At 68.3% G+C, this 41,384-nt stretch carries 34 protein-coding genes; 19 read left to right on the forward strand and 15 right to left on the reverse strand.

What is annotated here, in order from left to right; translation table 11 throughout:
• Positions 1-111: 111 nt before the first annotated feature.
• From ACYVKR_RS06940 to acs, 5 genes are all read right to left on the reverse strand, one after another.
• Complete coding sequence (locus tag ACYVKR_RS06940) at positions 112-1,296, reverse strand: ABC transporter substrate-binding protein (RefSeq protein WP_460480118.1); 1,185 nt, start codon at positions 1,294-1,296, stop codon at positions 112-114.
• Between the two features lie 55 nt (positions 1,297-1,351).
• A complete protein-coding gene (locus ACYVKR_RS06945; protein WP_460480087.1) occupies positions 1,352-2,071 on the reverse strand; it encodes an ABC transporter ATP-binding protein in 720 nt (239 codons plus the stop codon).
• A gap of 2 nt (positions 2,072-2,073) precedes the next feature.
• Complete coding sequence (locus ACYVKR_RS06950; RefSeq protein WP_460480088.1) at positions 2,074-2,844, reverse strand: ABC transporter ATP-binding protein; 771 nt, start codon at positions 2,842-2,844, stop codon at positions 2,074-2,076.
• A gap of 188 nt (positions 2,845-3,032) precedes the next feature.
• On the reverse strand, positions 3,033-3,530 hold the full coding sequence (locus tag ACYVKR_RS06955; RefSeq protein WP_460480089.1) for a LapA family protein: 498 nt from the start codon (positions 3,528-3,530) through the stop codon (positions 3,033-3,035).
• Positions 3,531-3,677: 147 nt separating this feature from the next.
• The gene (gene acs / locus ACYVKR_RS06960; RefSeq protein ID WP_460480090.1) at positions 3,678-5,678 is read right to left on the reverse strand and encodes an acetate--CoA ligase; all 2,001 of its coding nucleotides are present in this window, start codon (positions 5,676-5,678) and stop codon (positions 3,678-3,680) included.
• Between the two features lie 660 nt (positions 5,679-6,338).
• Between acs and proV the strand changes: the two genes are divergently transcribed.
• The 4 genes from proV (at position 6,339) to proX (ACYVKR_RS06980) (ending at position 10,954) form a co-directional block, all read left to right on the forward strand.
• Positions 6,339-7,586 carry a quaternary amine ABC transporter ATP-binding protein gene (gene proV / locus ACYVKR_RS06965; RefSeq protein WP_460480091.1) on the forward strand — a complete coding sequence of 416 codons (1,248 nt, stop codon included), beginning with the start codon at positions 6,339-6,341 and terminating at the stop codon, positions 7,584-7,586.
• Entirely contained in the window at positions 7,583-8,779 is a 1,197-nt protein-coding gene (gene proW, locus ACYVKR_RS06970; protein ID WP_460480092.1) for an ABC transporter permease, read from the forward strand. The genes proV and proW overlap by 4 nt, the downstream gene beginning before the upstream one ends.
• A gap of 132 nt (positions 8,780-8,911) precedes the next feature.
• Positions 8,912-9,874, forward strand: coding sequence for a glycine betaine/L-proline ABC transporter substrate-binding protein ProX (proX, locus tag ACYVKR_RS06975; RefSeq protein ID WP_460480119.1), 963 nt, complete (start codon positions 8,912-8,914; stop codon positions 9,872-9,874).
• Between the two features lie 63 nt (positions 9,875-9,937).
• Positions 9,938-10,954 carry a glycine betaine ABC transporter substrate-binding protein gene (gene proX, locus ACYVKR_RS06980; protein ID WP_460480093.1) on the forward strand — a complete coding sequence of 339 codons (1,017 nt, stop codon included), beginning with the start codon at positions 9,938-9,940 and terminating at the stop codon, positions 10,952-10,954.
• 90 nt (positions 10,955-11,044) lie between these two features.
• On the opposite strand, the gene ACYVKR_RS06985 is transcribed toward proX (ACYVKR_RS06980), so the two are convergent.
• The 3 genes from ACYVKR_RS06985 to ahpC form a co-directional block, all read right to left on the reverse strand.
• The gene (locus ACYVKR_RS06985) at positions 11,045-11,911 is read right to left on the reverse strand and encodes a dienelactone hydrolase family protein (RefSeq protein WP_460480094.1); all 867 of its coding nucleotides are present in this window, start codon (positions 11,909-11,911) and stop codon (positions 11,045-11,047) included.
• A gap of 154 nt (positions 11,912-12,065) precedes the next feature.
• Positions 12,066-13,637 carry an alkyl hydroperoxide reductase subunit F gene (gene ahpF, locus ACYVKR_RS06990; RefSeq protein ID WP_460480095.1) on the reverse strand — a complete coding sequence of 524 codons (1,572 nt, stop codon included), beginning with the start codon at positions 13,635-13,637 and terminating at the stop codon, positions 12,066-12,068.
• Between the two features lie 90 nt (positions 13,638-13,727).
• Positions 13,728-14,315 (reverse strand): alkyl hydroperoxide reductase subunit C, encoded by a 588-nt coding sequence (gene ahpC / locus ACYVKR_RS06995; RefSeq protein WP_460480096.1) that lies wholly within the window; start codon positions 14,313-14,315, stop codon positions 13,728-13,730.
• 363 nt (positions 14,316-14,678) lie between these two features.
• Here ahpC and ACYVKR_RS07000 point away from each other — a divergent pair, with 363 nt between their 5' ends.
• The 8 genes from ACYVKR_RS07000 to bfr all read left to right on the forward strand — a co-directional run bounded on the left by ACYVKR_RS07000 (position 14,679) and on the right by bfr (position 25,080).
• Positions 14,679-14,987, forward strand: a complete 309-nt coding sequence (locus ACYVKR_RS07000; protein ID WP_460480097.1) for a DUF3649 domain-containing protein — start codon at positions 14,679-14,681, stop codon at positions 14,985-14,987.
• Between the two features lie 41 nt (positions 14,988-15,028).
• Complete coding sequence (locus ACYVKR_RS07005) at positions 15,029-16,627, forward strand: PepSY-associated TM helix domain-containing protein (protein ID WP_460480120.1); 1,599 nt, start codon at positions 15,029-15,031, stop codon at positions 16,625-16,627.
• Positions 16,628-16,632: 5 nt separating this feature from the next.
• Positions 16,633-16,962, forward strand: a complete 330-nt coding sequence (locus tag ACYVKR_RS07010) for a DUF3325 family protein (RefSeq protein ID WP_460480098.1) — start codon at positions 16,633-16,635, stop codon at positions 16,960-16,962.
• A 187-nt stretch (positions 16,963-17,149) separates the two neighbouring features.
• Positions 17,150-19,264: a TonB-dependent siderophore receptor gene (locus ACYVKR_RS07015; protein ID WP_460480099.1), complete on the forward strand. Its 2,115-nt coding sequence runs from the start codon at positions 17,150-17,152 to the stop codon at positions 19,262-19,264.
• A gap of 96 nt (positions 19,265-19,360) precedes the next feature.
• Positions 19,361-20,065, forward strand: a complete 705-nt coding sequence (locus ACYVKR_RS07020) for a DUF4198 domain-containing protein (protein WP_460480100.1) — start codon at positions 19,361-19,363, stop codon at positions 20,063-20,065.
• A 79-nt stretch (positions 20,066-20,144) separates the two neighbouring features.
• Positions 20,145-22,307 (forward strand): TonB-dependent siderophore receptor, encoded by a 2,163-nt coding sequence (locus ACYVKR_RS07025; protein ID WP_460480101.1) that lies wholly within the window; start codon positions 20,145-20,147, stop codon positions 22,305-22,307.
• A 30-nt stretch (positions 22,308-22,337) separates the two neighbouring features.
• Positions 22,338-24,464: a TonB-dependent siderophore receptor gene (locus ACYVKR_RS07030; protein WP_460480102.1), complete on the forward strand. Its 2,127-nt coding sequence runs from the start codon at positions 22,338-22,340 to the stop codon at positions 24,462-24,464.
• Between the two features lie 139 nt (positions 24,465-24,603).
• On the forward strand, positions 24,604-25,080 hold the full coding sequence (bfr, locus tag ACYVKR_RS07035) for a ferritin-like domain-containing protein (RefSeq protein ID WP_460480103.1): 477 nt from the start codon (positions 24,604-24,606) through the stop codon (positions 25,078-25,080).
• 48 nt (positions 25,081-25,128) lie between these two features.
• On the opposite strand, the gene ACYVKR_RS07040 is transcribed toward bfr, so the two are convergent.
• Together ACYVKR_RS07040 and ACYVKR_RS07045 are read right to left on the reverse strand one after the other, a co-directional pair.
• Positions 25,129-25,830 carry a FadR/GntR family transcriptional regulator gene (locus tag ACYVKR_RS07040; protein WP_460480104.1) on the reverse strand — a complete coding sequence of 234 codons (702 nt, stop codon included), beginning with the start codon at positions 25,828-25,830 and terminating at the stop codon, positions 25,129-25,131.
• 64 nt (positions 25,831-25,894) lie between these two features.
• Entirely contained in the window at positions 25,895-27,229 is a 1,335-nt protein-coding gene (locus ACYVKR_RS07045) for an MFS transporter (protein WP_460480105.1), read from the reverse strand.
• A gap of 199 nt (positions 27,230-27,428) precedes the next feature.
• Between ACYVKR_RS07045 and ACYVKR_RS07050 the strand changes: the two genes are divergently transcribed.
• Positions 27,429-27,992, forward strand: coding sequence for an ureidoglycolate lyase (locus ACYVKR_RS07050; RefSeq protein ID WP_460480106.1), 564 nt, complete (start codon positions 27,429-27,431; stop codon positions 27,990-27,992).
• Positions 27,993-28,008: 16 nt separating this feature from the next.
• Here ACYVKR_RS07050 and ACYVKR_RS07055 read toward each other — a convergent pair whose 3' ends face one another.
• From ACYVKR_RS07055 to ACYVKR_RS07065, 3 genes are all read right to left on the reverse strand, one after another.
• On the reverse strand, positions 28,009-28,983 hold the full coding sequence (locus ACYVKR_RS07055) for an alpha-E domain-containing protein (RefSeq protein WP_460480107.1): 975 nt from the start codon (positions 28,981-28,983) through the stop codon (positions 28,009-28,011).
• 81 nt (positions 28,984-29,064) lie between these two features.
• Complete coding sequence (locus tag ACYVKR_RS07060; RefSeq protein WP_460480108.1) at positions 29,065-30,549, reverse strand: circularly permuted type 2 ATP-grasp protein; 1,485 nt, start codon at positions 30,547-30,549, stop codon at positions 29,065-29,067.
• A gap of 58 nt (positions 30,550-30,607) precedes the next feature.
• Positions 30,608-33,175, reverse strand: coding sequence for a ComEC/Rec2 family competence protein (locus ACYVKR_RS07065; RefSeq protein ID WP_460480109.1), 2,568 nt, complete (start codon positions 33,173-33,175; stop codon positions 30,608-30,610).
• Positions 33,176-33,258: 83 nt separating this feature from the next.
• Between ACYVKR_RS07065 and ACYVKR_RS07070 the strand changes: the two genes are divergently transcribed.
• The 5 genes from ACYVKR_RS07070 (at position 33,259) to ACYVKR_RS07090 (ending at position 37,644) form a co-directional block, all read left to right on the forward strand.
• Positions 33,259-33,717 carry a RidA family protein gene (locus tag ACYVKR_RS07070; protein WP_460480110.1) on the forward strand — a complete coding sequence of 153 codons (459 nt, stop codon included), beginning with the start codon at positions 33,259-33,261 and terminating at the stop codon, positions 33,715-33,717.
• Positions 33,718-33,796: 79 nt separating this feature from the next.
• The gene (locus ACYVKR_RS07075) at positions 33,797-34,975 is read left to right on the forward strand and encodes a M20 aminoacylase family protein (protein ID WP_460480111.1); all 1,179 of its coding nucleotides are present in this window, start codon (positions 33,797-33,799) and stop codon (positions 34,973-34,975) included.
• A 25-nt stretch (positions 34,976-35,000) separates the two neighbouring features.
• Positions 35,001-35,999, forward strand: a complete 999-nt coding sequence (locus ACYVKR_RS07080; RefSeq protein WP_460480112.1) for a tripartite tricarboxylate transporter substrate binding protein — start codon at positions 35,001-35,003, stop codon at positions 35,997-35,999.
• 75 nt (positions 36,000-36,074) lie between these two features.
• Positions 36,075-37,142, forward strand: a complete 1,068-nt coding sequence (locus ACYVKR_RS07085) for an MBL fold metallo-hydrolase (protein ID WP_460480113.1) — start codon at positions 36,075-36,077, stop codon at positions 37,140-37,142.
• Positions 37,143-37,254: 112 nt separating this feature from the next.
• Positions 37,255-37,644 carry a nuclear transport factor 2 family protein gene (locus ACYVKR_RS07090; protein ID WP_460480114.1) on the forward strand — a complete coding sequence of 130 codons (390 nt, stop codon included), beginning with the start codon at positions 37,255-37,257 and terminating at the stop codon, positions 37,642-37,644.
• 98 nt (positions 37,645-37,742) lie between these two features.
• On the opposite strand, the gene ACYVKR_RS07095 is transcribed toward ACYVKR_RS07090, so the two are convergent.
• Together ACYVKR_RS07095 and ACYVKR_RS07100 are read right to left on the reverse strand one after the other, a co-directional pair.
• Entirely contained in the window at positions 37,743-38,726 is a 984-nt protein-coding gene (locus tag ACYVKR_RS07095) for a Bug family tripartite tricarboxylate transporter substrate binding protein (RefSeq protein ID WP_460480115.1), read from the reverse strand.
• Positions 38,727-38,767: 41 nt separating this feature from the next.
• On the reverse strand, positions 38,768-40,249 hold the full coding sequence (locus ACYVKR_RS07100) for an amidase (protein ID WP_460480116.1): 1,482 nt from the start codon (positions 40,247-40,249) through the stop codon (positions 38,768-38,770).
• Between the two features lie 115 nt (positions 40,250-40,364).
• Between ACYVKR_RS07100 and ACYVKR_RS07105 the strand changes: the two genes are divergently transcribed.
• Positions 40,365-41,273, forward strand: coding sequence for a LysR substrate-binding domain-containing protein (locus tag ACYVKR_RS07105; protein WP_460480117.1), 909 nt, complete (start codon positions 40,365-40,367; stop codon positions 41,271-41,273).
• The last annotated feature ends 111 nt before the right edge of the window (positions 41,274-41,384 follow it).

Raw genomic sequence — 41,384 nt, forward strand, 5'->3', positions numbered from 1 at the left:
CCATTGACCAGGCCCAGCAAAAGCTGGCTCAGCATCGCCGGCAATGAAACACCAAATATGTCCATAAGGGGCTCACACAGCAGTGGATCTAGCTAGATGTCGGTCTGGAACTTACTTCCAGAGCGCGCACTTGGACTCGGCCTTGGTGGTCCACACCTTGTCGGCCGGCAGCGTCTGCAGCACCTTCAGATAGTCCCAGGGCTTCTTGGACTCGGCCTGCGACTTCACTTCCACCAGGTACATGTCGTGCGCGTAGCGGCCGTCCGGACGGATCATGCCCTTGCCGTAGAAGTCGTCGAGCGGCTTGCTCTTGAGGTAGGCCATGACCTTGTCGGCGTCGGTGGTCTTCACCGCCTCCACCGCCTTCAGGTAGTTCATCGTGGCGGAGTAGTCGGCCGCGTGGATGTCGGTGGGCATGCGCTTGGTCTTGGCGAAGAACTTCTCGCCGAACTTGCGCGAGGCGTCGTTCATGTCCCAGTACCAGCTCACCGTGTGCAGCAGGCCCTCGGTGTTCTTCAGGCCCAGGCTGTGGATGTCGGTCAGGAACACCAGCAGGCCGGCGGTCTTCATGGTCTTGTTGATGCCGAATTCCTTGGCGGCCTTCACGCTGTTGATGAAGTCGCCGCCGGCGTTCGCCAGGCCCAGCACCTGGGCCTTGGAGTTCTGCGCCTGCAGCAGGAAGGACGAGAAGTCGGAGGCGTTGAGTGGGTGCTTGACCGTGCCCACCACCGAGCCGCCGGTGGCCTTGACCACGGCCGCCGTGTCGTTCTCCAGCGAATGGCCGAAGGCATAGTCCGCGGTCAGGAAGAACCAGCTCTTGCCGCCGCGGCCCACTACGGCGCCGCCGGTGCCCTTGGCCAGCGCCACGGTGTCATAGGCATAGTGCACGGTGTAGGGGCTGCACTGCTCGTTGGTCAGCGCCGACGAGCCCGCGCCGCTGTCGAAGAACACGCGCTTCTTCTCCTGCGCGATCTTGGCCATGGCCAGCGCGGTGCCCGAGTTGGTGCCGCCGAACAGCATGGTGACGCCCTGGGTGTCCACCCACTCGCGCGCCTTGGAGGCCGCGATGTCCGCCTTGTTCTGGTGGTCGGCCGAGACCAGTTCGATCGGCTGGCCCAGTACCTTGCCACCGAAATCATCGATCGCCATCTGGATGGCGATGGCGCCGTTCTTGCCCTCGACGTCGGCGTACAGGCTCGACATATCGGTGATGAAGCCGATCTTCACCTTCTCCTGCGCCTGCGCGGCGGCAGCAGACAGGGCCATCAGGCAGGCGGCCTGGGCCAACAACTTCATTTGTACTTTCATGTCCAGCTCTCCATGGTTCACTGAAAAAAATCCACCCGCGCGGTCAGACGCCGAGCAGGGTATTGAGCAAAGGCATCTTGGCCTCCAGCTCGGATGCGCCGAACTGCTCCACGATCTGGCCGTGCTCCATCACGTACAGCCGGTCGGCCAGCGGCGCCGCAAAGCGGAAGTTCTGCTCCACCATCACGATGGTGTAGCCCTTCTGGCGCAGGCTCACGATCATGCGCGCCAGCGCCTGCACGATCACCGGCGCCAGACCTTCCGAGATCTCGTCGAGCAAGAGCAGCTTGGCGCCGGTGCGCAGGATGCGCGCCACCGCCAGCATCTGCTGCTCGCCGCCCGACAGGCGCGTTCCCTGGCTCTGGCGGCGCTCGGCGAGGTTGGGGAACATGGCGTAGATCTCGTCCACCGACATGCCGTCGGTGCCGGTCTTGAGCGCCGGCGGCAGCATCAGGTTCTCTTCGCACGAGAGGCTGGCGAAGATGCCGCGCTCTTCGGGGCAGTAGCCCACGCCCAGGTGGGCGATGCGGTGCGTGGGCATCTGGATGGTTTCCACGCCGTTGATCTTGATCGAGCCCTTGCGCGCGCCGGTCAGCCCCATCACGGCACGCATGGTCGAGGTGCGCCCGGCGCCGTTGCGGCCCAGCAGGGTCACCACCTCGCCGGGCATCACGCGCATCTGCACGCCGTGCAGCACGTGCGATTCGCCATACCAGGCCTGCAGGTCGTTGATCTCGAGCGCGGGAGTCGTTGCGTTGTTCATGCTCAGTGGGCCCCTTGCAGTTGGCCGTCGGTCGTGCCCATATAGGCTTCCATCACCTGCGGGTTCTGCGACACCGTCTGGTAGTCGCCTTCCGCCAGGATGGCGCCGCGCTGCAGCACCGTGATGCGGTCGGCGATGGTGGAGATCACCTTCATGTTGTGCTCCACCATCAGGATGGTGCGGCCCGCCGACACCTTCTTGATGAGCTGGGTGACACGGTCCACGTCCTCGTGGCCCATGCCCTGCGTGGGCTCGTCGAGCAGCATCAGCTCGGGCTCCATGCCCAGCGTGGTGGCGATCTCCAGCGCCCGCTTCTGGCCATAGGGCAGGTTGACGGTCACCTCGTCGGCCATGTGCGCGAGGCCCACCTCTTCGAGCAGCGCCCGGGCGCGCTCGTTGAGCTGGTTCAGCGACTGTTCGCTGCGCCAGAAATGGAAGGCCGTGCCCAGGCCACGCTGCAGACCCACGCGCACGTTCTCCAGCAGCGTGAGGTGCGGGAAGACCGCCGAGATCTGGAACGAGCGGATCACCCCGCGCCGCGCGATCTGCGCGGGCTGCTCGTTGGTGATGTCGATGCCGTTGAAGCGGATGACGCCCTTGGTCGGCGTCAGGAACTTGGTCAGCAGGTTGAAGCAGGTGGTCTTGCCGGCGCCATTGGGGCCGATGAGCGCATGGATGGAGCCGCGCGCCACCGAGAGGTTGACGTTGCTCACCGCCGTGAACCCCCGGAACTCCTTGGTCAGGTCGGTGGTCTGAAGAATGACATCACTCATGGGCATTGCACCATTAACAGGTTCCAAGAAAAAATTCGGCGTGGCCCGCAAGCAGACTACGCCGTTTTTCAGATGCGCCAATGCTATGAATTTCTGCACGGCCGTCCACTAGGGAAACTCTTTAGGTGAGCTTTCTTAGTCGTTTACCCTCCTGAATGTTTTGCTCCTATTTTTGAGAACACTGGGAATCAGGAGTGGCTGGAGACCTCGCCCAGATCGCGCGCGCCGCCGCGCGTGTCGCCAGTCTCACGGCGCAGGCGCTCCTCCAGCTGGCCGATGTAGGCGGCATTGCTGTTGTCCGATTCCTGGGCGCGCTGCACGACGCGGGCTTCCAGCGCATCCATTCGCGCCATCACCGCCGATTGCCGCTCGGCATGCTGGCGCTCCAGCAGCTGGCGCAGCTCGGTGAAGCGCGAGGCCTCGGCCTTGTCGGCCAGCTCGCGCTGGGCCTGCATTTCCTTGTTGTGGCGGCGGGCCTCGAGCAGCACCGAGCCCTGCAGCGACAGCACATAGGCGATGAACAGCACGCACAGCAGGACCGTGAGCCCCAGCATCAGCACGCCCAGCGGCGCCTCGACCGTGGTGAAGCCCATGTTGACGGAGGAATGCGCCGCCAGCACCGGCCAGTTCAGCGCCGCGAGGCCGGCAATCGCCACGGCAATGATGAGTAGGACTATGGTTCGCATGGAAGCTCCTGACGGCTGTAAATGAGGTTTACCTTACCACGCAGCGCCGCGCACCCCGCGTGCCGGTAGCAGGTCCAGATTGCATCGAAATGAAAAAGCCGGAGCAAGCTCCGGCTTTTCGTGGCGCACCTGCCGCGCGGACTGGGATCAGTTGGTCTCCGCCAACTGATCCAGGATTGCGGGGTTTTCCAGGGTGCTCGTATCCTGCGTGATCGCCTCACCCTTGGCGATGGAGCGCAGCAGACGGCGCATGATCTTGCCGCTGCGGGTCTTGGGCAGGTTGTCGCCGAAGCGGATGTCCTTGGGCTTGGCGATGGGGCCGATTTCCTTGGCCACCCAGTCGCGCAGTTCCTTGGCGATCTGCTTGGCTTCCTCGCCGGTGGGGCGCGGGCGCTTGAGCACCACGAAGGCGCAGATGGCCTCGCCGGTCATGTCGTCGGGGCGGCCCACGACGGCGGCCTCGGCCACGAGGTCGGTCTTGGACACCAGGGCCGACTCGATCTCCATCGTGCCCATGCGGTGGCCCGAGACGTTGAGCACGTCGTCGATGCGGCCGGTGATGCGGAAGTAACCCGTCTTTGCATCGCGCACCGCGCCGTCGCCGGCCAGGTAGATGCTGCCGCCCATTTCCTCGGGGAAGTAGGCTTTCTTGAAGCGCTCGGGGTCGTTCCAGATGGTGCGGATCATCGAGGGCCAGGGCCGCAGGATGACCAGCATGCCGCCCGATCCGTTCGGCAGCTCCTTGCCGGTCTCGTCGACGATGGCGGCGGCAATGCCCGGCAGCGGCAGCGTGCACGAGCCCGGCACCAGCGGCGTCGCGCCCGGCAGCGGGGTGATGACGTGGCCGCCGTTCTCGGTCTGCCAGAAGGTGTCCACGATGGGGCAGCGCTCGCCGCCTATATTGCGGTAGTACCACATCCAGGCTTCGGGGTTGATCGGCTCGCCCACCGAGCCCAGCAGCCGCAGGCTGGACAGGTCCCAGTTCTTCGGGTGCACCTTCGCGTCGGAATCGGCCGCCTTGATCAGCGAGCGGATAGCCGTGGGCGCGGTGTAGAAGATGCTGACCTTATGGCGCTCGATCATCTGCCAGAAGCGGCCCGCGTCCGGGTAGGTGGGCACGCCCTCGAACACCACCTGCGTGGCGCCGGCGGCGAGCGGCCCGTAGGCGATGTAGGTGTGGCCGGTGATCCAGCCGATGTCGGCCGTGCACCAGAACACGTCCTCGGGGCGGATGTCGAAGGTCCACTCCATGGTCATCTTGGCCCACAGGATGTAGCCGCCGGTGGCGTGCTGCACGCCCTTGGGCTTGCCGGTGGAGCCGCTGGTGTAGAGGATGAACAGCGGGTGCTCGGCGTTCACGGCCACCGGCGCGCACTCGCTGCCCTGCCCGGCCAGCGCCTCGGCAAAGCTCAGGTCGCGGCCGGCCACCTTGTTGTAGGTCGTGGCGGTGCGTTCGTAGACCAGCACCTTCTTGACCGTGTCGCAGCCGCCCATGTCCAGCGCCTCGTCGACGATGGCCTTCAGCGGCAGCTCCTTGCCGCCGCGCATCTGGTAGTTGGCGGTGATGATGAGGCTGGCGCCGGCGTCGATCACGCGCTCGTTCACCGCCTTGGCCGAGAAGCCGCCGAACACCACGCTGTGCGTGGCGCCGATGCGTGCGCAGGCCTGCATGGCGACGATGCCCTCGACGGTCATCGGCATGTAGATCAGCACGCGGTCGCCCTTTTGCACGCCCTGGGCCTTCAGCGCATTGGCGAACTGCGAGACGCGGGCCAGCAGTTCCTTGTAGCTGACCTTGGTGACCGTGCCGTCATCGGCCTCGAAGATGATCGCGGTCTTGTTCTCGACCGGCGTGCCCATGTGCCGGTCCAGGCAGTTGGCGCTGGCGTTCAGCTCGCCGTCGTCGAACCACTTGAAGAACGGCGGGTTCGACTCGTCGAGCACGCGGGTGAAGGGCTTGGTCCACTGCACATGTTCACGGGCGCGGCTGGCCCAGAAGCCCTCGAAATCCTTCTCGGCCTCGGCCCGCAGCGCCTCGTAGCCCGCCATGCCCGAGACGCGGGCCGCGCGCACGGTGGCCTCGGACGGAGGGAAAACACGGTTCTCCACCAGCACGGACTCGATGGCGGATGAGGAAGCATTGCTCATAAAAACGGTCTCCTTTGCGCGTCATTGTGAAACGAAATCCGGGCAACTTTGGCTTGCCGCACTTACATGCGACTGACATACCTGCCGGAAAAATTCGAACACAGGGCCGCGGCCGCCCGAATGGGTTGAAACCCGCACCCCATTGCGCCTCTTTTCCCTCTGAAACACAGAATTCCTTACCACATATGGAAAAACCTGTGTTTTGACATTATCAATATCAATTAATAGACTAGTAAAGTGTTTTACAACCTGCGTTGCAGGTAATTTGTGCGCTCCGCGCGTGCAGATTGTCTCCGTCGGGTCTTCGGCCACGCCGAAGTCCGTCAGTTCATAGGCCGGCCACCGGCCCTGATGCCCCGGCGCGGCGGACTTCTTACAGTCCCCGCCGCGCTCGCGTGATCGGAAGTCCTCCCTACCGGACCTCTTCCGATGCGCACGAGAGACCCCGTCGATCATGCCCGGCTTTGGCTGGCGCGCATGGCACGGGTTAGATATTGGTCACATGTGTTTCCCGCCCTCGCGACGAGGGCGGTTGCCTGGGCGTCTTCCATCGGCGCCGTGATTGGATGTATTGGGCGTCAGGGTCAATGGCGGCACGGCTTCACGCCGGGCCGCGCGACTGCGCGCTCCCGGAACAACCAACCATCGAGGGAGCAAACCATGGCCAAATCCATCGCCATCGAGCACGTATTCAAGGTGTTCGGTGATTCCCCCCAAGCCGCGCTCGATCTGGTGCGCCGGGGCGCCAGCAAGCAAGAGGTGCTGGAGCAGACCGGGCAGTCGATAGGCGTGTTCGACGCCGATTTCCGCATCGAGGCCGGCGAGATCTTCGTCGTCATGGGCCTGTCGGGCTCGGGCAAGTCCACGCTGGTGCGCATGCTGAACCTGCTGATCGAGCCCACGGCCGGCCAGATCGTGGTCGACGGCCAGGACATCAGCCAGTTGAGCGACCGCGAGCTGCGCGCGCTGCGCCGCAAGGACATCTCCATGGTGTTCCAGTCGTTCGCGCTGATGCCGCACATGACGGTGCTGGACAACACCGCCTTCGGGCTGGAGCTGGCCGGCATTGACCGCGCCGAGCGCCAGGCCGCCGCCGCGCAGGCGCTGGAGCAGGTCGGCCTGGGCGGCTGGGGCGCGAGCTACCCGGACGAGCTCTCGGGCGGCATGCAGCAGCGCGTGGGCCTGGCCCGGGCGCTGGCGTCCGATCCGTCCATCCTGCTGATGGACGAGGCCTTCTCGGCGCTGGACCCGATCATCCGCACCGAGATGCAGTCGGAATTGCTCCGGCTGCAGGAGGTCAAGCGCCGCACCATCGTCTTCATCTCGCACGACCTGGACGAGGCCATGCGCATCGGCGACCGCATCGCCATCATGAAGGACGGCCAGGTGGTGCAGGTGGGCACGCCCGACGACATCCTGCGCAATCCGGCCAACGACTATGTGCGCAACTTCATCCGCGGCGTGGACGCGGCCGCCGTCTTCAAGGCCGGCGACATCGCCCGCCGCGCGCTCACCGTGGTGAGCGAAAGCCGCGAACGCGGCTGCCGCCCGGCGCTGCGCATGCTGGAGGACGCCGACCGCGACTTCGCCTACGTGCTCTCGCCGCGCAAGCAGTACCTGGGCACGGTGTCGGCCGATTCGCTGCGCACCGCGCTGCAGGACCACGTCGGGCCGCTGGGGCTGCAGCACGCCTACCTGCCGCAGGTGGAGCCCATCGCCGCCGACACACAGGTGGCCAACCTGTTCGGCCAGGTGGCGCAGGCCCCCTGCCCCGTGCCGGTGCTGCACGGCGACGGCCGTTTCGCCGGTGTGATCAGCAAGAACACCTTGCTGCGCTTCCTGGACCGCGACACCCCGCCGGTGCCGCCTTCCAGCCCTGCCACCCCTGAATCCCGGAGCGCCGCATGAACGAATTGAACGAACTGCAAGACACCACTACCAACCCCGCCGCCCCTGCCACGCCCGCCGATCCCGGCCCGGCCGCCCAAGACCAGGCCGCCATCGACGACCCCTGGGCCGCGTCCACCGCGCCGTCCGACGGCAGCAGCGACTGGCTGGGCAGCGGCGCCGATGGCGCAGGCAATACGGCCGATGCCGTCCAGCAGGCCGCGGGCGCCGTGCCCGACGGGGGCTTCCATATCCAGCAGCTGTGGAACGGCACGCTGCCGATTGAAGACTGGATCAACCACGGCCTGCAGTGGATGGTGGCGCATTTCCGGCCGCTGTTCCAGACCGTGCGCGCGCCGATTGACGGCACGCTCTCGGGGGTGGAGCACCTGCTCACCGCCGCGCCGGTGCTGGCCATCGTCGCCATCTTCGGCCTGCTCGCCTGGCAGTTCGCCGGCGGCGCGATGGCCATTGGGGCCGTCATATCGCTGCTGGCCGTGGCCATGCTGGGCATCTGGAACGAAGCCATGGTCACGCTGTCGCTGGTGCTGACCTCGCTGGTCTTCTGCATCGCCATCGGCCTGCCGCTGGGCATCCTGCTCGCTTCGAGCGACCGCGCCCAGCGCTGGTTCCGCCCCTTCCTTGACGCGATGCAGACCACGCCCGCCTTCGTCTACCTGGTGCCGGTGGTGATGCTGTTCGGCATCGGCAACGTGCCCGGCGTGATCGTGACCATCATCTTCGCGCTGCCGCCGCTGGTTCGATTGACGAACCTCGGCATCCGCCAGGTGCGGCCCGACCTGATCGAGGCCGGCCGCGCCTACGGCGCCTCGCCGATGCAGATGCTGTTCAAGGTGCAACTGCCGCTGGCCATGCCGTCCATCATGGCCGGCATCAACCAGGCGCTGATGCTGTCGCTGTCGATGGTGGTGATCGCCTCGATGATCGCCGTGGGCGGCCTGGGCCAGATGGTGCTGCGCGGCATCGGCCGCCTGGACATGGGCCTGGCCACCGTGGGCGGCATCGGCATCGTGCTGCTGGCCATCATGCTCGACCGCATCACGCAGGCGCTGGGCCAGTCCCGCCGCGGCGTGCGCCACTGGTGGCAGACCGGCCCCGCCGGTCTGGCCGCGAAGCTGCTGCAGCGCCGCCCGGCCGCGGCGGCGAGCGAGGCCGGCGAGGCAGCCCCCGCGCTGCGCACCGCCACGCACTGATATTCAAAAACCATAGCTACCAGCGCTTGCTGCATGAGCGCTGGAGCCCGATTTCATTGTAAACCCCAGCCAAGGAGCCCTATGACCAAGAATTTCTCTCCCCTGCTCGCCGGCAGCCTGCTCGCCCTCGGCATGGCCGCCGCCCAGGCGCAAGCACAAACACCAGATTTGCCCGGCAAGGGCGTCAGCGTGCAGCCGCTCCAGAGCTCGATCGCCGAGGAAACCTTCCAGACCCTGCTGGTCAGCCGCGCGCTGGCCAAGCTGGGCTATGACGTGAAGCCCATCAAGGAAGTGGAATACGCCACCGCCCACGTGGCGATCGCCAATGGCGACGCGACCTTCATGGCCGACCACTGGGACCCGCTGCACGCCGACTTCTACAAGAACGCCGGCGGCGACGCCAAGCTCTACCGCCAGGGCGAGTACTCGAACAACGCGGCCCAGGGCTACCTGATCGACAAGAAGACCGCCGACCAGTACAAGATCACCAACATCGAGCAGCTCAAGGACCCGAAGATCGCCAAGATCTTCGACACCGACGGCGACGGCAAGGCCGACCTCACCGGCTGCACGCCGGGCTGGGGCTGCGAAGCCGCGATCGAGTTCCAGCTCAGCGCCTACAAGCTGCGCGACACCGTGACCCACGTGCAGGGCAGCTATGCCGCGCTGATGGCCGACACCATCACCCGCTACAAGGCGGGCAAGCCCATCCTCTACTACACCTGGACGCCGTTCTGGGTCAGCGCCGAGCTGCGCCCCGGCAAGGACGTGGTCTGGCTGCAGGTGCCCTTCACCGCGCTGCCCGGCGACCAGTCCAAGATGAAGACCGCGCTGCCCGACGGCCGCAACTACGGCTTCCCGCTGAACACGCAGAAGATCGTCGCCAACAAGGCCTTCACCGACAAGAACCCCGCCGCGGCCAAGCTGTTCGAGGTGATGCGGCTGCCGGTCGGCGACATCAACGCCGAGAACCTGGCCATGAAGAACGGTCAGAACAAGCCGGCCGACATCGAGCGCCACACCGACGCCTGGATCAAGGCGCACCAGAAGACCTTCGATGGCTGGATCGCGCAGGCGCAGGCCGCCGGCAAGTAAGCCTTCCCCGACAACGGCGCCATCGTGCGCCGTTTTTTTCTTTGAGACAAGGAGATCTATCGCGTGACTCTGAGCACCCCCACCACCCGCATCCGCCTGGCCGCGCTGGCCCTGGCCGCAGGCCTGAGCCTCGGCGCCGCGGCCCAGCCGCAGCAGCTGCCCGGCAGCGGCGTCGCCGTGCAGCCGCTGATGGGCACCGTGGACGAAGAAGCCTTCCAGACCCTGATCGTCTCGCGCGCGCTGCAGAAGCTGGGCTACGACGTGAAGCCGCCCAAGAACCTGGAGAACGGCACCCAGCACATCGTCATCGCCAATGGCGACGCCACCTTCACCGCCACGCACTGGCTGCCGCTGCACCAGGGCTTCTACGACGCCAACGGTGGCGCCAAGGCCTACTACCGCGAAGGCACGTTCTCGCGCAACGCGGCGCAGGGCTACCTGATCGACAAGAAGACCGCCGACGAGCACCACATCACCAGCCTTGAGCAGCTCAAGGACCCGAAGATCGCCAAGCTCTTCGACACCGACGGCGACGGCAAGGCCGACCTCACCGGCTGCAACCCCGGCTGGGGCTGCGAGCTGGCCATCAACCGGCACCTGAAACTGCTCGGCCTGGAGGGCCGCATCCACCACGTGCAGGGCAACTACGCCGCGCTGATCGCCGACACCATCGCGCGCCAGAAGGCCGGCAAGCCCGTGCTGTACTACGTGTGGACGCCCTACTGGGTCAGCGGCGTGCTGCGCCCGGGCAAGGAAGTGACCTGGCTGGAAGTGCCCAACGTGCCGCACGCCACCGGCAACGACGACACCCGGCTGGCCAACGGCAAGAACTACGGCTTCAAGCCCAACAACCAGTACATCTTGGCGAACAAGGCCTGGGCCGATGCCAACCCGGCGGCGGCGAAGCTGTTCGCCGTGATGCAGGTGCCGGTGGCCGACATCACCGCGCAGAACCTGCGCATGCAGAACGGCGAGAACAAGCAGGCCGACATCGATCGCCACGTCGATGCCTGGATCCAGGCGCACCAGAAGACCTTCGACGGCTGGGTCGAGCAGGCGCTGGCGGCGGCCAAGCCATAGGCCCGGCTACACCACTGCAGGAACGCGCCCGGCGCGTTCTTTTTTGGTATTTTTGGCCTCAAACGCTTATGGATAAAGCGCCAACAGCAATCAATTCGATAGCAAACCAATCTGCTGCGCAAAGGCATTGAGCGGCGCACTCCACATGCGGCCGCCGTAGTTCAGCAGCTGGTGGCCGTCATGCCCCTCCACCGGCCCGGTCTGGACCAGGCGGGCGTCGCTGCCGCCCGCCTGGAAGGCCGCGTGCCATTGCCGCGGCACCTCGGCGCCCCAGTACTGGTCATTCTCGGCATACAGCCACAGGCTGGGCTCCCGGGCCTGCCGGCCGTACAAGGCGTAGGTCTGCGTCAGGTTCTCGGGCATGCAGCTCTTGCCGGGCGAGCGCTCGGGGTTGCCGCCGGCACCGCCCGCGAAATTGACGACCCCCACCACGCCCGGCAGATTCAGCGCGCCGGCCGCGACCGTCGCCAAGCCACCCACCGACTGGCCCTCCAGCAGGATGCGGTCCTTGCGCACCCAGGGCTGCTGCTGCGCCCACTGGTAGGTGGCCACCACGGTGTCGCGCGCATGCTCGGCCGTGCGGGTGTAGTCGGGGTTGCTGCGGCACTGGTCGCCGTCCCAGCGGGTGAACGAATCCTCGCGGTCGCTGCCTCCCGTTTCGCCATAGCCTGGCCGCACCGGCGCAACCACGGCCACGCCCCGCTTCAACCAGTAGTTGGCATGTCCGACCAGCACCGGGTTGCGCAGCTTGGCCCGGTCCAGCCGGTTCGGAGCGCGGCCATGCGAGAAGATGACCAGCGGAAACGGCCCATCGCCCGCCGGCTTGTACAGATGCGCCACCACCTCGGTGGGCTCGCCGCCGATCTGCAGCGCCAGCTTGACCACCTCGGGCGGCACCCGCGGCTCGTCCGCCGCCCGCGAGGCTGCTGCCAGGGCCAAGCCTGCCACCAGTCCCATGCCCATCCGCAACCACCTCGACCACATACGCATGCTTCACTCCTTGGGCGCGGCACCATGCCTGCGCCCAAAGTGTAACCATACGATTCCGCCACGCCCATGAAAAAAGAGCCAGCCCGGACAGGCTAGCTCTTCGCGCTCGCAGCTGGGCTGCTTATGCCGCCGGGGCGCTGGTGCGGATCAGGTGGTCGAAGGCGCTGAGCGCGGCCTTGGCGCCATCGCCCGCGGCGATCACGATCTGCTTGTAGGGCGTATCAGTGCAATCGCCCGCGGCGAACACGCCGGGCACGTTGGTGCGGCCGTGCGAATCGACCTTGACCTCGCCGAATGGCGTAAGTTGAACCACGCCCTTGAGCCACGGCGTGTTGGGCAGCAGGCCGATCTGCACGAAGATGCCTTCGAGCGCCACCTGGCGGATCTCGTCGTTGGTGCGGTCCTTGAAGGTCAGGCCCGTCACCTTCTTACCGTCGCCGTTGACCTCGGTGGTCTGCGCGTTGAGGATGATGTCCACGTTCTTCAGGCTGCGCACCTTGCGCTGCAGCACCGCGTCGGCCTTCATCTCGGGGGCGAACTCCAGCAGCGTGACGTGCTCGACCACGCCGGCCAGGTCGATCGCCGCCTCGACGCCGGAGTTGCCGCCGCCGATCACCGCCACGCGCTTGCCCTTGAACAGCGGGCCGTCGCAGTGCGGGCAGTAGGTCACGCCCTTGGTGCGGTACTCGTTCTCGCCGGGCACGTTCATGTTGCGCCAGCGCGCGCCGGTCGACAGGATCACGGTCTTGGCCTTGAGGCTGCCGCCCGAGGCGGTCTTGATCTCGATCAGCCCGCCCTCGCTCGCGGCCGGCACCAGCTCGGTCGCGGCCTGCAGGTTCATCACGTCCACGTCGTAGTCGGCCACGTGGCGCTCCAGCGCCGCGGCGAACTGCGGGCCTTCGGTCTTCTGCACCGAGATGAAGTTCTCGATGTCCACGGTGTCGAGCACCTGGCCGCCGAAGCGCTCGGCGGCGATGCCGGTGCGGATGCCCTTGCGCGCCGCATACACGGCCGCCGCCGCGCCGGCGGGGCCGCCGCCGACGATCAGCACGTCAAAGGCTTCCTTGGCGCTGAGCTTGGCGGCCTCGCGGGCGCCGGCATTGGTGTCGAGCTTGCCGACGATCTCGGCCAGCGCCATGCGCCCCTGGCCGAAATGCTGGCCGTTCAGGAACACCATGGGCACGGCCATCACCTCGCGCTCCTCCACTTCCTGCGGGAACAGGCCGCCGTCGATGGCGGTGTGGGTGATGCGCGGGTTCAGCACGCTCATCAGGTTCAGCGCCTGCACCACGTCGGGGCAGTTGTGGCACGAGAGCGAGTAGTAGGTCTCGAAGTGGTAGTCGCCGTCGAGGCTCTTGATCTGCTCGAGCAGCTCGGCCGATTCCTTGGACGGATGGCCGCCCACCTGCAGCAGCGCCAGCACCAGCGAGGTGAATTCATGGCCCAGCGGCACGCCGGCAAAGCGCAGGCCGGTGTCGGCGCCGGGGTTGGTGATCAGGAACGAGGGCTTGCGCACGGGCAGCTCGTCGTTCTCGACCACGGTGATCTTGTCGCTGAGTTCGCGGATCTCGTTCAGCAGTTCGCGCACTTCCTGCGATTTCTCGCCGGCATCCAGGGTGGCCACCAGCTCGACTGGTCGGGTCAGTCGCTCCAGGTAGGCTTTCAGCTGGGCTTTGAGGTTGTTGTCGAGCATGGTGGTTCCTTTCAATTCTGGGCAAAAGAAAGCCCGGGCGCCGTCGGCACCCGGGCGTCTTCAGTTCATGTCAAATGGGATGCGGAGGGCTTAGATCTTGCCGACCAGGTCCAGCGAAGGAGCCAGGGTCTTCTCGCCTTCCTTCCACTTGGCCGGGCACACTTCACCGGGGTGGGCGGCGGTGTACTGGGCAGCCTTCAGCTTGCGCAGGGTTTCCGACACGTCGCGGGCGATCTCGTTGGAATGGATTTCCATGGTCTTGATCACGCCATCGGGGTTGATCACGAAGGTGCCGCGCAGTGCCAGGCCTTCTTCGGGGATGTGCACGCCGAAGGCGTTGGTCAGCTGGTGCGTCGGGTCGCCCACCAGCGGGAACTGGGCCTTGCCCACGGCGTCGGAGGTCTCGTGCCACACCTTGTGCGAGAAGTGCGTGTCGGTGGTGACGATGTACACCTCGGCGCCGGCCTTCTGGAAGGCAGCGTAGTTGTTGGCAGCGTCTTCGATCTCGGTCGGGCAGTTGAAGGTGAAGGCTGCCGGCATGAAGATCACCACGGACCACTTGCCCTTGAGGTCGGCTTCGGTCACTTCGATGAACTCGCCCTTGGCGCCCTTGCCGCCGTTGCGGGCGACGAAAGCGGTGGTCTTGAAGGGTTGGACTTGCGTGTTGATCAGGGACATTGCTCTTTCCTCTGGTTGATGAAAAACATTCGATGGAGAGAAGTGTAGAGGATGGATATCAATTAATGAAGTAAATTGATTTAATGATATTGATATTCAATAACTATCCATCATCACCCTTCCCTTCGTACCTTAGCATGTAATGGCGACGCCTTTGTTTGCAAGCACGGGGAGAATGCGCCCTCCCGCCGTGGGCATTGCAACGATATTGAGAACCATTCGTATTTGTATATAAAATAACAAACCAGCCAGCGCCACCGATCCAGCGTCAGCCAGCCCCCTCCCCCTGCCGACTGGAATTCCCATGCACTGCCGCTGTCCCCTTCCACTGCCCGCGCCCCGGCTGCCGCGCGAGGCCCAGCCATGAAAACCGCCCGGGTCGACGGACGCTACCGAGCCGCCATTGCCTCGCGGGCGCTGGCGGCGGCACTGGGCGGCTATGCGCTGGCCGCCGCCGCCACCGCGGCGCTGACCCTGCTGCTCGCGCAGAGCCTGCCGCGCGTGGAGGCCGTGGTCTGGTCCACGATGCTGGCCTGGCTGCTGTATGCCATGGCCGCCGGCTGGGCCTTCTGGGCGCGCAGCGCCTGGTCGGCCTGGAGCGGCATCGCCCTGCCCGCCGCGGTGCTGGCCCTCACCACGCTGGCGCCGCGCTGGCTGGAGGCCGGGCTGTGAAGGCCGCCGCGCAGGCGCCCCGCGAGGGTTTTCGCCAGGCCATGTCCTGGCTGCACACCTGGTCGGGCCTGGTGCTGGGCTGGCTGCTGTTCGCCATCTTCCTGACCGGTACGCTCTCGTACTTCAAGACCGAATTCAGCCTCTGGCTGCAGCCCGAGCTGCACGGCCTGCCGCCGGCCGGCCCGGACGTGGCGCAGCGCGCGCAGCAGGCCCTGCACCGCGAGGCGCCCGGCGTCAACCAATGGATCATGCGCCTGCCCGACGAGCGCCAGCCCTGGGTCTCGGTGCTGTGGCGCGACCAGGCCAACGGCCGCTTCCAGACCCTGCGCATGGACCCGGTCACCGGCCAGGCCCTGCACCCGCGCGAGACCATGGGCGGCGAGTTCTTCTACCGCTTCCACTTCGAGCTGCGCACCGCCAAGAACGGCCGCTGGGCCATCCAGGGCCGCTGGATCGTCGGCGTGGCCACCATGCTGATGTTCATTGCACTGCTCACCGGCGTGGTCACGCACCGGCGCATCTTCAAGGACTTCTTCACCTTTCGCCCCACCAAGGGCGGGCAGCGCGCCTGGCTCGACGCGCACAACGTCTCCGGCGTGCTGGCGCTGCCGTTCTATTTGATGATCACCTTCAGCGGCCTGATGATCTTCCACACGCTCTACCTGCCCGCGGGCATCGCCGCCGCCTATCCCGGCCCCCAGGGTGCGGACACGCAGGCCTACTTCGCCGACCTGGTGGGCGACCCGGCCAACCGCCCGCGCCGCCGCGGCGTCGCCGATGCCACGCCCCCTCTGCCGCTGATCGGACTGAGCCCCATCCTCGAAGCCGCCCGCACCGAGTGGCAGGGCGGGCGCATCGCCAGCCTGCAAGCCCGCCGCGACGGCGACACCGTGGTGCTGGAGGTCTCCCGGCACGACGGCGACCGCCTGCAGTACCGCCCCGCGCACCTGCGCTTCGACGGCACAAGCGGCGCGCGCCTGGCCCTGGCCGATGTGCAAAGCCCCGCGGTGCGCACCTACGGCGTGCTCTACGGCTTGCACCTGGCACGCTTTGCCGGCCCCGGCCTGCGCTGGGCGCTATTCGGCTTCGGCGTGCTGGGCAGCCTGATGATCGCCACCGGCCTGGTGCTGTGGGTGGTCAAGCGCCGCGCGCAATCGCAGCGCAAGGGCGCCGCCGCGCCGCCCTCGCGCGGCGAGCGGCTGGTGGAGACGCTGAACCTCGCGGCGCTGGCCGGCCTGCCACTGGCCATCGCCATCTACCTCGCGGCCAACCGGCTGCTGCCCACGGGCATGGCGGCACGCGCCGATACCGAGCTGCAATGCTTCTTCGCCGCCTGGGGCCTGGCCCTGGCCGCCGCCGCGCTGCTGCCCGACCGTCGCGGCTGGACGCTGCTGCTGGCGCTGGCCGGCGCGGTGTTCGCGGCGCTGCCGGTGCTCAACGCCCTGACCACCAACGCGCACCTGGGCGTCACGCTGCCCGCGGGCGACTGGGCCTGGGCCGGCATGGACCTGTCCTTCCTGGCCGCCGCGGCGCTGCTGGGTGCTCTGGCCTGGCGCCTGCGCCCCGGCCGCGCCGCGCGGCCCCAGGCGCGGCCCGCCGCGGCCCGTGCCATGGCGCCGAGCCATCCCAAGGAGGCCTGACCCCCATGTTCGAGCTGCTGCTTTGTTTTGCCGGCTGGTCCGGCATGGCGCTGGGCCTGGACCGGCACCACGAGGACGCCTGGGCCCGCGCCGGCAGCGCCCGGCGCCTGCGCCTGCTGCGCCGCGCCGGCGCCGCGCTGCTGGTGCTGTCGCTGCTGCTCGCCATCGGCCGGCCCGGCGCATCGACGGTGCCGTTCAGCCTGGCCTGGTGGTTCACCGCCTGGTCGCTGGCCGCGCTGGCCGCCACGGCCGCCGCCACCTGGCAGCCGCGCCGCCTGCCGCTGCTGGGTCTGCTGGCGCTGGCCGCGGCGCTGGCGCTCTGGCCCCGGCCGTAGTCCATGGCATTTTGGCGACAGGTAGAAATATTAAATGATAATAATTCTCATTAATTAACTTAAAATAGCCGTCTGTTCGCCAGCGATCGCGGCCCCTGCCGCAGCCAGCCACCCATCGTTCATCCACCACGACCCGGGGGCTTTCGGCGTGCCATTCCCTTCTTCCCTTGCGGCGCAGCCTGCCTGCGTGCGCCTCCCTTCCCTCGCCGCCGGCGCACTCGCGGCCCTGGCCCTGCAGGCCGCCCATGCCCAGACCGACAGCGTGACGCTGCCCGAGGTGCAGGTCTCGGCCGACGCCGAAGGCCAGTCCACCGAGGGCACCGGCCTGTACACGGCACGCGAGATCAGCGCCGGCAAGCTGGTGCAGTCGCCGCGCGAGACGCCGCAGTCGCTCAGCGTCATCACGCGCCAGCAGCTCGACGAGCGCAACATCACCAAGCTGGAGGACGCGGCCAAGTTCACCACGGGCGTGACCGTCTCGCGCTTCGACGGCGCCGGCAACTACAACACCATCCAGTCGCGCGGCTTCGACATCGGCGCCATCCAGTACGACGGCATGGCGTTCCCGCAAGGGGCCAACTTCGCCACCGCGCTGGACACCGCCATCTACGACCGCATCGAGGTGCTGCGCGGCCCCTCGGGCCTGCTGCAGGGCGCCAGCGAGCCCGGCGGCACCATCAACCTGGTGCGCAAGCGCGCGCGCAGCCAGCTCGGCCTGTCGGCCGGCGTTGCGGTGGGCTCGTGGAACCAGCGCCGCGCCGAGGTGGACCTGACCGGCCCGCTCAACGCCAGCGGCAGCCTGCGCGGGCGGCTGGTGCTGGTGAATGACGACCGCCACAGCTACGTGGCCACGCTGCGCAATGACAAGACCGCCGGCTACGGCACGCTGGAGCTGGACATTGCGGCCGGCACCACGCTGTCGGTGGGCCGCACGCAGCAGCGCATCGGCGCCACGGTGGACCAGGGCCTGCCCGGCTACGCCGACGGCCGCCTGATCGACCTGCCGCGCTCCACCTTCGCAGGCCTGGCGCGCAACCGGCAGGACCTGGAGACCACCGACACCTTCGCCGAGCTGGAGCACCGCCTGGACAACGGCGGCCTGCTCAAGCTCGCGGCACGGCAGATGCAGCGCGACGGCTACTACAGCTCGGCGCGCGCCAACGGCTCCGCCGACGCCAATGGCGACTACACGATGGAGACGGTGGATTTCCTGCAGGACAACGCCAACCGCAACGTGGACCTGTACCTCGCCACGCCCGTGCAGCTGCTGGGCCGCAGCCACCGCCTGCTGCTGGGCGCGAGCCACAGCCGCACCCGCAGCCTGGACGGCAACTACGCCTATGGCCCCACGTTCACGGCCAACATCTTCCGCCCCGACTACTACCTGCCCTACCCCACGATCACGCTGCCCGGCTACAACGCCCGCACCGTGCGCACCGAGCAGGCGCTCTACGGCCAGGCGCAGATGAGCCTGACCGACCGCGCCCGGCTGCTGCTGGGCGGGCGCCTGTCGTGGGCGCAGGTCGAGACCGAGCGCCTGAGCGACGGCCAGACCATCTCCAAGGCCGATCCGGGCCGCCAGTTCATCCCCTCGGTCGCCGCGCTGTACGACCTGAGCGCGAACACCACGGCCTATGTCAGCTACGCCGAGACCTTCGTGGTGCAGTCGGCGCTGAACGCCGCCGGCCGGCTGCTGCCCCCGCGCACCGGCAAGCAGCTGGAGCTGGGCGCCAAGGGCGAATTCCTGCACAAGCGCCTGCAGGCCAGCGCCGCGCTGTTCCGCATCCTCGACGAGAACCGCGCCATCGCCGACCCCGGCGTGCCCACCGCTTCCATCCCGGGCGGCAAGGTGCGCGCCCAGGGCTTCGAGGTGGAAGTGAGCGGCCAGCCCCGCCCCGGCTGGGACCTGGTGGCGGGCTACGCCTACACCGCCACCAAGTACCTCGAGGCGCCCGTGGCGCAGCAGGGCCAGGTGTTCAGCCCCGTCACGCCGCGCCACAGCGTGAATCTGTTCTCGCGCTATGCCTTCCGTACGCCGGCGCTGCAGGGCTGGAGCGTGGGCGGCGGCCTGTCGTACCGCAGCGAGTTCTTCGCGCAAAGCGGCGCGATGCGCCTGGTGTCGGGCAACTACACGCTGGCCAGCGCCCAGGTGGCCTACCAGGTCAACGACCACGTCACGGTCAGCCTCAACGTCGAGAACCTGTTCGACAAGCACTACTACGAGAAGGTCTCGGCCCCCGGCCGGCAGAACTTCTACGGCGCGCCGCGCAGCGCGGTGCTGGCGCTCAAGGCCCGGTACTGATCCGGGATCACCGCCCTGTTTTGAATCAAATCGGATTGCAGCTCAATACCCATGAGCGCAAGCAGCTCTCTTTTCAATAGCAACCAAGGAAACACCATGCGCCACACCCTCCTCGCCGCCCTGCTGCTGACAGCCACCACGGCCCAGGCCCACCAGGTCTGGCTCGAAAACGCCGGCGGCCAGGCCCGCCTGCACTTCGGCGAGTTCAACGACAACCTGCGCGAGTCCTCGCCCGGCGCGCTGGACAAGTTCAGCGGCGTGCCCACGCTGCAGCAGCGCAGCGCCGCGGGCACCCAGGCGCTGCAGGGCAAGCTCGGCGCCAATGCCTTCAGCTACGCCACCCAGGCCGATGCGCAGACCCTGTTCGCCAGCGCCGGCTACCCACTGATCGACCGCAGCAAGCGCAGCCTGCCCGCGCTGCTGTGGGTGCCCGCCGCGCGCTGGGTGGCCAGCGCCGCCCAGGCCGTGGAGCCCAACGCCCAGGCGCTGGACCTGGTGCCCACCGGCAAGCCGGGCCAGTTCAAGGTCACCTTCCGCGGCGTGCCGCTGGCCAAGGCCGAGGTGCAGATGGCCGCGCCCTCGGGCTGGACGCGCCAGGCCCACAGCGACGCCGACGGCACCGTCAGCTTCGCCCTGCCGTGGCAAGGCCAGTACGTGGCCGAGGTCAAGCACAGCGACAAGAACGCCGGCGAGGCCCAGGGCCAGGCCTATGGCGAGGCCAGCTACGTGACCACGCTGAGCTTCGTGCAGGCCGACGGCATGGCCTCGCCCGCGCTGCCCGCGCCGCCGGCCGGCCACTGAGCCGCCCGCTCCACTTCAAGCCAAATCAGCCTCCAGCGCTTGCACAGCAAGCGCTGATAGCTACTTAATCAATAGCACAATGCTCTTTCCCCTCCTGCCCCGCAGCACCATCGCCCATGCCGCCCTGCTGGCGCTGTGCGGCGCCGCCCAGGCCCAGAACGCCGGCACTCCGGCGGTGGCCGAAGCCACGCTCGCCCCCGTCACCGTGAACGCCGATGCCCACGCCGAGAACCCCCACGGCCCGGTGATCGGCTTCACCGCCCGGCGCGCCACCTCGGCCACCAAGACCGACACGCCGCTGATCGAGACGCCGCAGGCCATCAGCGTCGTCACCCGCGACCAGATGGAGGCCCAAGGCGTGCAGACGCTGCGCCAGACCACGGCCTACACGGCCGGCGTGGTGTCGAACTACTTCGACAGCCGCGTCGACAGCTTCTCCGCGCGCGGCGGCACCGTCAGCCAGTACCAGGACGGGCTGCTGCGCAGCTACGGCACCTACAACACCTCGCGGCCCGACCCGTACACGCTGGAGCGCGTCGAGTTCCTGCGCGGCCCCTCGTCGGTGCTGTACGGCCAGGGCAGCGTGGGCGGGGTGCTCAACCTCACCAGCAAGCGCCCGCAGGCCGAGCCGCTGCGCGAGGTGCAGTTCCAGCTCGGCAGCCACGGACGCAAGCAGCTCGCGGCCGACCTGAGCGGCCCGCTGACGCAGGACGGCCAGTGGCTCTACCGCCTGGTGGCCGTGGGCCGCGACAGCAACACCCAGGTCGACCACGTGAACGACGACCGCCGGGTGTTCATGCCCTCGCTCACCTGGAAGCCCGGCGCCGACACCTCGCTCACGCTGCAGGCGCTCTACCAGAAGGACCTGAGCGGCTCGCTGATCGGCTTCTTCCCGTGGCAGGGCACGCGCCTGGCCAGCCCCTATGGGCAGATCCCCACCAGCACCTTCATCGGCGAGCCGGGCTGGGACGCCTACGACACCGAGAACCGTTCCTGGGGCTACCTCTTCAGCCACAGGCTCAACGCCGACTGGACGCTGCGCCAGAACCTGCGCCGCACCGTCAGCAGCGTGGACTACCGCACCATCTACACCAGCTTCACCGCCAACCCCGCGCTGGGCCGCCCGGCGCGCCCGGTCTTCAACGCAGACAACCGCACCGTGTTGCGCGACGCGGTCTGGCAGCTCAATGGCGGCCGCATGCTGCTGGTGGACACCCAGCTCGAAGGCCGCATCCACGCGGCTGGCGCCGAGCACACCCTGCTCGCCGGCCTGGACCTGCAGCGCAACCAGACCAGCCAGTCGAGCTGGCGCGCGGTGGCGCCCGCCATCGATGTCTACCAGCCCGTGTACGGCAACTTCACGCCGCCCACCGCCGCGCAGCTGAGCCGCCTGCCCGACGTGGAGCAGCGCCAGCTCGGCTTCTACGCGCAGGACCAGATCAAGTGGGGCCGCTGGACCGCCACGCTCGGCCTGCGCCACGACCGCGCCAAGACCGACACCGAGGGCCGGCCCGCCGCCGCCGCGGACGACAGCGCCTGGACCAAGCGCGCCGGCGTGACCTACCAGCTGGACGGCGGCTGGGCGCCCTATGCGGGCTACTCGGAATCCTTCCAGCCGCTGGGCGGCGTGGACGTGTACGGCACCCCCTTCAAACCCCAGCGCGGCCAGCAGTGGGAGGCCGGCGTCAAGTGGCAGCCGCCGGGCCGCGGCATCTCGGCCTTCGCGGCCGTCTACACGCTGCGCGAGAAGAACCGCAAGACCAACGACCCGGCCAACCCGCTCAACAGCCTGCAGCTTGGCGAAGTGAAGGTCAACGGCTTCGAGACCGAACTCACCGCCAGCCTGGCCCGCCACTGGGACGCCACGCTGGCCTATGCCTACACCGATGCGGTCATCTCGCGCAGCAACGCCGGCGACCAGGGCCAGCGCGTGGCCGGCGTGCCGCGCCACACCGCATCGGCCTGGCTCACGCACCGCTTCGCCAGCGCCGGCCGCGGCGGCTGGAGCATTGGCGCCGGCCTGCGCTACACCGGCTCGCAGTGGAGCGGCTCGCCGCTGATCGACACGCCGGCCTCCACCTTGCTCGACGCGATGGCGGCCTACGACGCGGGCGACTGGCGCCTGGCCTTCAACGTGGCCAACCTCGCCGACAAGGTGCAGATCACCCAGTGCCTGTCGCGCGGCGACTGCTTCTACGGCCAGCGCCGCACCTTCTCGATGACGGGCACCTACCGCTTCTGAACAGCGGTGTCCAACCAACCAACCGATACCATGCAACACGCCCCCCGGCCACACCCGGCCCGCACCGCCATCGCCCACGCCGCCCTCTGCCTGCTGTGCGGCAGCGCCACCGCCCAGTCCACCGCCACGCCCGAGACCGAGTCCGTCACCCTCAAGCAGGTGGATGTCGTCGGCAGCGCCACGGACACGCCCTCCGCCGCGCCCGCGCGGCGCGCGCAGGCCAGCTCGCGCCTGGGGCTGTCGGTGCTCGAAACGCCGCGCTCGGTCAGCGTGATCGACGGCGCCCTGCTCGAGCAGCAGCAGGCCACCACCGAGCGCGACGTGCTGCGCAACGCCTCGGGCGTCTCGTCGCGCAGCGAGTACGCCGGCTCGTACTCGCAGTTCGCCATCCGCGGGCTGTGGGCCAACAACACCTACAACTACCTGCGCGACGGGGCCAAGTTCATCCACCTGCTCGATCCGCCGCTGTTCAACATCGAGCGCGTGGAAGTCATCAAGGGCCCGGCGGCGCTGGAGTTCGGCCAGGTGGCGCCCGGCGGCCTCATCAACTACATCAGCAAGCAGCCGCAGGCCGAGGTGCTGCGCAGCGTCAAGGCCGGCGTGGGCAGCCACGGCTGGAAGAATGCCGCCTTCGACTTCACCGGCCCGCTGAACGCCGACGGCACGCTGCGCTACCGGCTGGACGGCGGCGCCAGTCGCGGCGGCAGCTTCGTCGATGGCAACACGCCGCGCAAGCAGGGGCTGGCCGCCAGCCTGGAGTGGCAGATCACCCCCGCCACGCGCTGGCGCGGCCAGGCCGAGTACCAGAGCCTCTCGGGCGTCTCCACCGTGGGCCTGGCCGTGCCCGACCCGAAGAACCCGCGCAGCGCCGACGTGCTGCCGGTGGGCGCCTTCTACGGCGAGCCCTGGCTCAAGACCGACGGGCATCTGCGCTTTTACTCCACCGAGCTGCAGCACCGCTTCTCGGACCAGCTCGAAGGCCGCGTCTACCTGTCGCGCAACGAGACCTTCCGCAACGTGAACATGGTCTACCCCATCGGCCCCGTCACCAACGGCCGGGTGGCCCGCAGCTACTGGCTGGCGCCGAACCAGAACTACGTCTCCGACACCGCGCTGGCCGAGCTGCGCGCCCAGGTGCGCACCGGCCCGGTGCAGCACACGCTGCTCGCGGGCGCCGACTGGCGCACCATCGAAGGCACCTACGGCATGCGCGGCACGGGCAGCCTGCCCGCCGTCGACCTGTACCAGCCGGTCACCGGCATCGCGCCGCCCGTGGCCGCCACCGGCCAGGCGGCCGTGGCATCGGACACGCGCAACACCGGCTTCTTCGTGCAGGACCGCATGCAGTGGGGCGACTTCGGCCTGCTGCTGGGCCTGCGCCGCGACAGCCTCAAGGACGCCTATACCCAGCCGGTGACCGATCTCGGCAAGACCCAGCCCAGCATCGCGCTGAGCTGGCAGCCCGCGCCGGGCACGCTGCTGTATGTCAGCCACGCGCGCTCATTCCAGGCCAATGCCGGCACGCTGCTGTATGGCGACCGGGCCGCGCCGCCGTCCGAGGGCCGGCAGATCGAGATCGGCTGGAAGCAGGAATGGCTGAACCAGCGCCTGCTGACCACCGTGTCGGCCTTCGACCTGGAGCTGACGAACGCGCCGGCCAGCGACCCGCAGCACCCCGGCTACTCGGTGCTGACCGCGCGCCAGCGCATCAAGGGCATCGAGCTCGAGGCTCAGGGGCGCATCACGCCGGCCTGGAGCATCACGGCGCAGGCCAGCTTCCTCGATCCGCAGGTGCTGGCCGACACCACGGCGGGAGCCAACGTCGGCAACCGCGTCGCGCTGGCCACCAAACGCACGGCCTCGCTGTGGACGCAGTACCGCCTGGCGCAGCTGCCGGGGCTGTGGCTGGGCGGCGGCCTGGTGAACCAGGGCAGCAAGTACACCGCCAACGACAACCGCTGGCTGCTGCCCGGCTACACCGTGCTCGAGCTGGCCGCGGGCTACCAGTTCGCCAACGGCGTGCGCCTGCAGGCCAACCTGAAGAACGCCGCCAACCGGCGCTACTACGTCGACGCGGCGACCACCGCCGCCGGCTTCGCCTCGGTCACGCCGGGCGAGCCGCGCTCGCTGTACGTATCGCTGGACTATGCGTTCTAGTTGGTTGATTGCGAATCTGTCTCAACCTTAAACGCAAGCAGAGCGCGGGATTGGGGGTTCCCCGCATGTCGGTTTGGTGAATCGAGGCGTTGGCTGCACAATGCCCTGATCCGTGAACCGATAGAAGAAGGAGCCCCCGATGAAAGGCGACCCGAAAGTCATCAGCTACCTGCAGGCCCAGCTCAAGAACGAGCTGACCGCGATCAACCAGTACTTCCTGCACTACCGCATGCTCAAGCACTGGGGCTTCGACAAGCTGGCCAAGAAGGAATACGAGGAGTCCATCGGCGAGATGAAGCACGCCGACTGGCTGATGGACCGCATCTTCATGCTCGACGGCCTGCCTAACCTGCAGGACCTGGCGAAGCTGCAGGTCGGCGAGGACGTGCCCGAGATCCTGGCCTGCGACCTGCGCTCCGAGCAAGGCGCGCAGAAGACCATCAAGGAAGGCATGGCCCACTGCGAGAGCGTGCGCGACTATGTCTCGCGCGACCTGCTGCAGAAGATCCTGGACGACACCGAAGAGCACATCGACTTCCTCGAAACCCAGATCGACCTGATCGACAAGGTCGGCCTGCAGAACTACCTGCAGTCGCAGATGGGCGAGTCCGAGTAAGGCCACTCGCACCAAAGAAAAACGGGCCTCGGCCCGTTTTTTTATGGGCTACAGCCCGGTGGGAAAGTGCACCCCGGCGCGCTGCGCCGCCTGCACGATGTGCGTGGCCATGGCCTGCTGCGCCAGTTCGGGTCGGCCCTGGGCAAGGCCGTCGATGATGGCCGCGTGCTCCTCGCAGGTGGCGTGGCGCGCGCCGCGCTTGTAGAACGGCAGGCGCTGGCTCTCCTGCATAACCTCGCCGCTGCCGCGCAGCACGTCGGCGATCGCATGGTTGCCCGAGATGGTGGCGATCTGCAGGTGAAAGTCGAAGTCGAGCCGGCTGGCCTGCACGAAGTCCGTGGCCTCGATGCACTGCTGCATGGATTGCAGGTTGGCCTGCAGCGCGGCCAGGTCCTCGGGCTGCACCACCAGGGCCGCGAGCCGCGCCGCAAAGCCTTCCAGCGCATAGCGCAACTGGTAGACGTCGGTGAGCGCATGCGAGTCGGCAAAGCGCCAGGCCTCGCCGGCCGGTGCTTCGGGCGCCTCGGTCACGTACATGCCCTTGCCGGGCCGCGCCACCACCAGCCCCAGGCCCTGCAGCGTGGACAGGGCCTCGCGCAGCGAGGTGCGGCTGATGCCCAGCTGCTCCGACAGGTCGCGCTGCGACGGCAGCAGCGAGCCCACCGGGTAGGTCCCGGCCTCGATCCACTCGCGGATCAGGCGGGCGGCCTGGCTGGCAACGGCGACGGTGGAGGTGGCGGGAGATTCCATGCGGCAGGGTCGGTCATCGGGAGGCAATGCGCGCCATCTTACCGACTCCGCGCCGCCCCGCACGCTACTTGTTGACCAGCTTGGCCGGCACGGTATAGGTCAGGAAGGCGCCGAACAGCAGCACGCCGGCCAGCACGAACATGGCCGCGTTGGTGCTCTGGGTCGCATCCTTGATCAGGCCGATCATGTAGGGGCTGATGAAGCCGGCCAGGTTGGCGAAGGAGTTGATCAGCGCAATGCCTGCAGCCGCGCCGGCACTCGACAGGATGGCCGTTGGCAGGCTCCAGAACAGCGGCGAGGTCGCGAGGCTGCCGCCCGCGGCCAGTGCCAGCGCCGCCAGCGACAGGTAGACGTTGCCGCTGAACACGGCCGACAGCGTGAGCCCCAGCGCGCCCACGCAGAACGGCACGATCAGGTGCCAGCGGCGCTCGCGCATGCGGTCCGAGCTGCGGCTGACCAGGTTCATCGACACCACGGCCACCAGGAAGGGCACGGCCGTCAGCAGGCCGACGCGGAAGGCGCCTTCCACGCCCGACTGGCGGATCAGCGAGGGCAGCCAGAAGGTCAGGCCGTACTGGCCCATCACCGTGCAGAAGCAGATCATGGCCATCTTGATGATGCGGGGGTCGGCGAACAGCGCACGCAGCGTCATGTGGCTGTCGGCCTTGCTGGCGTTCTCGCGGGCGATGTTGCGCTCGAGCAGCACTTTCTCGGATTCATTGAGCCAGTTTGCGCTGCGGATATTGTTGTCCAGGTACCAGAGCACGGCCAGGCCCAGCAACAGCGAGGGCACGGCCTCGATCAGGAACAGCCACTGCCAGCCGCGCAGGCCGGCGACGCCCTGCATCAGGTCCATGATGCCGCCCGACAGCGGCCCGCCCACGATGCCCGAGACCGGAATCGCGCACATGAACAGCGCCACCATGCGCGCGCGCCGGTACGAAGGGAACCAGTAGGTCATGTACAAAATCATGCCGGGGTAGAAGCCCGCCTCGGCCGCACCCAGCAGGAAGCGCAGCACGTAGAACTGCGTGGGCGTACTCACGAACATCATGGCCGCCGAGATCAGGCTCCACATGATCATGATGCGGGCAATCGTGGCCTTGGCACCGATGCGGTGCATCAGCATGTTGCTGGGCACCTCGAAGAAGAAGTAGCCGATGAAGAACAGCCCGGCACCCAGGCCGTACATGGCCTCGCTGAACTGCAGGTCGGCCAGCATGTGCAGCTTGGCAAAGCCCACGTTGACGCGGTCCAGGTAGGCCGCCACATAGCAGGCCATGATGAAGGGCAGCAGGCGCCAGGCGACCTTGCGGTAGACGGCGGCCTCGGCGGGGGTTTCGCCGGCCAGTGTGGCCGCCGGCACGGCGGCATCAGAGGTGGAGGAAAGGGAAGACATCGGGAGTCCTTGGGCTGGAGGGTTTGCGTGATGAAATCAACTGGTATGACCGGTATGAATTAATGGATCAAACCATAATCGAGAATGGCTTCTCATGCACTCGCATTTACCCTAGATCAGGCGGCATTGCGATTTGACATCCTGCTCATAACAAAACATACTGGTCATACCAGTTAAAAACACGAACGAGACTCCCTGTATGAATACCGCCCTGGAAAATGCCCCTGGTGGCGCGGCGCAGCCCGCCGCCGCCACCCACCGCCTGCGCGTGCAGCCCCTGACGGCCCAGGCCTTTGCCGACTTCGGCGAGGTGATCGACAGCGCGGGCCATGCGCCCATCCCCATCAACAACGGCATGACCGAGCGCTACCACGCGCTGGCCCGCGTGGACACCGGCGGCGCCGAGGGTCATGCGCTGATTAACCTGTTCCACGCGCTGCCCTACGCGCTGCCGCTGCTGCTGAAGGAAATGGAGCGCCACCCGCTGGGCAGCCAGGCCTTCGTGCCGCTGGAGGCACAGCCCTTCATCGTGGTGGTGGCGCCCGTGGGAGAGTCGGTGGAGCCCGGCGACCTGCGCGCCTTCATCACCGACGGCCGCCAGGGCGTGAACTACCGCCGCGGCGTGTGGCACCACTCATTGATCGCGCTGGAGGCGCCGGCACGCTTCCTCGTCGTCGACCGGGGGGGCCCCGGCGACAACTGCGATGTGCTGCCTATCGGCGACGGCTCCGGCGTGCTGCTGGAGCTGCCGGACGCCGGCTAAGGCCGGGGAACAGGCCCTAGTCGTCGGCCATCGCCAGGAAGTCGCGGCTGATGCCCGCGCCCAGGTTGTTGACGCGATCGAGGAAGCGCGTGAGGAAGGCGTGCAGCCCCGTCTCCAGGATCTCGTCGATGCGGCCGTACCTCAGCTCGGACAGCAGCAGGCCCGCCTGGCGCTGCGTTTCCGCCGAGTGCTTGTTGGCGACCAGCTCCAGGTTCTGCACCACCTCGCCCATGCTCGCGTGCAGCGAGCGCGGCATGTCGCGCCGCAGGATCAACATCTCGGCCACGCGCGCAGGCGTGATCACGTTGCGGTAGACCTTGCGGTAGACCTCGAAGGCCGACACGCTGCGCAGGATCGCGCTCCAGTGGTAGAAGTCGAACGGCGCCGCGTTGCGGCCATTCGGCACGGCAAGTTGCCCGCCGTGGTATTCGCTGGTGATGGCATGGAAGCGCACATCCAGCAGCCGCGCGGTGTTGTCCGCCCGCTCCAGGAAGGTGCCCAGGCGCACGAAATTGAAGGCGTCGTCCTGCAGCATGGTGCCCTGCACCACGCCGCGCGAGACGTGCGAGCGGTGCTTGACCCATTCGAAGAACTGGCCGGGGTCGTTCTCGAACCGCTTTTCGCGCAGGTAGCGCAACAGCACCAGCCAGGTGCTGTTCTGCGTCTCCCACACCTCGGTGGTGAGCGCGCCGCGCACGGCGCGGGCATTCTCGCGCGCGCCCTGCAGGCAGCAGACGATGGACGAGGGATTGGTCTCGTCGCGCACCATGAAGTGCAGCACGCCGTCGCGGGTGATCTGCGCATGGCGCTGGTAGTAGGCGGGCAGCAGCTCGCTGATCGACAGCACGCTCTCCCAGGCCTTGGTCGCCGCCTCCTGCGACTGGGGCAGCATCGAGGTCTCGTAGCTCACGTTCAGCATGCGGGCGGTGTTCTCTGCCCGCTCGGTGTAGCGGGACATCCAGAACAAATGGTCTGCGGTACGGCTCAGCATAAAAAGACTTCCTCGGCTATGGAGTCCCGCCCCTCGGGCCGGACTCCCATACATACATCGACATCGCGCCAGAACCTGGGCTTACTGGTCCACCATGCCCGGGGGCAGCGGGTCGTCGGGCCCGCGCAGCACCCAGGTGTCCTTGGTGCCGCCGCCCTGCGACGAGTTGACCACCAGCGAGCCCTCCTTCAGGGCCACGCGCGTCAGCCCGCCGGCCACCATCTGCACCTCCTTGCCGCTGAGCACGAAGGGGCGCAGGTCAATATGGCGCGGCGCGATGCCGCTTTCCACATAGGTGGGGCTGCTCGAGAGGCTGAGCGTGGGCTGCGCGATGTAGCCGGCCGGGTTGGCCAGCAGCGCCGCGCGGAAGTCCTCGATCTGGGCCTTGGTCGAGGCCGGGCCGATCAGCATGCCGTAGCCGCCGGCGCCATGCACCTCCTTGACGACCAGCTCGTCGAGGTGCGCGAGCACATACGCCAGGTCGTCGGGCTTGCGGCAGATCCAGGTGGGCACGTTCTTGAGGATGGCCTCCTCGCCCAGGTAGAAGCGGATCATGTCCGGCACATAGGGGTAGACCGACTTGTCGTCGGCCACGCCGGTGCCCACCGCATTGCAGATGGCGATGTTGCCCGCGCGGTAGGCCTGCATGAGCCCGGCGCAGCCCAGCGTGGACGTGGGGCGGAACACCCGTGGATCGAGGAAGTCGTCGTCCACGCGGCGGTAGATCACGTCCACCCGCTGCAGGCCTTGTGTGGTGCGCATGTAGACCACGTCGCCCTTCACCACCAGATCCTGCCCTTCCACCAGCTCCACGCCCATCTGCTGCGCGAGGAAGGCATGCTCGAAATAGGCGCTGTTGTACATGCCGGGCGTGAGCACCACCACCGTCGGGTTGGCGGCCGTGTGCGCCGGGGCGCTGGCGCGCAGCGTGTCGAGCAGCAGGTCGGGGTAGTGGGCCACCGGCGCCACCGCGTGGCTGCCGAACAGGCTGGGGAACAGGCGCATCATCATGCGGCGGTTCTCCAGCATGTATGACACGCCCGAGGGCACGCGCAGGTTGTCCTCCAGCACGTAGTATTCGCCGCTGCCATCGCTGTTCGCGGCGCGCACGATGTCGATGCCGGCGATGTGCGCGTAGACGTCGAGCGGCACGTTCACGCCCTGCATCTCGGGCCGGTATTGGCTGTTGTCCAGCACCAGGTCGCGCGGCACGATGCCGGCCTTGAGGATCTCCTGGCCATGGTAGACGTCGTGGATGAAGCGGTTGAGCGCCGTGACCCGCTGCACCAGGCCCTGCTGCATGCGCGCCCACTCGGGGGCGGAGATGATGCGCGGGATCAGGTCGAACGGGATCAGGCGCTCGGTGCCCGAGCCGTCCTCGTCCTTCTCACCATAGACCGCGAACGTGATGCCCACGCGGCGAAAGATCAGCTCGGCTTCGGCGCGGCGCGCCTGCATGGACTCCAGCGGCTGCTTGGCCAGCCATTGCGCATACTGCTGGTAGTGGGGCCGCACATTGCTGCCTTCGATCGGCAGCGTTTCGTACATCTCATCGTATCGGGCCATGGGCGCTTCCTTTCATGGTCAGGATAGCAAGTTCCAGGCCCGGTTCCGGCTATCGCTTCTACCAAGCCTCTACGCCCTGGACGGCCCCAGCCGCCGCACCATTGCGGTGCACGTCGTGCCGCCAGAAATGCCGGCTGGCCTCGCGCTCGCACCGCCATGAAGCCGGCGCGGCGGACTCCCAGGCCAGCGCACCGCAGGCATCGCTCACCGCCAGCGGTATGCCCTGCGCGCGGTAGCGCTCGGCCACTTCCGCGGCCGGATGCCCGAAGCGGTTGCGGTAGCCGGCCTGCGCCACCGCCAGCCGGGGCGACACGGCCTGCAGGAAGGGCGCGCTCGACGAGGTCTTGCTGCCATGGTGCGGCGCCGTCAGCAGGTCGGCTGCCAACGGCTCGGGGCTGCGCTGCACCAGTTGCAGCTCTTGCGGCCTTTCCAGGTCGCCAGCCAGCAAAGCCACCGCACCCTTGCCACCATCGGCAGCGGAGGCCTGCACCCGCAGCACGCAGCTGCGCGCATTGGTGCTTTCGCGCCCGCCCGGCCGCGCCGCCTCGTCCACCGGCGCCTCGGCGAAAGGATGGAGCACGGAAAACCGCACGCCGTCCCAATCCCAGGCCATGCCGGCCACGCAGGACCGGTACGTCCCGCCCGCCGGCAGCAGCGCCCGGTAACGCGCCTCCAGCATAGGCGGCAGCGAGCCCAGCACCTGCGCGGGCGCGAGCTGCGTGATGACGGCCTCGGCGCCGCCGGTGTGGTCGGTGTCGGCATGGCTGAGCAGCAGCGCATCGAGCGGCCCGCCCAGTGCCCGCAGCGTGGGCACCACCAGCCGGTCGCCCGCGTTGCTGCCCACACCGTACTGCGGCCCGGCGTCGTAGAGCAGTTGGTGGCGCGCCGTCTGCACCAGCACGGCCTGGCCCTGGCCCACATCAAGGGCCAGCACGCGGAACTGGCCCTCGGCCGGCCGCAGCGGCTGCCAGCACAGCGCCGGCAGCAACAGCGGCAGGCCCAGGCTGCGCAGGCCGGCGGGCAACGGCAGCACCAGCCACAGGCCGCCGGCCACGGCCGCGCCGGCCGCCCACCAGGGCGCGGCCGGCAGCCACACGGCCGCATGAGGCCACTGCGCCAGCCAGCGCAGCCCGGCCACCAGCGGCTGCATGGCCCAGGCGGCCGCATCCCACAGCGGCGGCGCCAGCGTGCCCAGCAAGGCCAGCAGCGTGACCACCCAGGTCACCCACGGGATCGCCAGCAGATTCGCCAGCAGCCCCACCACCGACACCTGGCCGAACAACAGCAGCGACAGCGGCGTCAGCGCCACCGTCGCCACCCACTGCTCCTTGAATATTCGGTAAAAATGGCCTCCAGCGCTTGATACACGAGCGCCACCAGCTACAAAATCAGAAGCAAACAGCATCCCCACGGCCACAAAGCTGAGCCAGAAGCCCGCCTGCAGCAGCGCCAGCGGCTGCACCGCCACCACCACCGCGCAGGCCAGCAGCCAGGTCGCATGCCAGGGCCACTGCCGCCCGGCCAGGCGCAGCAGCACCACCACGGCCAGCATCAGCACCGTGCGCTGCGCGGGCACGCCCCAGCCGCTGAAGACCGCATAGGCGGCCGCGGCCAGCACGCCGCCGGCCAGGGCCGCATAGGGTGCGGGCCAGCGCAGGCACAACCAGGCGCTGCGCCGCCACAGCGCGCCGATGGCCAGCGTGGCCACCCAGGCAAACAGCGTGATATGCAGGCCGGAGATCGCCATCAGGTGGGCCACGCCGGTGGTGCGGAACAGCCGCCAGTCCTCGCGGTCGATGGCGCGCTGCTCGCCGGTGACCAGGGCCACCAGCACGCCGGCGATGCGCTGGCGCTCCTGCGCGGCGGGCGCGGAAGGATCGACCGGATCAGCTGGCACCAGCCGCGCCACCATGGCATCGCGCACCCGCTGGCGCAGCCGCTCCACCGGGTAGGCGCCAGTGGCGGCGAGCAACTGCGGCGCAGGCTCGCGCACATAGCCCACGGCCTGCACGCCCTGCTCCCACAGCCACTGCTCGTAGTCGAAGCCATGCGGATTCAGGTTGCCGTGCGGCGCGCGCAGCCGCACCACCATGCGCCAGCGCTGCCCGGCGTGCACATCGGGCAACGGCGCGGCATCAGTCCCGCGCGACCAGGCCGAGGCGCGGTACCACGCCAGGTCGACCAGCGGCGGCAGCGCCACCGGCTGTGCGGCGGGTGGCCGCTGCGCCGACTCCACCTGCAGCCGCAGGCGCAGCCCCTGCGGCGTGGCCACGGGCATCTGCACCACCACGCCCTGCACCTCGATGTCCACGCCTTCGAGCGCCGGATCGAGGCGCTGGCTCCACTGCTGCGACGCCCGCAGCCCCGACCATCCCCAGACCAGGGCCGCCGCGGCCAGCAGCCACCACATTCCGCTCCATTGGCCACGGCACTTCCAGGCCACCAACGCCAGCACGCCTCCCAGCGCCAAGGCCGCGGCGTAGGTGCCGGCCGCCGACAGCTGCGGCTGCACCACCTGCAGCCCGGCGCCCAGCAGCACGCCCCACAGGGCCGCGGCCAGGCGCCGGCGCGGGCGCCCCGGCCCCGCCGCGATTGCCGACTCGATGAAACCCCACCCTCTTCCCATGCCCCATGGTACGAGCTTCAGCCGCCCTGGTGTTTTGTGCCACACTCGGCAAGCACTTTTCCATCCACCTCCTAGAGACAGCCATGAGCGTTTACGACCGACTCCAAGCCCTGAACATCACCCTGCCTCCCGTCGCCATTCCCGCCGCCGCCTACGTGCCCTACGTGCAGACCGGCAACCTGTTGTTCCTGAGCGGCCACATCGCCAAGAAGGACGGCAAGGTCTGGGCCGGCCAACTGGGCCGCAACCTCACGACCGACGAAGGCAAGCAGGCCGCGCGCGCCATCGCCATCGACCTGCTCGGCACGCTGGAGCACGCCACCGGCGGCAACCTGAACCGCATCCGCCGCATCGTCAAGGTGATGAGCCTGGTCAACAGCACGGCCGACTTCACCGAGCAGCACCTGGTCACCAACGGCTGCAGCGAGCTGCTGGCCGAGGTCTTCGGCGAGAACGGCACCCATGCCCGCAGCGCCTTCGGCGTGGCCCAGGTGCCCATGGGCGCCTGCGTGGAGATCGACCTGGTCGCCGAACTGGCGTAAACCCGCGTTTGTCCCGGCAGGGACAAGCCGCCCCCCAGGCGATTTCTAGAATGGCTCTGCACTGTTAGCAACACGATCTATGAGCCATTCCCCTCTCCAAGCACTGCTGGATTCCGTGCGGGCCGTCGCGCCCGAATGCGTCGACATCCGCCACAAGATCCACGCCCACCCCGAACTCGCCTTCGAGGAGCGCCAGACCAGCGACCTCGTCGCCGAGCGGCTGGCCTCCTGGGGCTACGAGGTGCACCGCGGCCTGGGCGTGACCGGCGTGGTCGGCACGATGAAGAAGGGCAGCGGCACCAAGGCCCTGGGCATCCGCGCCGACATGGACGCGCTGCCCATCCAGGAGAAGACCGGCCTGGGCTACGCCAGCACCATCACCGGCAAGATGCACGCCTGCGGCCACGACGGGCACACCGCCATCCTGCTGTGCGCCGCCAAGTACCTGGCGCAGGCCGACTTCGACGGCACGCTGAACCTGATTTTCCAGCCCGCCGAGGAGAACGAGGGCGGCGCGATGCGCATGGTCGACGAAGGCCTGTTCGAGCAGTTCCCCTGCGACGAGGTCTACGCGCTGCACAACGCGCCCGGCCTGCCGGTGGGCAAGCTGGCCATCAGCCCCGGCCCGGCGATGGCTTCGTTCGACAAGGTCACCGTCACGCTGCGCGGGCGCAGCGCCCACGGCGCCATGCCGCACCATGGCATCGACTCCATGCAGTGCGCGGCCAGCATCACGCTGGGCCTGCAGTCCATCGTCAGCCGCGAGATCGACGCGCTCAAGAGCGCCGTCATCACCGTCGGCTCCATCCAGGCCGGCGAGGTCTACAACATCGTGCCCGAGAGCGCGGTGCTGAAGATCGGCGTGCGCACGCTCGATCCCCAGACGCGCACCCTGGTCGAGAAGCGCATCCGCGAATTCATCACCGGCCAGGCCCAGAGCTACCAGCTGCAGTGCGAGATCCACTACGAGCGCAAGTACCCGGTGCTGGTCAACCACCCGGCGCAGACCGAATATGCGCGCCAGGCCGCCGTCCGCCTGGTGGGCGAGGAGCATGTGCTGGAGCGCCAGCCCACCATGGGCAGCGAGGACTTCGCCTACATGCTGGAACACCGCCCCGGCGCCTACATCCGGCTGGGCAACGGCGTGGGCGAGGACGGCGGCTGCATGGTGCACAACCCGCTGTACGACTTCAACGACAAGGCCTTGCCCCTGGGTGCCGCCTTCTGGGTGCACCTGACCCAAAGCTATCTCGCCTGACCCTTTTCACCATCCGTTTCCCGCCATGCAAGCACTGAACCGTCGCCAACTCCTGCAATACGGCGGCGCTGCCGCCGCCGTCGCCAGCCTGCCCGCCTGGGCCAACGATGCCTTTCCCGCCAAGCCGCTGTCGCTGGTGGTGCCCTACCCTGCCGGCGGCGCCAGCGATGTGTCGGCGCGCATCTTCGCCGAGTCCATCGGCAAGAGCGTCAAGCAGCAGGTTGTCGTCGAGAACTACGGCGGCGGCACCGGCCTGATCGGCGCCGGCAAGGTGCTGAGCGCACCCGCGGACGGCTACACCTTCTTCCACGGCGGGGCTGCCGACGTCTTCCTGACGCCCATGCTCAACACCGCCGCACGCTACAAGCCGCAGGACTTTGCGCTGGTCGCCCCCATCAGCGAAGCCAACATCATGCTGCTGGTGCGCAACGGCATTCCCGCGCAGACGCTGGATGAGTTCCTCGCCTATGCCAAGCAGCACCAGGGCAAGCCGCTGACCTACGGCACGGTGGGCATCGACTCGATGTACCACCTGATGGGCGACTCCCTGGCCGCGCGGCTCGGCCTGCCCTTCCTGCACGTCCCTTACAAGGGCGCGGCCCCCGCCTTGCAGGATCTGGCCGGCGGCCAGGTTGATTTCGCCATCCTGCCCTACCAGGCCAGCTTCGAAGGCATGCAACAGCAGGGCCGGCTGAAGATCCTCAGCAGCTTTGCCAAAGTCCTGCCCGCGCCGCTCAAGCACATTGCGCTGATCTCGCAAAGCAAGCTGGTGCCGGATTTCGAATACACCATTGCCGGCGGATACTTCGTGAAGGTGGGCACGCCCCCCGAGCGCATGGCCGTGCTGCGCAAGGCCATTGGCGAGGCCCTGGCCAACCCCGAGATACGCTCCAAGCTGGAGCAGGAAGGCCGCAACGTGGCCAGCCCCATCGCTACGCAGCAACAGGCCGACGACAGCTTCAACACCCAGTACAAGCGGGCCGCCGACCTGATCCGCAGCGTGGGGCGCCAGCCAAGGGCCTGATGGCACCAAGGCATTTGCCGCGCACTACACTGCGCCGCTATGCCGTCGACTTTCAAACGCCTGCGCAGCGGCTGGATGGTTGCATCCACCTGCGCCCTTGCCAGCTGCGCCACCCCGGCCGGCGACGCGGACCTGGCCCGCTACCAGGCCTCGGCCCAGTACTCGGCGCAGGACCAGCGCTTCCACAACCTGCCCAACCCCGATGCGCGCCCCACCCAGGGCGGCGCGCGCATCTGGTGGCGCTTCCTGTTCGGCGACAAGAGCGGCACCCAGCCCGTCGATGCCATTCCGGTGCGGCCGCTCACCCGCACCCAGCTCGACGCCCTGCCCGGCGATGCCAACCACCTCGCGCGGCTGGGCCATTCCTCGCACCTCCTCAAGCTGCAGGGCGGCTACTGGCTGATCGACCCGGTGTTCGGCGAGCGCGTGTCGCCGTTCAGCTTCATCGGCCCCAAGCGCTTCCACGCGCCGCCCATCGCGCTGGCCGAGCTGCCGCCGATCACCGGCCTGGTGCTGTCGCACGACCACTACGACCACCTCGACCGCCCCACCATCGAGTACCTGCTGGGCAAGGTCGAGCGCTACTTCGTGCCGCTGGCCGTGGGCGCGCGTCTGCGCGAGATGGGCGTGGCGCCCGAGCGCATCACCGAGCTGGACTGGTGGCAGGAGGCCGAGCATGCCGGCGTGCGCCTCACCGCCACGCCGTCGCAGCACTTCTCGGGCCGGAGCCTGAGCGACCGCGACAGCACGCTCTGGGCCTCGTGGGCCTTACAGGCCGGCGGCCAGCGCATCTTCTACAGCGGCGACTCGGGCTACTTCCCGGGCTTTGCCGAGATCGGCCGGCAGCTCGGCCCCTTCGACATCGCGCTGATGGAAAACGGCGCCTACGACCCCTGGTGGCCCTCGGTCCACATGACGCCCGAGGAGACCGTGCGCGCCTTCGAGGACGTGCGCGGCCAGCTGCTGTACAGCGTGCACAACAGCACCTTCTCGCTGGCCTTCCACGCCTGGCGCGATCCGCTGGACCGCCTCGCAGACCTGGCCGGCCAGCACGGCTTCGCGCTCGCCACGCCCGAGATCGGCGAGGTGCTGACGGTGGGCCAGGCGCGCAGCAACGCGCTGTGGTGGAAAAACCTGCGGTAAAAAAGCCGCGTTAAGCAATGATGACCGCAATGGCGCTAATGGCGGCGCCGGCGCGCACTACCATCGGCCCCGCGCACGCCTGCCGCGTGCAGACCCATCCTGGAGACACCGCATGAGCAACACCCCCGCCCGCCTGACCGACCACCCCGAAGAAGCCGCCGTGCGCGTGCCACTCGAGCTGTACATGCGCGGCCATGCCGAGGACAACGCCGCGCACATGCGCGCCGCCTTCATGCCCACCGCGCGGCTCGAGAGCGTGCGCGAAGGCCCGCTGACCTCGTGGGACGTGGACACCTACTGCCAGCGCTTCAAGAACACGCCGGCCGCCGACGAGGCCACCCGCCGCCGCACCATCGACACGATGGACATCGTGGGCACGGCCGCCAGCGCCAAGGTCACGCTGGTGCATGGCAACATCACCTTCACCGACTACTTCGTGCTGCTCAAGACCGAGCAGGGCTGGAAGATCGCCAACAAGGCCTTCCACGCCCAGGTGGCCTGAGCCCCGTAAAGTTCAGATAAAAATAGCGGCTAGCGCTTACCATACAAGCGTCATCCGCTATTTTTTTGATAGTACATCCAGGATAGACCTGGGCGCACTCACTCCGCCTGGATATGCGCCCGCTGCGCCACGTCGCGCATCAGCGGCAACTCGCGCGCCACGCGCTCGCGCAGCGCGCTGCCCGGGCCCCAGGCGGGCGTCAGGCCGGTATCCAGCAGCTTGCGCTGCATCTCGGGCGCGGCCATCACGTCGGCCAGCGCCTGCTCCAGTTTCTTCTGCACCGGCGCGGGCAGGCCGGCCGGCGCCAGGAAGGTGAACCAGGTGCTCATGTCGAAGCCCGGGAAGCCGCTCTCGGCCACCGTGGGCACCTGCGGCAGCAGGCCCAGGCGCTGCGCGCCCAGCGCGGCGATCGGCTTGATCTTGCCGGCCTTGATCAGCGGCGTCGTCGCCACCACCGTGTCCACCGCCAGTTGCACCTGGCCGCCCATCAGCGCCGTCAGGCTGGGGGCGCTGCCGTTGAAAGGCACGTGCAGCATGTTCAGGCCGGTGGTGGTCTTGAGCAGCTCGCCCGCGAAATGCACCGACGACGCCGTGCCGTAGGAGCCGTACGAGAACTTGTCCGGCGCGGCCTTGGACTGGGCGACCAGCTCCTGCAGCGAATTCGCCTTCACCTCGTTGCTGGCCACCAGCACCAGGCCCATGTCGGCCACCACGCCCAGCATGGTGAAGCCGCGCTGCGGATCGTAGGGCAGCGTCTTGCGCACCACCGGGTTCATGGTCAGCGTCGAGCCGGCGCCCAGCAGCAGCGTGTAGCCGTCGGGCTGCGCCTTGGCGACCAGCGCGGCCCCCACGGACGTGCCGGCGCCGGGCCGGTTGTCCACGATCACCGGCTGGCCCAGCTTCTCGCCCAGCGAGGTGGCCAGCAGCCGGCCCAGGATATCGGTGGCGCCGCCGGGCGCGAACGGCACGACCAGCCGGACCGGATGGTCGGGATAGTGCTGCTGCGCAAGGGCCGGCTGCAGCGCCAGCGCGGCGGCGCCGGCCGCCAGGCTGGCGAGGAATCGGGCACGGGACATGGCCATGGTGAAAGCTCCTGAGGAAGAGATCTTGTGGGGAAAAGGCGTCAGGCCAGCAGCGGGCTCGCCACGCGCGCATGGCCGCTGGCCTGGTCGTAGGCATGGCCGATCTGCAGCACGGCCAGGTCGGCCTGCGCCGGGCCGATGATCTGCAGCCCCGCCGGCAGCCCCTGCGCGCCGAAGCCTGCAGGTGCGGCCAGCGCCGGCAGGCCGGCCATGGTGGCGGGCACCACGGTCTGCATCCAGCGGTGGTAGGTGTCCATGGCGCGCCCGTCCACGGCCTTGGGCCAGTCCAGCTCCGCGTCGAAGGGGAAGACCTGGGCCGCGGGCAGGATGAGGAAGTCGTAGGTCTCGAACAAGCGGCGCAGCACCTCGTACCAGGCGCTGCGCACCCGGGCGGCGGCGTAGATGTCCATGGCCGACAGCGCGCGGCCGCGCTCCATCTCCCACACGGCCTCGGGCTTGAGCAAGGCACGCTTGGCCGGGTCGTCGTACAGCGCCGCATTGGCGCCAGCCACGCTGAAGCTGCGCAGGTCGATCCAGGCGCGCCACAGCTGCTCCAGGTCGAACGGCGGCAGCACCTCGTCGACCGTGCAGCCGATGTCGGTGAAGGCCTTGAGCGCCGCGCGGCAGACGTCGAGCACGCCCGGCTCGGTGGGCAGGTGTCCGCCCAGGTCGCCCAGCCAGCCGATGCGCGTGCCGCGGAAGTCGCGCGCCAGCGCTCCGCCCCAGTCCTGCGTGCCCTCGCCGCGCCGCGTGAGCGGCAGCCGCGCGTCGAACCCCGCCTGCACCGACAGCAGCAGCGCCAGGTCGGGGATGTTGCGCGCCATCGGCCCGGCCACGCTGAACTGCTGGAAGAACACCTCGTCGCCCGGCCCGTGCGGCACGCAGCCCACCGAGGTGCGCAGGCCGTAGACGTTGTTGAACGCCGCCGGCGTGCGCAGCGAGCCCATCATGTCCGAGCCGTCGGCCACCGGCAGCATGTGCAGCGCCACGGCCACGCCGGCGCCGCCGCTGCTGCCGCCGGCCGAGCGCGTGGGGTCGAAGGCATTGCGCGTGGTGCCGTAGATAGGGTTGTAGGTATGGCCGCCCAGGCCGAACTCCGGCGAATTGCTGCGCGCCACAAACAGCGCGCCGCCGGCGCGCATGCGCTCGAAGATCACCGCGTCGCTCTGCGTCACCTGGCCCGCGAAGATCGGCGAGCCCTTGGTGGTGACCATGCCGGCCGCCGGCGAGATGTCCTTGGGCGCCTGCGGAAAGCCGTGCAGCGGCCCGCGGCTGTGGCCACGCGCCAGCTCGGCGTCCAGCGCACTGGCCTGCGCGCGCAGCGGCTCGCGCTCCATGGGCGCCACCAGCGCGTTGACGCGCGGGTTGAGCCGGTCGATCTGCGCCCAGTAGGCCTCCAGCACCTCGGCGCACGACAGCTCGCGCCGCTGGATGGCAGCCGACAACGCGGTCGCCGTCAACTCGACAATCCCGCCCGCTGCCTGCCCGGCCGCAGATGCGGCGTCAATGGAGCCCAGATCCATGGAAATTCCCATCCAAGAAGATGCAAAGCGGCCAGAATACGCAGGAGGCCGGTTTTCGGCAATCGACTTTTTCTTGATTTATCGTTGCGTTTTACGCAAATCAGCAACTACCCTTATGGTCTCCCATCGCCTGCAGGACACCGCGCTGCGCTACTTTCTGGAAGTGGTGCGCAGCGGCTCGGTCAGCGAGGCCGCGCTGCGGCTGAATGTCTCGGCCTCGGCCGTGAGCCGCCAGGTGGCGGCGCTCGAGGACTTGCTGCAGGTGCCGCTGTTCGAGCGCCGCCCGCGCGGCATGGTGCCCAGCGCGGCGGGCGAGCTGCTGGCGGCCCATGCGCGGCGCGGTGCGCTCGAGGCCGAGCGCGTGGTCTCCGACATCCAGGCGCTGCAGGGCCTGCGCCGCGGCCACATCCGCGTCTGCGGCTCGGCGGGCTTTGCGATCGAGTTCCTGCCGCGCGCGATCGCGCTCTTCCAGGCCAGGCATCCCGGCATGCAGTTCCAGCTCAAGGTGGCCGCGCCGGCCGAGGTGACGCTGGCGGTGCAGAACGGCGACGCCGACATCGGCCTGACCTACAGCCGCGCGGCCGAGCGCGACATCGCGGTGCAGCACCGCCAGGTCTCGCCGGTGATCGCCATCATGCGGCCCGACCATCCGCTGGCGCGCTTCGCCAGCCTGACGCTGGCGCAGATGCACCCCTACCCCATCGCGCTGCCCGACGGCGGCAACACCGCGCGCCAGCTCTTCGACATTGCCAGCGGCCAGCGCGGCCTGCTGTTCGAGCCGGCGCTGGAGAGCAGCCAGTTCGAGGCGTTGATCCATTTCGTGCTGCACGGCGGCGGCCTGTCGCTGGGCGGCGAGGTGACGGTGCGCGAGTATGTGCGCCGCGGGCAGCTGCACGCCGCCGCCATCCGCGAACGCAGCCTGCACGGCCGCGCCATCGAGCTGCAGACGCTGACCGGGCGCACGCTGCCGCAGGGGGTGCGGGCTTTTCTGGAGCATCTGCGGGTGTTGCTGCCAGGGGAGTGAAGGCTGCTGAGCGAAGCCTGCTTTTTTGGCGACAGAGGCCGGGATTTCGCCCCGGCGGGCGACCTACTTTCTTGCGCGTGCAAGAAAGTAGGCAAAGAAAACGCCCCGACT

It is taken from the genome of Comamonas humi (assembly GCF_054782535.1).

Excerpts from the sequence above, each read along its gene's own strand:
- ACYVKR_RS06940 (WP_460480118.1), bottom strand. The coding sequence starts at position 1,296 with ATGAAGTTGTTGGCCCAGGCCGCCTGCCTGATGGCCCTGTCTGCTGCC.
- ACYVKR_RS06945 (WP_460480087.1), bottom strand. The coding sequence starts at position 2,071 with ATGAACAACGCAACGACTCCCGCGCTCGAGATCAACGACCTGCAGGCC.
- ACYVKR_RS06950 (WP_460480088.1), bottom strand. The coding sequence starts at position 2,844 with ATGAGTGATGTCATTCTTCAGACCACCGACCTGACCAAGGAGTTCCGG.
- ACYVKR_RS06955 (WP_460480089.1), bottom strand. The coding sequence starts at position 3,530 with ATGCGAACCATAGTCCTACTCATCATTGCCGTGGCGATTGCCGGCCTC.
- acs (WP_460480090.1), bottom strand. The coding sequence starts at position 5,678 with ATGAGCAATGCTTCCTCATCCGCCATCGAGTCCGTGCTGGTGGAGAAC.
- proV (WP_460480091.1), top strand. The coding sequence starts at position 6,339 with ATGGCCAAATCCATCGCCATCGAGCACGTATTCAAGGTGTTCGGTGAT.
- proW (WP_460480092.1), top strand. The coding sequence starts at position 7,583 with ATGAACGAATTGAACGAACTGCAAGACACCACTACCAACCCCGCCGCC.
- proX (WP_460480119.1), top strand. The coding sequence starts at position 8,912 with ATGGCCGCCGCCCAGGCGCAAGCACAAACACCAGATTTGCCCGGCAAG.
- ACYVKR_RS06985 (WP_460480094.1), bottom strand. The coding sequence starts at position 11,911 with ATGGGACTGGTGGCAGGCTTGGCCCTGGCAGCAGCCTCGCGGGCGGCG.
- ahpF (WP_460480095.1), bottom strand. The coding sequence starts at position 13,637 with ATGCTCGACAACAACCTCAAAGCCCAGCTGAAAGCCTACCTGGAGCGA.
- ahpC (WP_460480096.1), bottom strand. The coding sequence starts at position 14,315 with ATGTCCCTGATCAACACGCAAGTCCAACCCTTCAAGACCACCGCTTTC.
- ACYVKR_RS07000 (WP_460480097.1), top strand. The coding sequence starts at position 14,679 with ATGAAAACCGCCCGGGTCGACGGACGCTACCGAGCCGCCATTGCCTCG.
- ACYVKR_RS07005 (WP_460480120.1), top strand. The coding sequence starts at position 15,029 with ATGTCCTGGCTGCACACCTGGTCGGGCCTGGTGCTGGGCTGGCTGCTG.
- ACYVKR_RS07010 (WP_460480098.1), top strand. The coding sequence starts at position 16,633 with ATGTTCGAGCTGCTGCTTTGTTTTGCCGGCTGGTCCGGCATGGCGCTG.
- ACYVKR_RS07020 (WP_460480100.1), top strand. The coding sequence starts at position 19,361 with ATGCGCCACACCCTCCTCGCCGCCCTGCTGCTGACAGCCACCACGGCC.
- ACYVKR_RS07025 (WP_460480101.1), top strand. The coding sequence starts at position 20,145 with ATGCTCTTTCCCCTCCTGCCCCGCAGCACCATCGCCCATGCCGCCCTG.
- ACYVKR_RS07030 (WP_460480102.1), top strand. The coding sequence starts at position 22,338 with ATGCAACACGCCCCCCGGCCACACCCGGCCCGCACCGCCATCGCCCAC.
- bfr (WP_460480103.1), top strand. The coding sequence starts at position 24,604 with ATGAAAGGCGACCCGAAAGTCATCAGCTACCTGCAGGCCCAGCTCAAG.
- ACYVKR_RS07040 (WP_460480104.1), bottom strand. The coding sequence starts at position 25,830 with ATGGAATCTCCCGCCACCTCCACCGTCGCCGTTGCCAGCCAGGCCGCC.
- ACYVKR_RS07045 (WP_460480105.1), bottom strand. The coding sequence starts at position 27,229 with ATGTCTTCCCTTTCCTCCACCTCTGATGCCGCCGTGCCGGCGGCCACA.
- ACYVKR_RS07050 (WP_460480106.1), top strand. The coding sequence starts at position 27,429 with ATGAATACCGCCCTGGAAAATGCCCCTGGTGGCGCGGCGCAGCCCGCC.
- ACYVKR_RS07055 (WP_460480107.1), bottom strand. The coding sequence starts at position 28,983 with ATGCTGAGCCGTACCGCAGACCATTTGTTCTGGATGTCCCGCTACACC.
- ACYVKR_RS07060 (WP_460480108.1), bottom strand. The coding sequence starts at position 30,549 with ATGGCCCGATACGATGAGATGTACGAAACGCTGCCGATCGAAGGCAGC.
- ACYVKR_RS07065 (WP_460480109.1), bottom strand. The coding sequence starts at position 33,175 with ATGGGAAGAGGGTGGGGTTTCATCGAGTCGGCAATCGCGGCGGGGCCG.
- ACYVKR_RS07070 (WP_460480110.1), top strand. The coding sequence starts at position 33,259 with ATGAGCGTTTACGACCGACTCCAAGCCCTGAACATCACCCTGCCTCCC.
- ACYVKR_RS07075 (WP_460480111.1), top strand. The coding sequence starts at position 33,797 with ATGAGCCATTCCCCTCTCCAAGCACTGCTGGATTCCGTGCGGGCCGTC.
- ACYVKR_RS07080 (WP_460480112.1), top strand. The coding sequence starts at position 35,001 with ATGCAAGCACTGAACCGTCGCCAACTCCTGCAATACGGCGGCGCTGCC.
- ACYVKR_RS07085 (WP_460480113.1), top strand. The coding sequence starts at position 36,075 with ATGGTTGCATCCACCTGCGCCCTTGCCAGCTGCGCCACCCCGGCCGGC.
- ACYVKR_RS07090 (WP_460480114.1), top strand. The coding sequence starts at position 37,255 with ATGAGCAACACCCCCGCCCGCCTGACCGACCACCCCGAAGAAGCCGCC.
- ACYVKR_RS07095 (WP_460480115.1), bottom strand. The coding sequence starts at position 38,726 with ATGGCCATGTCCCGTGCCCGATTCCTCGCCAGCCTGGCGGCCGGCGCC.
- ACYVKR_RS07100 (WP_460480116.1), bottom strand. The coding sequence starts at position 40,249 with ATGGATCTGGGCTCCATTGACGCCGCATCTGCGGCCGGGCAGGCAGCG.
- ACYVKR_RS07105 (WP_460480117.1), top strand. The coding sequence starts at position 40,365 with ATGGTCTCCCATCGCCTGCAGGACACCGCGCTGCGCTACTTTCTGGAA.